Origin of the sequence: Pectobacterium sp. HCp5_1 (assembly GCF_032905925.1) — a bacterium.
GTDB lineage: Bacteria > Pseudomonadota > Gammaproteobacteria > Enterobacterales > Enterobacteriaceae > Pectobacterium > Pectobacterium brasiliense_A.
In genome coordinates, this window is sequence record NZ_JAUMIO010000024.1 from 1 (window position 1) to 57,671 (window position 57,671).

General features: G+C 47.1%; 55 protein-coding genes and 2 tRNA genes (1 of these 57 running past the window's edge). 28 read left to right on the forward strand and 29 right to left on the reverse strand.

From position 1 onward, the window contains the following. Positions 1-159 precede the first annotated feature (159 nt). Positions 160-447 carry a putative quinol monooxygenase gene (locus Q3A88_RS15850; RefSeq protein WP_039464669.1) on the reverse strand — a complete coding sequence of 96 codons (288 nt, stop codon included), beginning with the start codon at positions 445-447 and terminating at the stop codon, positions 160-162. 184 nt (positions 448-631) lie between these two features. Between Q3A88_RS15850 and pyrC the strand changes: the two genes are divergently transcribed. The 6 genes from pyrC to Q3A88_RS15880 all read left to right on the forward strand — a co-directional run bounded on the left by pyrC (position 632) and on the right by Q3A88_RS15880 (position 4,474). Further along, positions 632-1,675: a dihydroorotase gene (pyrC, locus tag Q3A88_RS15855; RefSeq protein ID WP_119873012.1), complete on the forward strand. Its 1,044-nt coding sequence runs from the start codon at positions 632-634 to the stop codon at positions 1,673-1,675. Positions 1,676-1,781: 106 nt separating this feature from the next. Further along, positions 1,782-2,021 (forward strand): DNA damage-inducible protein I, encoded by a 240-nt coding sequence (gene dinI / locus Q3A88_RS15860; RefSeq protein WP_010276133.1) that lies wholly within the window; start codon positions 1,782-1,784, stop codon positions 2,019-2,021. Positions 2,022-2,109: 88 nt separating this feature from the next. Continuing rightward, positions 2,110-2,367 carry a hypothetical protein gene (locus tag Q3A88_RS15865; protein ID WP_010297192.1) on the forward strand — a complete coding sequence of 86 codons (258 nt, stop codon included), beginning with the start codon at positions 2,110-2,112 and terminating at the stop codon, positions 2,365-2,367. A 233-nt stretch (positions 2,368-2,600) separates the two neighbouring features. Further along, entirely contained in the window at positions 2,601-2,855 is a 255-nt protein-coding gene (gene bssS, locus Q3A88_RS15870) for a biofilm formation regulator BssS (protein ID WP_010276127.1), read from the forward strand. Between the two features lie 459 nt (positions 2,856-3,314). Continuing rightward, positions 3,315-3,869 (forward strand): cytochrome b, encoded by a 555-nt coding sequence (locus tag Q3A88_RS15875; protein ID WP_317178264.1) that lies wholly within the window; start codon positions 3,315-3,317, stop codon positions 3,867-3,869. A gap of 29 nt (positions 3,870-3,898) precedes the next feature. Then, complete coding sequence (locus Q3A88_RS15880) at positions 3,899-4,474, forward strand: YceI family protein (protein ID WP_317178282.1); 576 nt, start codon at positions 3,899-3,901, stop codon at positions 4,472-4,474. Positions 4,475-4,547: 73 nt separating this feature from the next. Here Q3A88_RS15880 and Q3A88_RS15885 read toward each other — a convergent pair whose 3' ends face one another. After that, on the reverse strand, positions 4,548-5,615 hold the full coding sequence (locus Q3A88_RS15885; protein WP_317178265.1) for a rhodanese-related sulfurtransferase: 1,068 nt from the start codon (positions 5,613-5,615) through the stop codon (positions 4,548-4,550). Between the two features lie 216 nt (positions 5,616-5,831). Between Q3A88_RS15885 and Q3A88_RS15890 the strand changes: the two genes are divergently transcribed. Together Q3A88_RS15890 and Q3A88_RS15895 are read left to right on the forward strand one after the other, a co-directional pair. After that, positions 5,832-6,926, forward strand: a complete 1,095-nt coding sequence (locus tag Q3A88_RS15890) for an NADH:flavin oxidoreductase/NADH oxidase (protein WP_317178266.1) — start codon at positions 5,832-5,834, stop codon at positions 6,924-6,926. A 260-nt stretch (positions 6,927-7,186) separates the two neighbouring features. Continuing rightward, the gene (locus Q3A88_RS15895) at positions 7,187-8,107 is read left to right on the forward strand and encodes a Kdo(2)-lipid IV(A) acyltransferase (protein WP_317178267.1); all 921 of its coding nucleotides are present in this window, start codon (positions 7,187-7,189) and stop codon (positions 8,105-8,107) included. A 117-nt stretch (positions 8,108-8,224) separates the two neighbouring features. On the opposite strand, the gene mdoH is transcribed toward Q3A88_RS15895, so the two are convergent. Both mdoH and Q3A88_RS15905 read right to left on the reverse strand, forming a co-directional pair. Beyond that, on the reverse strand, positions 8,225-10,789 hold the full coding sequence (gene mdoH, locus Q3A88_RS15900) for a glucans biosynthesis glucosyltransferase MdoH (RefSeq protein WP_317178268.1): 2,565 nt from the start codon (positions 10,787-10,789) through the stop codon (positions 8,225-8,227). Beyond that, positions 10,782-12,284 (reverse strand): glucan biosynthesis protein G, encoded by a 1,503-nt coding sequence (locus tag Q3A88_RS15905; protein WP_317178283.1) that lies wholly within the window; start codon positions 12,282-12,284, stop codon positions 10,782-10,784. Before Q3A88_RS15905 ends, mdoH begins: the two co-directional genes overlap by 8 nt. 443 nt (positions 12,285-12,727) lie before the next feature. On the opposite strand from Q3A88_RS15905, the gene Q3A88_RS15910 reads away from it, so the two are divergent. Both Q3A88_RS15910 and Q3A88_RS15915 read left to right on the forward strand, forming a co-directional pair. Continuing rightward, a complete protein-coding gene (locus Q3A88_RS15910; RefSeq protein WP_317178269.1) occupies positions 12,728-13,228 on the forward strand; it encodes a DUF2946 domain-containing protein in 501 nt (166 codons plus the stop codon). A 101-nt stretch (positions 13,229-13,329) separates the two neighbouring features. Then, on the forward strand, positions 13,330-14,850 hold the full coding sequence (locus Q3A88_RS15915; protein ID WP_317178270.1) for a PepSY-associated TM helix domain-containing protein: 1,521 nt from the start codon (positions 13,330-13,332) through the stop codon (positions 14,848-14,850). Positions 14,851-14,959: 109 nt separating this feature from the next. On the opposite strand, the gene Q3A88_RS15920 is transcribed toward Q3A88_RS15915, so the two are convergent. The 3 genes from Q3A88_RS15920 to Q3A88_RS15930 all read right to left on the reverse strand — a co-directional run bounded on the left by Q3A88_RS15920 (position 14,960) and on the right by Q3A88_RS15930 (position 18,230). Then, a complete protein-coding gene (locus Q3A88_RS15920) occupies positions 14,960-16,624 on the reverse strand; it encodes a methyl-accepting chemotaxis protein (RefSeq protein WP_110164170.1) in 1,665 nt (554 codons plus the stop codon). Positions 16,625-17,490: 866 nt separating this feature from the next. After that, a complete protein-coding gene (locus Q3A88_RS15925) occupies positions 17,491-17,772 on the reverse strand; it encodes a hypothetical protein (protein WP_014915856.1) in 282 nt (93 codons plus the stop codon). Between the two features lie 158 nt (positions 17,773-17,930). Continuing rightward, a complete protein-coding gene (locus Q3A88_RS15930; protein WP_110164169.1) occupies positions 17,931-18,230 on the reverse strand; it encodes a hypothetical protein in 300 nt (99 codons plus the stop codon). Positions 18,231-18,385: 155 nt separating this feature from the next. Between Q3A88_RS15930 and Q3A88_RS15935 the strand changes: the two genes are divergently transcribed. Continuing rightward, on the forward strand, positions 18,386-18,571 hold the full coding sequence (locus Q3A88_RS15935; RefSeq protein ID WP_039275654.1) for a GhoT/OrtT family toxin: 186 nt from the start codon (positions 18,386-18,388) through the stop codon (positions 18,569-18,571). A gap of 67 nt (positions 18,572-18,638) precedes the next feature. Here Q3A88_RS15935 and Q3A88_RS15940 read toward each other — a convergent pair whose 3' ends face one another. From Q3A88_RS15940 to Q3A88_RS15955, 4 genes are all read right to left on the reverse strand, one after another. Further along, on the reverse strand, positions 18,639-19,067 hold the full coding sequence (locus Q3A88_RS15940; RefSeq protein ID WP_014915858.1) for a universal stress protein: 429 nt from the start codon (positions 19,065-19,067) through the stop codon (positions 18,639-18,641). 166 nt (positions 19,068-19,233) lie between these two features. Beyond that, positions 19,234-19,689, reverse strand: coding sequence for a GNAT family N-acetyltransferase (locus tag Q3A88_RS15945; protein ID WP_110164168.1), 456 nt, complete (start codon positions 19,687-19,689; stop codon positions 19,234-19,236). 4 nt (positions 19,690-19,693) lie between these two features. Beyond that, positions 19,694-20,218, reverse strand: coding sequence for an isochorismatase family protein (locus Q3A88_RS15950; protein WP_039498583.1), 525 nt, complete (start codon positions 20,216-20,218; stop codon positions 19,694-19,696). 88 nt (positions 20,219-20,306) lie between these two features. Then, positions 20,307-20,729: an NUDIX hydrolase gene (locus Q3A88_RS15955; RefSeq protein ID WP_110164167.1), complete on the reverse strand. Its 423-nt coding sequence runs from the start codon at positions 20,727-20,729 to the stop codon at positions 20,307-20,309. 466 nt (positions 20,730-21,195) lie between these two features. Here Q3A88_RS15955 and Q3A88_RS15960 point away from each other — a divergent pair, with 466 nt between their 5' ends. After that, on the forward strand, positions 21,196-21,450 hold the full coding sequence (locus tag Q3A88_RS15960) for a biofilm/acid-resistance regulator YmgB/AriR (RefSeq protein ID WP_110164166.1): 255 nt from the start codon (positions 21,196-21,198) through the stop codon (positions 21,448-21,450). Positions 21,451-21,835: 385 nt separating this feature from the next. On the opposite strand, the gene Q3A88_RS15965 is transcribed toward Q3A88_RS15960, so the two are convergent. Further along, positions 21,836-21,923 (reverse strand) — tRNA-Ser (locus tag Q3A88_RS15965). 286 nt (positions 21,924-22,209) lie between these two features. On the opposite strand from Q3A88_RS15965, the gene yccA reads away from it, so the two are divergent. Both yccA and tusE read left to right on the forward strand, forming a co-directional pair. Continuing rightward, a complete protein-coding gene (gene yccA, locus Q3A88_RS15970) occupies positions 22,210-22,869 on the forward strand; it encodes an FtsH protease modulator YccA (RefSeq protein WP_010276064.1) in 660 nt (219 codons plus the stop codon). Positions 22,870-22,979: 110 nt separating this feature from the next. Further along, complete coding sequence (gene tusE / locus Q3A88_RS15975) at positions 22,980-23,309, forward strand: sulfurtransferase TusE (protein WP_039285879.1); 330 nt, start codon at positions 22,980-22,982, stop codon at positions 23,307-23,309. 12 nt (positions 23,310-23,321) lie between these two features. Here the strand turns inward: tusE and yccX are convergent, their stop codons facing one another. Further along, positions 23,322-23,600 carry an acylphosphatase gene (yccX, locus tag Q3A88_RS15980; RefSeq protein ID WP_110164165.1) on the reverse strand — a complete coding sequence of 93 codons (279 nt, stop codon included), beginning with the start codon at positions 23,598-23,600 and terminating at the stop codon, positions 23,322-23,324. Positions 23,601-23,827: 227 nt separating this feature from the next. Here yccX and hspQ point away from each other — a divergent pair, with 227 nt between their 5' ends. After that, positions 23,828-24,136, forward strand: coding sequence for a heat shock protein HspQ (gene hspQ, locus Q3A88_RS15985; protein ID WP_039275664.1), 309 nt, complete (start codon positions 23,828-23,830; stop codon positions 24,134-24,136). Positions 24,137-24,217: 81 nt separating this feature from the next. Here hspQ and Q3A88_RS15990 read toward each other — a convergent pair whose 3' ends face one another. Further along, complete coding sequence (locus Q3A88_RS15990; RefSeq protein ID WP_014915866.1) at positions 24,218-24,631, reverse strand: CoA-binding protein; 414 nt, start codon at positions 24,629-24,631, stop codon at positions 24,218-24,220. 194 nt (positions 24,632-24,825) lie between these two features. On the opposite strand from Q3A88_RS15990, the gene Q3A88_RS15995 reads away from it, so the two are divergent. Next, the gene (locus tag Q3A88_RS15995) at positions 24,826-25,350 is read left to right on the forward strand and encodes a DUF2057 family protein (RefSeq protein ID WP_110164164.1); all 525 of its coding nucleotides are present in this window, start codon (positions 24,826-24,828) and stop codon (positions 25,348-25,350) included. Between the two features lie 137 nt (positions 25,351-25,487). Further along, entirely contained in the window at positions 25,488-25,946 is a 459-nt protein-coding gene (locus Q3A88_RS16000; RefSeq protein WP_010276040.1) for a methylglyoxal synthase, read from the forward strand. Positions 25,947-26,023: 77 nt separating this feature from the next. On the opposite strand, the gene helD is transcribed toward Q3A88_RS16000, so the two are convergent. Beyond that, positions 26,024-28,081 (reverse strand): DNA helicase IV, encoded by a 2,058-nt coding sequence (helD, locus tag Q3A88_RS16005; protein ID WP_110164163.1) that lies wholly within the window; start codon positions 28,079-28,081, stop codon positions 26,024-26,026. A 197-nt stretch (positions 28,082-28,278) separates the two neighbouring features. Here helD and Q3A88_RS16010 point away from each other — a divergent pair, with 197 nt between their 5' ends. After that, complete coding sequence (locus Q3A88_RS16010) at positions 28,279-28,725, forward strand: YccF domain-containing protein (protein WP_110164162.1); 447 nt, start codon at positions 28,279-28,281, stop codon at positions 28,723-28,725. Between the two features lie 20 nt (positions 28,726-28,745). Continuing rightward, a complete protein-coding gene (gene yccS, locus Q3A88_RS16015; protein WP_317178271.1) occupies positions 28,746-30,881 on the forward strand; it encodes a YccS family putative transporter in 2,136 nt (711 codons plus the stop codon). Positions 30,882-30,895: 14 nt separating this feature from the next. On the opposite strand, the gene Q3A88_RS16020 is transcribed toward yccS, so the two are convergent. Beyond that, positions 30,896-31,516 carry a TfoX/Sxy family DNA transformation protein gene (locus tag Q3A88_RS16020; RefSeq protein ID WP_039285861.1) on the reverse strand — a complete coding sequence of 207 codons (621 nt, stop codon included), beginning with the start codon at positions 31,514-31,516 and terminating at the stop codon, positions 30,896-30,898. Between the two features lie 223 nt (positions 31,517-31,739). Here Q3A88_RS16020 and sulA point away from each other — a divergent pair, with 223 nt between their 5' ends. Both sulA and ompA read left to right on the forward strand, forming a co-directional pair. Then, positions 31,740-32,246, forward strand: a complete 507-nt coding sequence (sulA, locus tag Q3A88_RS16025; RefSeq protein WP_010276016.1) for an SOS-induced cell division inhibitor SulA — start codon at positions 31,740-31,742, stop codon at positions 32,244-32,246. 362 nt (positions 32,247-32,608) lie between these two features. Further along, entirely contained in the window at positions 32,609-33,694 is a 1,086-nt protein-coding gene (gene ompA / locus Q3A88_RS16030) for a porin OmpA (protein ID WP_317178272.1), read from the forward strand. A gap of 152 nt (positions 33,695-33,846) precedes the next feature. Here the strand turns inward: ompA and matP are convergent, their stop codons facing one another. Beyond that, positions 33,847-34,305, reverse strand: coding sequence for a macrodomain Ter protein MatP (gene matP, locus Q3A88_RS16035; protein WP_317178273.1), 459 nt, complete (start codon positions 34,303-34,305; stop codon positions 33,847-33,849). 177 nt (positions 34,306-34,482) lie between these two features. Here matP and Q3A88_RS16040 point away from each other — a divergent pair, with 177 nt between their 5' ends. Next, positions 34,483-36,252 carry a Lon protease family protein gene (locus tag Q3A88_RS16040; protein ID WP_110164158.1) on the forward strand — a complete coding sequence of 590 codons (1,770 nt, stop codon included), beginning with the start codon at positions 34,483-34,485 and terminating at the stop codon, positions 36,250-36,252. Positions 36,253-36,343: 91 nt separating this feature from the next. Further along, on the forward strand, positions 36,344-36,862 hold the full coding sequence (gene fabA / locus Q3A88_RS16045; protein WP_014915875.1) for a bifunctional 3-hydroxydecanoyl-ACP dehydratase/trans-2-decenoyl-ACP isomerase: 519 nt from the start codon (positions 36,344-36,346) through the stop codon (positions 36,860-36,862). A gap of 94 nt (positions 36,863-36,956) precedes the next feature. On the opposite strand, the gene Q3A88_RS16050 is transcribed toward fabA, so the two are convergent. The 4 genes from Q3A88_RS16050 to betI form a co-directional block, all read right to left on the reverse strand. Then, on the reverse strand, positions 36,957-37,610 hold the full coding sequence (locus Q3A88_RS16050; RefSeq protein ID WP_010275999.1) for a tellurite resistance TerB family protein: 654 nt from the start codon (positions 37,608-37,610) through the stop codon (positions 36,957-36,959). Between the two features lie 146 nt (positions 37,611-37,756). Further along, positions 37,757-39,436, reverse strand: coding sequence for a choline dehydrogenase (betA, locus tag Q3A88_RS16055; protein WP_110164157.1), 1,680 nt, complete (start codon positions 39,434-39,436; stop codon positions 37,757-37,759). 19 nt (positions 39,437-39,455) lie between these two features. Then, positions 39,456-40,928 carry a betaine-aldehyde dehydrogenase gene (gene betB / locus Q3A88_RS16060; RefSeq protein WP_317178274.1) on the reverse strand — a complete coding sequence of 491 codons (1,473 nt, stop codon included), beginning with the start codon at positions 40,926-40,928 and terminating at the stop codon, positions 39,456-39,458. Between the two features lie 69 nt (positions 40,929-40,997). Further along, on the reverse strand, positions 40,998-41,585 hold the full coding sequence (gene betI / locus Q3A88_RS16065; protein ID WP_110164155.1) for a transcriptional regulator BetI: 588 nt from the start codon (positions 41,583-41,585) through the stop codon (positions 40,998-41,000). A 352-nt stretch (positions 41,586-41,937) separates the two neighbouring features. Between betI and Q3A88_RS16070 the strand changes: the two genes are divergently transcribed. The 4 genes from Q3A88_RS16070 (at position 41,938) to Q3A88_RS16085 (ending at position 47,354) form a co-directional block, all read left to right on the forward strand. Further along, the gene (locus Q3A88_RS16070; RefSeq protein ID WP_317178275.1) at positions 41,938-43,971 is read left to right on the forward strand and encodes a choline transporter; all 2,034 of its coding nucleotides are present in this window, start codon (positions 41,938-41,940) and stop codon (positions 43,969-43,971) included. A gap of 216 nt (positions 43,972-44,187) precedes the next feature. Next, positions 44,188-44,826, forward strand: a complete 639-nt coding sequence (locus Q3A88_RS16075; protein WP_110164153.1) for an RpiB/LacA/LacB family sugar-phosphate isomerase — start codon at positions 44,188-44,190, stop codon at positions 44,824-44,826. 217 nt (positions 44,827-45,043) lie between these two features. Continuing rightward, a tRNA-Ser gene (locus Q3A88_RS16080) sits at positions 45,044-45,133 on the forward strand. 634 nt (positions 45,134-45,767) lie between these two features. Further along, entirely contained in the window at positions 45,768-47,354 is a 1,587-nt protein-coding gene (locus tag Q3A88_RS16085) for a methyl-accepting chemotaxis protein (RefSeq protein ID WP_317178276.1), read from the forward strand. A 71-nt stretch (positions 47,355-47,425) separates the two neighbouring features. On the opposite strand, the gene phoH is transcribed toward Q3A88_RS16085, so the two are convergent. The 3 genes from phoH to Q3A88_RS16100 form a co-directional block, all read right to left on the reverse strand. Further along, on the reverse strand, positions 47,426-48,214 hold the full coding sequence (gene phoH, locus Q3A88_RS16090) for a phosphate starvation-inducible protein PhoH (protein ID WP_010279663.1): 789 nt from the start codon (positions 48,212-48,214) through the stop codon (positions 47,426-47,428). Between the two features lie 526 nt (positions 48,215-48,740). After that, positions 48,741-49,256, reverse strand: coding sequence for a flagella biosynthesis regulatory protein FliZ (gene fliZ, locus Q3A88_RS16095; RefSeq protein WP_317178277.1), 516 nt, complete (start codon positions 49,254-49,256; stop codon positions 48,741-48,743). A gap of 204 nt (positions 49,257-49,460) precedes the next feature. Further along, complete coding sequence (locus tag Q3A88_RS16100; RefSeq protein ID WP_014915881.1) at positions 49,461-50,183, reverse strand: RNA polymerase sigma factor FliA; 723 nt, start codon at positions 50,181-50,183, stop codon at positions 49,461-49,463. A 478-nt stretch (positions 50,184-50,661) separates the two neighbouring features. On the opposite strand from Q3A88_RS16100, the gene Q3A88_RS16105 reads away from it, so the two are divergent. Next, positions 50,662-51,705, forward strand: a complete 1,044-nt coding sequence (locus Q3A88_RS16105; protein ID WP_233991132.1) for a glycosyltransferase family 2 protein — start codon at positions 50,662-50,664, stop codon at positions 51,703-51,705. Positions 51,706-51,776: 71 nt separating this feature from the next. On the opposite strand, the gene Q3A88_RS16110 is transcribed toward Q3A88_RS16105, so the two are convergent. The 5 genes from Q3A88_RS16110 to Q3A88_RS16130 form a co-directional block, all read right to left on the reverse strand. Then, positions 51,777-52,619 carry a WcbI family polysaccharide biosynthesis putative acetyltransferase gene (locus Q3A88_RS16110; RefSeq protein ID WP_181393614.1) on the reverse strand — a complete coding sequence of 281 codons (843 nt, stop codon included), beginning with the start codon at positions 52,617-52,619 and terminating at the stop codon, positions 51,777-51,779. A 73-nt stretch (positions 52,620-52,692) separates the two neighbouring features. Next, on the reverse strand, positions 52,693-53,229 hold the full coding sequence (locus tag Q3A88_RS16115) for a formyltransferase family protein (RefSeq protein WP_317178278.1): 537 nt from the start codon (positions 53,227-53,229) through the stop codon (positions 52,693-52,695). A 124-nt stretch (positions 53,230-53,353) separates the two neighbouring features. After that, positions 53,354-54,067 carry a WbqC family protein gene (locus Q3A88_RS16120; RefSeq protein WP_110164149.1) on the reverse strand — a complete coding sequence of 238 codons (714 nt, stop codon included), beginning with the start codon at positions 54,065-54,067 and terminating at the stop codon, positions 53,354-53,356. 41 nt (positions 54,068-54,108) lie between these two features. Further along, positions 54,109-55,218 (reverse strand): DegT/DnrJ/EryC1/StrS family aminotransferase, encoded by a 1,110-nt coding sequence (locus tag Q3A88_RS16125; protein ID WP_317178279.1) that lies wholly within the window; start codon positions 55,216-55,218, stop codon positions 54,109-54,111. Between the two features lie 22 nt (positions 55,219-55,240). Beyond that, positions 55,241-57,671, reverse strand: the 3' portion of a protein-coding gene (locus Q3A88_RS16130) for a glycosyltransferase (protein ID WP_317178280.1). The gene runs 1,073 nt beyond the window's last position; only the last 2,431 of its 3,504 coding nucleotides appear in the window; the start codon falls outside the window, past its right edge — the gene reads right to left on this strand; the stop codon is at positions 55,241-55,243.

Consider the following 57,671-nt stretch of genomic DNA (forward strand, 5'->3'; position numbering starts at 1 on the left):
AGGTCTGCGTCTCGTCAAGCCAGGTCGAAAGCATAAAAAAGCCCCATCAGAGAATTGATGAGGCTATTGTCGTCTACCCGCCGGATCGTTCAACCGATCATTTTGCTTAACCGATCGGTGTTACGCAATTGCGTGGGTTTTTTTATGAATAGCGTTTTGTTAGCCTAAAAGATTCAATAGCTTGATATCTACACTGTCCGTTTTGCCATCCAGCTCCGCCAGCAGATTTTTGAAGTGATCGCTCTGCTCATGTGATGCCAGCGCATCTCGATCTTTCCAGCGTTCGAAAAACACAAACGAACCGGGTTTATCCACGACTTCATGCAGATCATACTGCACATTACCTGCTTCCTGTCGGCTAGGTGCCACCACGCGTTTCAGCGTTGCGGTAACATCTGCAACGAACTCTGCTTTTGCCTGAATGGTAGCGACAATACGAATTTCCATATACATCCCTTATTTATCAATGAAAAGATAATGCTATCAGATGCCAATCTACGGTTAATTTCAAGCATTCATCAACAAACGGATGCATTCAAATGGCTTTGCGCTTATCCTTATCCCCCGCCGTATCAGTCCCAAAACCAACCGAAAGATGCTGTTTTTCTACTGACCGCCGGAGCGCAATTCCATGACCGCACAGCCCACTATTCTTAAAATCCGTCGCCCTGACGATTGGCACATTCACCTGCGTGACGATCGGATGCTGGAAACCGTTCTCCCCTATACCAGCCGTTTCTTTGGCCGTGCGATTGTTATGCCTAACCTGACGCCGCCGATTACCAGCGTAGCCAGCGCAATAGCGTATCGTCAGCGCATTTTAGCCGCTGTCCCACAGGGTGATGATTTTCATCCGCTGATGACGTGCTACCTAACCGATGCACTTGATGTCAACGAAGTCGTGAGTGGTTTTGAGCAAGGCGTCTTTACCGCAGCCAAGCTCTATCCCGCCAATGCCACAACAAACTCCAGCCATGGGGTCACCAGCGTCGCCAATATCTCCGGCATTCTGGAACAAATGCAGAAAATTGGCATGCCGTTACTCATCCACGGCGAAGTGACCGACTCTGCCGTCGATATTTTCGATCGAGAAGCACGCTTCATCGAAACGGTGCTGGAACCATTACGCCAACAGTTCCCTGAGCTGAAAGTCGTCCTCGAGCACATTACGACGAAAGAAGCCGCGCAGTATGTTGTTGAAGGTAATGATTATCTCGCCGCAACCATTACACCGCAGCATCTGATGTTTAACCGTAACCATATGCTGGTTGGTGGCGTTCGCCCTCACCTATATTGCCTGCCAATCTTAAAACGCAATACGCATCAGCAGGCGCTACGTGAAGCCGTCGCTAGCGGCTGTGACCGGCTTTTCCTCGGCACTGATTCCGCGCCGCATGCAAAACACAGAAAAGAGTCCAGCTGCGGCTGTGCCGGTGTGTTCAATGCTCAGGCCGCATTAAGTACATATGCCACCGTTTTTGAAGAAATGAACGCGCTGGATAAACTCGAAGCATTCTGCTCCCTGAATGGCCCACGTTTTTATGGCCTGCCGGTGAACGACAGCTGGATTGAGCTTCATCGTGAAACCGTCACGTTCCCTGAAGAAATCGCTCTCGGCGACGAGTCGCTAATCCCCTTCCTCGCCGGACAAAGCCTCAACTGGTCAGTCCGTTAACCGACAAGCCCATCCGCATTGTGCCGATGGGCTAAATTTTATTGCGCGTCTTGTTCTCCACTTGCAATAACTGTATAAATAAACAGTTTAAAATTTGGAGGTCAGCATGCGCGTAGAAATCACTCTTGCAAAGACAACGCCTTTACCCGCTGGTGCAGTCGAAGCACTCAGGCATGAACTGGAAAAGCGTATTCACAAAATTTATCCCGATACCCCCATTCAGGTGCGTTATGCGTCTGCAAATAATCTGACAGTCATGGGGGCTGGCAAAGAGGACAAAGATCGTATCTCTGAAATCTTGCAGGAAACGTGGGAAAGCGCCGACGACTGGTTTACCGCAGAGTAATCTAAAGCTTGAAAAATAACGAAGATATAGGCTGTAATGACAGCTTAAAGCGGCGTTTCGCCATGTGCTATGACCGAGGGTATCAGTTATGACGGTAGAAAAACCAGAAGAGGCAATGACATTCGGGGAACTGCTGGAGCTGATTGGCGAGCAACAACGCAAGATCGACGCTCTGGAACTTGCCTTTTCGTCCCTGGCATTCTGCCTTGATGAGAAAGCAAACAAGCTGATGATTCACAATCTGGCACTCGAATCTCAAAATGAGAATCGGGATCCAGCGATGAAAAAATACCTTGCCCGACTTGCTGCCGCATTGGAGAAAAATGCAGGGTTTGGCGTGGAATAATGCTCTGCCATCTCTGTTAACAACACCTTCGGGATGAAAGTCTATTCGTCCCGATATTTCATCTGACGCATCCCTTAGCCATACCTGCCTGTGTAATATTTTTTACGAAAAATTGAAAATATTTCCCATAAATTAAATAAGCAGCAGTATACTGATAATGTTCATTTAAAAAAATGAACTACCTGAAGCCTCATTAGTCACTCATGTTAGTAACTAGTCAATAAGGGGTATTTATGGATAGAAAAAATGAAGTTATTCAGACACATCCTCTTGTAGGTTGGGACATCAGCACCGTTGACAGTTATGACGCCATGATGATCCGTTTGCACTACTTATCCACCTCGGACCAGGCACCAGATGAAGCACATGTCGACCGGACGCTTTGGCTAACAACCGATGTTGCAAGGCAACTGATACACATACTCGAAGCCGGTATTGCAAAAATCGAATCAACAGACTGTGACGCCAGTGATTATCGAAAACATTAGTAATTGATAACGTTATTAATATTATATTCAATACCCATTAAGTTTCTTAAATAATAACAACACCGCCAATAGCGCGGTGTTGTTATTTTAGGGCTATTCTCATTTCTTTTTATATCCATCAATAAATGAAGTCGTGCCTATCTTTTTTATACTATCACCGCCCTGATACTAATAATCACCCGCTATATCATTATTCAACTAATAGAGCCGTTTTCCAGTGCAATTAATTTATCTCACTACAGTCTTTATTCATCTTTCGCCTGAAAACAGGCATTAGAAATATCTATTTCCAGTAAAGAACTTCCATAACCAAACTGAATAAATTATGAATTTAAATTCAAAAAAATTGTTCATGCTTATGATAATGTTACGATTTTAAAGTTTATATTGATTTTATGTTTCTTCCTGTTAAATTTCGCCGAATTGACTGCGTTACCGATCTGATAAGGAGTTATCACCATGCTTTGGCGTAATACCTCTTCTCGTTATGGCCATATCAGCATTCTTTTGCACTGGATTGCAGCGTTAACCGTTTATGGCATGTTCGCTTTAGGGCTGTGGATGGTCACATTAGGGTACTACAATATTTGGTATCACCGAGCCCCAGAGATTCACAAAGCCATTGGCGTGCTGTTCTTTGCCATCTTACTCTTTCGCGTGGTATGGCGTTTTATCTCCCCACCGCCTCCGCCGTTGAAAAGCTACTCCACATTAACCCGCATCAGCGCGACGCTGGCTCATATTGCACTTTATGTCATTCTTTTCGCCATTCTCATTAGTGGATATCTCATTTCCACTGCCGAAGGGCATTCTATCTCAGTTTTTGGCTGGTTTTCTGTTCCGGCCATTGTCAGCGGCTTGACGGATCAGGCCGATATAGCAGGCGACGTGCATCTTTATCTTGCATGGGCGGTGGTTGCCTTATCAGCGCTGCACGGTTTAGCCGCATTAAAACACCACTTTATCGATGGTGATAACACGTTGAAACGGATGTTGGGTCGCAACGTTCCTTAACTTTCTGGATTTATGGAGAAATACCAATGCTGAAGAAAACACTACTGAGCCTGACCGCAGTATCCATGCTTGCCTCTGCCGGTTCTGCACTGGCGGCAGAATACAAGTTCGATAAAGAAGGCCAGCACGCGTTTATCGAATTCCGCATTAAACACCTCGGTTATAGCTGGCTTTACGGCAGCTTTAACGACTTCGATGGCTCTTTTACCTTTGATGAGAAAAACCCATCAGCGGATAAAGTGAATGTCACTATCAACACCAACAGCGTTGATACCAACCACGCTGAACGTGACAAGCACCTTCGCAGTGCAGAATTTTTAAACGTTACCAAGCATCCACAGGCAACGTTTACGTCCACTGAAGTGAAGAAAGACGGTGAGGATTACGATATTACCGGCAACCTGACCTTAAATGGCGTCACCAAGCCCGTTAAGCTGGATGCCAAACTCATCGGTCAGGGTGATGACCCGTGGGGTAACTATCGTGCAGGATTCCAAGCCGAAGGCACTATCAAGCTGAAAGACTTCAACATTACGACCGATTTGGGTCCAGCTTCACAGGATGTAGAACTGATTATTGCCGTTGAAGGCGTTCGCCAGAAATAAGGCAGCACCACGCATCAACACGTCACAGCCCTTTCCATTGGAAAGGGCTTTTTATTGCACGATGAGCCGTTCGCTATTCAGCCTTGTCTTTCGCTGCAGGGGCAGGAATGCGCAACGTTGACTGCAATAATCCTTTGGATTTATTGAAAATCTTCATTCCATTCTCACGCCCGCTGCGTATCGCCCTTTGTTCTTCCAGCGGAAGCTTCATCTCATCCTGACACTGCGTACTGCAACAGCCTTCGTATTTTGCGGCGCAGCTCGGACATTGGATAAACAGAAGGTGACACCCTTCATTACGGCAGTTAGTGTGACTATCACACGACGCGCCGCACTGGTGGCAATGCGCGATGACGTCATCAGAGATACGCTCTCCCATCCGTTCATCAAACACGAAATTCTTACCGATAAACTTCAGCGGTAAGCCTTGGGCTTTAGCCTGACGCGTATACTCAATAATACCGCCCTCGACGTGATACACGTTTTTAAAGCCGTGATGCAGCATGTAGGCACTGGCCTTTTCGCAGCGAATACCGCCCGTACAGTACATGACAATATTTTTATCACGCACCTCGTCCAGCATTTCAACCGCCATCGGTAGCTGCTCACGAAAGGTATCCGACGGCACTTCCAGCGCATTCTCGAAATGTCCGACTTCGTATTCGTAATGATTACGCATATCGACAAATACGGTATCAGGATCGTCAGCCATCGCATTGACCTGATCGGCTTTCAGGTATTGCCCGACATTCGCAGGGTTAAAAGTAGGATCGTCAATGCCATCGGCAACAATCCGTTCGCGTACTTTCATACGCAATACCCAGAACGATTTTCCGTCATCTTCCAAAGCGATGTTTAAGCGAATCTGATCGAGTGCCGGATGTGCACTGAACAATGCGGTTTTAAACGCATCGAACTGATTATTAGGTACGCTGATTTGGGCGTTAATCCCTTCAGTGGCAATATAGATGCGTCCGAAGACCTTATATTGCTCAAGCTGAATATACAGACGATCGCGAAAGGCTTTTGGATCGTCAATCGCAAAATATTTATAGAAGGAAACTGTGGTACGCGGCTCGGTTTCCGCAAGCATACGCGCCTTCAGTTCCTCATTAGAAATTCGGTTATGTAACACTGGCATGGTGTACGTTCCTGTCTTCATTGAGGTTAGCATGTGGCGTTCATCATCAAGCTATAGCTCGACATACTGAATCGCCCGGCATCATACCTGATAGCGCTGAGGCTGTCAGGGCATGAAATGAATAGCGTAACGAGAAAGAGTGATCTACCGTAAACCCATGACCTCTTGGATTCATTTTCGCTTTCATGAAGTATCATTATCGAAGGATCTATCATTATGAGTCAGCTTTTCTCCCCGGTATCGCTGGGTAAGCTCGAACTGCCCAACCGAATCATCATTGCCCCCATGTGTCAGTATTCAGCGGAGGACGGCAAGGCGACAGCCTGGCATACCATGCATTTAGGTAATCTGTCACATTCTGGCGCTGGGCTACTTATTATTGAGGCGACCGCTGTTTCACCAGAAGGGCGGATTTCCCCTCACGACCTTGGTTTGTGGGATGACGCGACGGAACAGGCTCTTGCTGGTGCGGTTCACGCAGTCAAAACCTATTCTGCCATTCCTCTCGGCATACAGCTCGGGCACGCGGGTCGCAAAGCATCAACAGGCGTGCCGTGGAGCGGGCGAGCATTTCTGCGCCCGGAACAGGGCGGTTGGCAAACTATTGCACCATCGGCTGTTCCTTATAATGACAGTGATGTGCCACCGCAGGCCATGTCAGAACTGCAAATCCGTGCGCTAATTGACTCGTTCGTTGACTCCGCTAAACGTGCGGATCGTCTGGGCTTTGATCTGATAGAGATTCATGCTGCCCACGGCTATTTATTGCACCAGTTCCTCTCACCGCTGACAAACCAGCGCACGGACGGCTACGGCGGATCGCTTCAAAATCGGATGCGTCTGGTCATTGAAATTTACCGTGCGATACGCGACGTTTTCCCTGAACATAAAGCCGTCGGCGTACGCATTTCTGCAACAGATGGTGTGGAAGGCGGTTGGGATCTGGAACAGTCCGTACAGCTCAGTAAAGCGCTGCACGAATTGGGCTGTGATTTCATCCATGTCTCCAGCGGCGGGCTATCGCCGTTGCAACAGATTCATCCTGCGCCGAATTATCAGGTGCCCTATGCGCAGCGAATTAAGCAAGAGGTGGGTATTACGACCATCGCCGTTGGATTAATAACCGAACCGGAACAGGCAGAAGCGATCGTTGCAACCGGTGAGGCAGACGCTATCGGGCTGGCTCGCGCGATACTCTTCGATCCTCGCTGGCCGTGGCATGCGGCGGCTAGACTAGGCGCGCAGGTCTCCGCCCCTGCACAGTACTGGCGTAGTGAACCACGCTACGCCAGAGGTATTTTCAAACAGTAACGATGAATACGATGTGCCTGGCGATCCTATCTGGGTCGCCGCTTCCCCCTCTCGCCACGCGGTATGCCAACAAAGGTTAAAACTCATTCTCTGAAGATGGTACGATCAAGTCCGCTTTTTGCATAAAAATCAGTCAATAACACAACGGTAATTTGTTTTATTGGCAAAGCACCGCAATAATCTATCTTGCAGTTGACCATTAACTCGTTCTTTTTAACGGTTCGCGTGCTGACCAGCACCAAAATATTGATACTGAGATCATGACACAAATCCCTTCTTTTAATCGTTCATTGCTACATCCGCGCTACTGGCTCACCTGGTTGGGCATCGGCATCCTGTACCTTATCGTTTTGCTTCCTTACCCCGTTATTCATCGTATCGGTACCGCTCTCGGCTATCTGGCTATGCGCCTGCTACCAAAGCGCGTCAAGATCGCCGCCCGCAACCTTGAGCTGTGTTTCCCCGACATGCCACAGGCTGAGCGTGATGTGTTAGTCAGGAAGAATTTCGAATCTGTCGGCATGGGCGTAGTTGAAACAGGCATGGCCTGGTTTTGGCCGAATTGGCGTATTGAGCGCTGGTTTACGGTGACAGGCGTTGAACACATCCTTCCTGAGAACGAACGGAAGCAAGGGGTACTGCTCATCGGGCTGCATTTTTTAACATTGGAACTCGGTGCGCGAGTTTTTGGCATGTACAATCCGGGGATCGGCGTCTATCGTCCGAATGATAACAAGCTGATTGACTGGTTACAGACGTGGGGAAGAATGCGGTCTAATAAATCCATGCTGGACCGAAAAGATCTGAAGGGCATGATTCGCGCTCTCAAGCAGGGCGACATTATCTGGTATGCCCCAGATCATGATTATGGCCCACGCAGTAGCGTATTCGCACCTCTGTTTGCCGTAGAGAAAGCAGCGACAACCCGCGGTAGCTACATGCTGATAAAAACGGCACGCCCGGCAGTCATCCCTTTTGTGCCTCGCCGACTGCCTGACGGCAAAGGCTATGAACTACTGATCCAGCCAGCGGAACAGGATGCACCTGTAGATAATGAAACTACGACTGCCGCTTGGATGAACAACGTGGTTGAACAGAACATTCTGCTCGCACTGGATCAATACATGTGGCTGCATCGCCGTTTTAAAACGCGTCCGGAAGGCGAACCGTCCCTTTATTAACGAATGCACTCCTGTAGTTTCAGGCGCTACGACACCTTATGACAGACGAAAAAAAGCAACGGCATTGATTGCCGTTGCTGTATCTTTCACACCACTCATTTTCTACACTACAAGCAGCTAGTTTTTGATATGAGGTGCGGGAAGTTTCTGGTAAGACTCAACCCACGCAGCATACGTTTCCGGCTTTTGCCACACATGGTAGTGCAGGCGCGAGATCGTCACAGGATCGCTAAGCAACGCCAGGCGCTGGTTATTGCTCACCTCTTCCGGCTTGCGATTCAAGGCATCACGCACATTCTGCTCACGTACGTCTTCAATCGCTCGGCTGAAGCGATGGCGCGCCGTCGCCATTGCACTGGCAAGGGAGTTAATTGACGGATCAAAGACAGCCTGCATAAATCCATTATCGAGTCTACGCTGGTGGTTCAATCGGCAATATTCATCCGTAGCGACCAGTTCGCGCGGCGGATTAAACTCTTCCGGTATCATCAACAGCTTGGCACGCTTACAACCCAGCCCTAATGACGCGCGGCTCGAATAAACCGAAACGAACGGCGACAAAATCAGCGAGAAGACAATCGGAGCCAGCCACCACAGGAAGCGTAGATCCAGCCATGCCATGCCAATCGCCCAGACCAGACCCAGAATCAACTGAGAACCGTGGCGCACAAACGCCTCACTCCACGGGGTCGCATCGTCATCACGCTGTGGAGAATTCCACTGCACCGACCAGCCGAGAAACGCACTGACAACAAATACCGTGTGGAACAGCATTCGAACCGGAGCCAGCAGAACCGAGAACAGCATTTCCAGCAGCAGAGAAAGGAATACCCGGACAGCGCCGCCGTACTCTTTTGCCCCTTTCGCCCACACCAGAATCACGCTCAACAGTTTTGGCAAGAATAGCAAGACCAATGTCGTCGAGAAGAGCGCGATAGCCAGTTCCGGCCGCCACTGTGGCCAGACGGGGAACAGCTGCCGGGGCTGCAAGAAGTACTGTGGTTCCATCAGCGTATGCACAACCTGTAAGGCTGTAGAGAGCACCAGAAACATAAACCACAGCGGTGCAGACAGATAAGACATCACACCGGTAAGGAAAACAGCACGGTGAACCGGATGCATACCTTTAACCAGGAACAACCGGAAATTCATCAGGTTACCATGGCACCAGCGGCGGTCACGTTTCAGTTCATCCAATAGGTTAGGCGGCAGCTCTTCATAGCTTCCCGGTAGGTCGTATGCAATCCATACGCCCCAGCCAGCACGGCGCATCAGCGCAGCTTCAACGAAGTCGTGAGACAGAATCGCACCAGCGAACGAACCTTCACCCGGCAGCGGTGCCAAAGCACAGTGCTCGATGAACGGTTTAACGCGGATAATGGCGTTATGTCCCCAGTAGTGCGACTCACCCAGTTGCCAAAAATGCAGGCCCGCGGTGAACAGCGGCCCATAGACACGCGTGGCAAACTGCTGGCAGCGTGCATATAACGTATCCATGCCCGATGCTTTCGGCGAGGACTGGATAATACCGGCGTTCGGATTTGCTTCCATCAGTCTGACCAGAGACGTCAGACATTCGCCGCTCATCACGCTATCGGCGTCCAGAATCACCATGTAGCTGTACTGGTTACCCCAACGGCGGCAGAAATCATCGATATTACCGCTCTTACGTTTGACGCGACGACGACGACGACGATAGAAGATACGCCCTGCTCCACCAACATCACGGCACAGCTCCATCCAGGCTTTTTGCTCTGCTACGCAGATATCGGGATCGTTACTGTCGCTCAGGACGTAAATATCAAAATGCTCAAGGTTGCCCGTCGCTTCAACCGATTCATACGTCGCACGTAATCCCGCAAACACGCGTTCTACGTCTTCGTTACAAATCGGCATGATTAACGCCGTGCGATGCTCGGGATTCAGCGCCTCGTTACCCACTGTCGTGGAAGAGATACTGTATTTATCTCGACCAATCAGCAATTGCAGGAACCCCATCAGCGCGGTCCAGAACCCGGCCGACACCCAACAGAACAGCACCGCGAAGAGAACGAGTATGCCGCTTTGCAACACATAAGGCAGCAACTGCATCACCGAGCGCGTCCACGGCTGACCCGCCATTTCAAACGGATCGATCAGCGCCCACCCCTGATAAGGAAGGATGGTTTTCATGTACCAGGTGGCGATCGCCGTCTGGAACAACGTCAACACCAGCAGAATATAGCGGCGGATTGTCCCCACCAGACGCCAGCGGTTTTCGGAAATTTTCTCTTCCGGGCTGTAATGAGGACGAGGCGGCGCGGTACGGCCCAGCAGACTTTCCCACCAGCGAATCAGTGGGTTCGTCCGCCAGACATCAGGAAACATAGAGGCGCGTGTGATGACGGGCATCGCTTTTAATGCCGTCCGCCCTTCTCTATCTGTGCCGAGCTGCTTACCGTTGTCCAGACCATCAGCCCAGGCCATTTCAAGACGAGCCTGCACGGAATGCAGCGCAGCATCGTCTTCTGCCTGAACATTGACCTGGCTGCCTGCAGACTGGCTACCTTCAGACAACGTCTGATGCAAAACGGCCTGATCGTTCCAGGCCGCTTGCGGTAATTTTTCGCGAAGAACCTCTGCCTGCGGAGCAGGCAGAGGTAGTTTCTCAATATAATCGAGAGAAGAAGTTGACTTATTCATTAGCAGGCAGCTGATTGCTCCAGGTTTCAGTCAATGTCGTTTCGCCATTAACCAACGCAGCTCTCATTTCAGTCGGCTGTTTCGCATCCTTCACACGCAAACGCAGCGTCAGACGCCAGCCATGAGTTACCGGGTTATAGCGAACATTATTTTCTACAATCTCGCCGTTGTCGCCAATGCTGACCTGAGAGGCTACTGGAGCGTTCTCATCCAACTCTTTTAAATTCGGTCCAACAAAATCCACAATGTAAGCGATCGTACCGTCAGGCTGGCGGATCAGGTTAGATTGTTTAACATCACCGGCAGAACGGCGAGTCTGTTGAACATAGGCAATGTTCGGGGAATGCAGTTGATCTTCGTCGCGCGTAAAGTGCAGACGATATTTAATATCCAGCGGTTTGCCCGTTTCTGGCAACACATCCGGTGTCCAGAAGGCAACGATATTGTCGTTGGTTTCATCCGCGGTAGGGATTTCAACCAGTTCAACTTTTCCTTTGCCCCACTCGCCTTTCGGCTCAACCCAGCCACTTGGACGCAGATCGTAACGGTCATCAAGATCTTCGTAGGCGGCGAAATCACGGCCACGCTGCAACAGACCAAACCCTTTCGGATTTTCTACCGCATAGGTGCTCACGGACAGGTGTTTAGGATTGTTCAGCGGACGCCAAATCCATTCGCCATTACCGGCATGAATTGACAGACCGTTAGAATCGTTCAGCGCCGGACGGTAGTTCAGCGTTGGCGACGGCTGGTTCGGGCCAAACAGATACATACTGGTCAGCGGAGCGATACCCAGCTTGCCCACTTTGTCACGCATGAACACTTTAGCCTGAACGTCTACGACGCTGTCACGCCCCGGATAAACGGTAAAACGGTAAGCCCCTGCGGCACGTGGCGAATCCAACAGCGCATAAATCACCAGGTGTTTATCATTTGGTTTTGGACGTTCAATCCAGAACTCACGGAAACGCGGGAATTCTTCACCAGAAGGCAACGCCGTATCGATCGCCAAACCACGCGCCGATAAGCCATAAATCTGGCCTTTACCGACCACACGGAAATAGCTGGCACCCAGCATACTGACAATTTCATCGTTCTTATCGGCTTTATTGATCGGATAGAGAACTTTAAAACCGGCAAAGCCGAGATTTTTAACCGTTTCAGGATCGTGATTGACGGAGCCAAAATCAAAATACTCAGGAGAATATTTAATCTCATCAACCGTTGTCGCCGTCACTTCATTAATTTTCACCGGGGTATCGAAATACATGCCCTGATGGTAAAACTGAAGTTTGAAAGGCGTCTGTACATTATTCCAGTATGATTTGTCGTTATTGAAACGAATTTGCTGGTAGTCCGCAAATTTCATATCACGGAATTGCGCAGGAAGATTACTTTTCGGCGCTTCAAAACCCTTTTCAGCCAGCTTTTCGGCCTGCTGTGCTACATCATCAATAGAGAATGCCCAAGCTGGCACTGTGCTTACTGACAGCATAACGGCGGCGGACAGCCAGCGAAGGCTAGCAACCCGCTGTTTAAACCCAAATTTATTATCCAGCACAGCTCCCCCTGTTCGTGTGCTTCAATCAACTAAAATCCATATTAATGGATAAGTTAGCTTTCCGACAACTTGATAAAGATATTGTTCATCATAATAGGTCAGCGTTTAAACAACGAGAACGCTAAAGCATGATAAACCGGGTTGTCAAAATGGAAAACAGCCACGGACTATAGCGAATATCGCCCTGCGCGGGCGTAGGATTATTCCGTTTACGCCCGTGCAATTTCCTGACGTGTCATTGATAGAAATCGGAACGGATAGCAACAGCACTTCACATGTCACTGGCAGTATGCCGAGTATAAACATTTGTGTAACAATGCAGGGACAAGTAAAGTACACTCCTTGGCTGAACCCGGTATTGTTGAATTAAGACTGCTATGCTTTTGTCCGTACTACGACGGCGAAGTTTCCCAGCCTGGGTCGGCATCTTCGCTATTTTGACCATCTTCATCGCCCCAGTGATTTCACAAACACTGGTGCTTCATGGGGCCCATGCTCATGAAAATGGTACAAACACGCATAGATCGACTGCATATACTCGTACAACTGCACATATGGCCGACGCAGATGATACAGCAGCGTCCGCCAGCCACAGCAGCAGTATAACCGAACCGCACCATAATCCTACCGGACATCAGATGTCCGGGCATCACGCAACACAATCACACCATTCTCCCTCGTCGCCATCCATGATGATGGACCATGCTGCTTGCGGTTACTGCGTACTCTTTTCGTATACGCCAGCGCTGTTCGCAACAGGTACCCCCAATCCCATACTGGCTGCGTCTTTATCGGAAGCATTGGTTATTCATTTTCTTTCCCGCATTGTCCTTCCTGAGCGTTATGCTTCTCCTGTAGTCCGCGCCCCACCTTTCTGAATCACGCATCATCATGCTCATGTACATTTATAACGCACCGCGCTATACCCTTTCAGGTGTGGCGTTTGATGATTTTTTGCTAAGTGATTTCAGAGGAGTCTATGTCACACCCTAATCAGGCATCAGCCACTGCTGCCTCCGGCTCACGCCCAGCCGGAGAAACGGCGTCGGATAAACACGCGATGGATAACGTATCGCCACGTGCTGCGATCGTTGCCCTGTTCATCCGGCTTCATTTCTATATCGGTATTTTTGTCGGTCCTTTTATTTTCGTCGCGGCTCTGACAGGGACGCTGTATGTCCTGACACCGCAGATTGAAAACCGGCTGTATTCACACCAGCTTTTCACCGAGAGTCAGGGCTCGCCACATTCTCTGTCTGAGCAAATCCATGCTGCACAGGTGGGGCTCGCTCACCGTCAGGATGCAAAACTGCTTGCGGTACGTCCTGCACCGGTAGCCGGAGAAACCACCCGCGTCATGTTTACCTTGCCGGAATTGGGGACATCGGAAAGCCGCGCTGTTTTCATCGATCCGGTTTCGCTGGAAAATCGTGGCAGTGAGATTGTTTACGGCACCAGCGGCATTCTGCCATTCCGTATCTGGCTTGATTACCTGCACCGCGGGCTGCTGTTAGGCGATGTCGGGCGTAATTACAGCGAGCTGGCAGCATCCTGGCTGTGGGTCGCAGCACTGGGCGGCATGGTTATCTGGTGGTCAACTCGACATCTGTCTTCAGCGACCAAACGGCGGAGATTGAAGAATAGCCAGACGACAACAGCAAAGACGCAGCGTCTGCGCCACTGGCACGCCACAATGGGGCTGACTCTTGTGCTTGGTTTGCTCTTTTTCTCCGTAACGGGGTTAACCTGGTCGCAATGGGCGGGAAGCAATATTTCTGTCGCGCGTACCGCACTAGGGTGGCAGACCCCATCGGTGAACACACAGTTGCCCACACCGATGTCTCATCACGACATGATGCACGGTCACGATATGGCGATGACTACGGATGAACATGCAGAGCACCATGCGTCGATGCCAATGGAGAATGTCGAAGCCGCTTCACCCGCGTTATTTGATGAAGTGCTGGCTGCCGCGCGCAATGCTGGGATTGATGCCAATAAAATCGAAATCCGCCCTGCCACCAAGCCGCACCGTGCCTGGACCGTCAGTGAGATCGATCGTTCCTGGCCAACGCAGGTTGATGCCGTGTCGGTTAACCCAGATACGCTGGAGATTATCGACAAAACTGATTTCAACACCTTCCCGCTTGCCGCCAAGCTCACCCGCTGGGGAGTGGATGCACATATGGGCGTGTTATTCGGTTTACCAAACCAACTTATCCTCGCGGCATTTGGTCTTGGGCTCTGTACGATGATTGTGTGGGGTTATCGGATGTGGTGGATACGTCGTCCAAAATCTCGCCATGACGCTAATCCGTTCAACACGCTGACGGCGGCATTGTTAAGGGTTCCGCTCTTTCAGCGTGTGTTGATTGCGCTTATTACGCTGCTGCTGGCAGTGAGCTTGCCCGTCATGGGGATCAGCCTGCTCATCTTCCTGCTCATTGATGTTGTTCGGTGGTATATGAATCATCCTAAGCAAACTATCGCTAAAAGCTGATTTCCGTCCTGTCATCATTGCCCGACACGGCAATAAAAAACCGCCATTGTGTTACACAACGCGTGCACACAATGGCGGTCAATCAGCAATACCGTTTAACGACAAAACGTTAGAACGTGGTCCAATCCGCTAACTCACCTTTGGCTGCTGTTTTTTCTGTACGACCATTTTTAGGGGCAGCCAGCGCGGGCGTTTCTGCTTTTCTATTTAATGTCGCACTTTTGTACGATGCACCAAGATTGAATACGCTGACCGTACGCGCGAGGCTATTGGCTTGATCCTGCAAAGAGAGCGCAGCGGCGGCAGATTCTTCAACCAGCGCGGCGTTTTGCTGGGTTGTCGTATCAATCTGCCCAACGGCCAGATTGATCTGGTTAATTCCATCACTTTGCTCACGGCTGGCCTGCGCAATTTCGCTGATGAGTCCCGTTACGCCCTGCACATTCGTCACCAATGAGTTCATCGTGATGCCGGTTTCTTCTACCAGCCCCATGCCGTCCTGCACTTTCTTGAACGAGTCATCGATAAGCTCTTTGATTTCTTTTGCCGCCGTAGCGCTTCGCTGAGCCAGCGCACGTACCTCACTGGCGACAACAGCAAACCCTCTGCCCTGTTCACCCGCTCGCGCCGCTTCGACAGCCGCATTCAGCGCCAGAATGTTAGTTTGGAATGCAATGCCATCAATCACGCCGATAATTTCCGCCATACGCTGTGACGAATCACGAATACCACGCATTTCCTGCGTTACTGTTTCCATCATGGCACCGCTTTTCTTCACCGTTGCCGACGTACTGGCCGCAAGGTCTGTCGCCTGCGTCGTGTTATCGGCAGTATTTCTTATTGTCGACGTCAATTGTTCCATTGATGACGCCGTTTCTTCCAGCGAGCTTGCCTGTTCTTCCGTTCGGGCAGATAAATCCTGGTTCCCCGCAGCAATTTGCGATGCGGCACTAGAGATCGTTTCTGCCCCATCACGCACCTGGCTGACAATCTGCCTTAAGCTGCTGTTCATATTATTCAAGGCGGATAACAGCTGACCGGTTTCATCTTTACGATCGGTATAAATTTCAGAGGTCAGATCGCCTTTCGCGACATTTTCGGCAACACCCAGTGCTTCCTGTAGCGGCTGAGTTACGCTACGGGTAATCAATGAAGCAATAATTAATCCAGCCAGCGCACTGATGATAATGATCGTAGCGAGGACCATCAGCGCATTTTTATAGCTGTCCCCTACTTCTTGCGCTGAGGATGCCATTTTATCATCCTGTATATCGATGAATTCATGAACCTTGCTGGTGTATTTTGCCTGAGTAACACGCGTGACATTGAAGTACTCTTCGGCAGCCGCGTCGGTGTTACCTGCTGAGACCAGTGCAGAGAGTTTGTTCGCTGAACCAAGGAAATCGCGTCGGATATCGCTAATATCACGCAGTATCGCAACGGATTTATCGTCGCTTACCGATTGGTTCAAGTACTCCATGAGTTCAGATATCGTTCCTGAACGCTCTTTGTTCAGCGCCAACTGTTTGTTAATTTCACTTTCTGATTTAAGGAGTAACAGCAGTTGCTGATTATTGAGGTAATTATTCAGCTCATCAATGAGCTTGTTACTTTTGACGGTGAGTGGGTAATTTTGCGAAACAATCTCATCCATTTTTTCGTGAAAGTCACTTAGCTTTGAAATTGCAACACTACCAATTACCAAAAGCATTAATACCAGAAAAGAAAATCCCGCCCCTAATCGATATCCTATACGCCAGTTGGACAAACTCATTAACATCTCCTTAATTAATTTTCTCTATCTGTATAAAAATATATAATTAAAAAATTAATATTTATTTAATAAATACAGATGGCTCCAATACTCTTTTTCATAACAAAAAATACACATCTCTGGACAGATTATTTATATGCCCTGGTGAGAAACATAAACAATATGTAGATAGACATGCTCATCGAACCACATCCATCACAGCGCGGTCGAATGGGTCTAGCCAGATACGGCGCTCGGTACAAGACACCTGCACATACCGGCAGTGGAAAAACGTCATCCTTTACCCCTCATCTTTCACCGCACGCTCTCGTCCATAGCTGATTTTTTACATTCCCATATGCTCGATAAAACCCAGGAGCATTACCGCCACTAAAATTAGGGTTAAATAGCAGCGACAAGGGTGAATAAAAAACCAGAACACGCCTTCCTTACGCCGAAGGTGGTATCGGCCTTTTGTAGATAATCTTTATATTTTCTAACTTATGGCATTAATATCTATTAAATCGATCATTTTTTTATAATCTATCTATTTATAAGATATATGTTTTTTCAGGAAGGAAAAATATTGCATTTAAGATGTAACAACAAATTCAAAAACAAAAGGTAACAATTCATTATAAAATTAAATAAACACAACCTGAGTTTATATTATGGCGATCGTGGAGAGTGGATATATATGGGATTAGACGAATAGGTTGCAATAGTATACTTTCACGTGATTTTCACTTTCTATACTAGCAGCATTACAGGCAGGATACTTTGAGCAAAGAAACGCACCCAGAGGTCTTTTTATCAAGACCTCTGGGTGATTTAATTTTATTATTTACTTTTTGAATCAATCAGAGATTCAACGTCACATTTCTGTATTACTTTTTCTTGGAAGCTGCTTTGGATTTGCCTTTCAGCAATTCCCGGACTTTCTTTAGCTCTTTTTGCGTCAACGGCGCTTCTGCTCCAACTTCTTCTGTACCCTGACTGTCCACTAATTCAGAAGACAACTCAGAGGTCTGGTGGCTTTCATCAAAGCTTCTCAGCAATCGGGCGCTGACTTCTGCACTGATAGATACTTCATTTTCCAGGGCAGCCGCTTTGATTTTTTCTTTCAGCTCTGGGGAAATCTTCAGGGACAGGCTAGATATCTCACTCATTTTATTACCTTTCTCATGGGGTAAAATAGTAAGCTATGACAGCCAGCAAGCAATGTCCATACTGAAATAAAAATTTAATATTTCTGTCACAGAAAAAGCGTAATTATATTCTTAGCAAGAAGATTATTATTTCGCTATTTTTATTTCCCTGTCGAATACTATCTCTTTCCGTTTTTCATTCTCCAATCGTCAATCATTTTCCGAGTCACTTCGTCTTTGTAACAGATTGGCGAATATCCTCCTGCCCGACTCCATGCGCTACGCTTACCACACTTGCTGCCATTACGTGCTGAATTATAAGGGCAAGGACAATGACCAGAATAAGACGAAATAGATTCCTGAATGATCTGTTCTTTGATCTGCTCATCAGAAATTCGGACATTTTTCGCCATACTAGGCGTAGAAATAGAAAGCAGGGCCACAACACATACCATCGCAACAGCCAGCGTTGTTTTCATACCAAGGGTCTCATTTTAACCAGAGGACAATAACTACTGTACAAAATACGTACCGAAGAACAATGTCACTCAACTACCCATTAAGAGTTAAAAAATTGATCGTAAAATATTAACAACATAAAATGCAGGTGCTGCGAGGATAAAAGGAAATAAACGTGCCACATCATTCCCCATGGGAACTCATTAAACTGACTTACATGATCGGCTTTGTCGTTTCCCTGATCGTTACGTTCTTGTTAAGTAAAGACAAATCCCTGCTCATCCGATTTTTTGCTTCGTTGATAGTCGGGCTAACCTGGCCATTGAGCTTTCCCGTTGTCCTACTGTTCTCCATTTTTTAAAACGGCTTCATCGTAAGATTGCTGCCCCGTCACCAACCTCAGACGAGGCAGCAGCGTTATGCAAAAACTAGCGGACAACTAAGACTGACATTTTCGCATGGCGAACGATTGCCGCGGCATTTGAACCAAGTAGGTAGGTTTTCACATTCGGTCGCCGCGAACCAATGACGATTAAATCTGCATTAATCTCTTCCGCCAGCGCTAATACTTCGTCTCTGGCCGAACCAAAACTGACGCTACATGATAAACGCGAGGCAGGAAGGTCGATCGTTTTCATCAGTGATTTCAGCTTGTCATTCGCTTTCACCACTGCCTCATTCTCCAACTCTTTTATGCCAAAAGAATAAGCAGATAAAAACGCCGACGCATCTGGGAGGGAATGAAAGAGGTGGATTGCGGCACCCGACATTTTGGCCAACCTGACTGCATGCGTAAGCGCGTGTTTGGTGAGTTCATCTTCTTCTATATCTACTGGCACCAGAATGCTCGTGTACATAATCACCTCTCCCCTACGTGGATAACTGATTACCTGTCAGTCTGTAAGAAGCGTAGTCTGCCCCTCGTCAGCAAAATATGATCCCGTTCACTTTTACGCATGTTGCCTGCAACTTTTAACCCAATCGGCGCACAAAGTAAGCCGTTAGCTCACCTGTGGTTTTCCTTTAAAGCGATCGTGAATAGATACGTGACGATTCACCCCAGGGGTGATAGCCCATTCCGGTAAAGTGAAATCCATGCCGTTCATAAAAACCGAGTAACTCGGTGCATAAATGCAATGCAGAAAAACCAGCACGGCGAGCTTCCTGAGCAAGATGCTCAATCAACCGCCCCGCATAACCTTTGCCACGATAGTTCTCTTCAACGTAAAGCGCGCACAGCCAGGGATAAAGATCCATGCGGCTGATGAAATCATTGGTAATTAACCCTGCACCGCCGATAATTTGCCCATCCTTCTCCAGCAGATACCAATCTGGCAATGGGTTTTCCGCATCAATACAGTGACTGATACAGTCTTCGTAAAGCATCTGCGTCTCATCTGATGCCCAGTGGCGTTGGAAGTACTGGATCGCCTGCTCTTTGTATTCGGGGCGATTTCTGACAGAAATAATATTCAGCATGGAACTAACGACTCGTCTTCCATGAAGCAACGATATGCTCCGTGGTTTCTACCGTAATCGTGTTGCCCGGAATAATAAAATTCCGCCACACGTCGTTGTAATGCGTGACTAGCTGTTCGGCTTTCAGTTCGCCGCGATTCGCCGTCGTATGTGCATCGGCTGCAATCGTCAGCGCATAGCCTCGGCTGGCCGCATTTTTAATGGTTGCATCAACGCAATAGTCCGTCGCACATCCGCAAATCGTTAGGTGGTTAACACCCAATTCAGCCAGCACATCGGCTAACGACGTGCGGTAAAATGCATCACACGCCGTTTTGGTGATAAACAGACTCCCCTCTGGCTGATGCAGTTCAGGTAATAGCTGCCACCCATCGCTGCCAGACAGCATGCCGTCTTCTTCATGCTGAATAAAAATCGTCCGATCTGCTGCATCTGAAAGCTGGTTTATCAATGCGACCGTCTGCGCTTGTCGCGCTCTTGGCGTTGAAAACACCGCATTTTGCATATCAATCACTATCAAAACCTGCATCTTTTTTTCCTTATTTCGACGCTTAACATCGGCACGGATTATCATCACGGATCAACGGCATGCCATCATCCCAACCAGTCAATTCCGACTAGATCATGTCCACTATACCATGAGGATAAAACTTGATTTCCCCTGAGCGCAGCAAATCAATATCAAACCAGCGAGTCACGATCGGAACACCGTTTGTCTCTATCCCATGAATGATATCTTGTTGATAAAGAGACTCATCCTGAAATCTGGCCTCATAGACAAAGACAATCTCATGACCCGGCTTGCCATTGTAGGAGAAGATATTCTCCGAAACGCCCAACAGCGAAAAGTCTTTGGTCGCTGCACTGATTTCCTCCTGAACCTCCCTTTCCGCCGCGGCCTGCGACAGTTCGCCAAAATCGATGCCTCCACCGAGCGGCAACACATAGTGCTCATCTTTTATCGGGTCATACCCTTCAGCTAACAGGATCTTGTCATTATTGCGGAAAAGACAAACTGCTTTTGCTCTGATCTTTTGCATGCCAACGCTCCAGGTAAACTACGGAACTATGTTCGATAAACAGACATTTTTTGCTAAAACGACATGAACCACAGAAAACATCATCTCCTTGTACAGATCAAAATCTTATAGGTCGTAATCAGAATGCATTAATAGTCTTTATGTTCATTTATTATTTTTCATTGCCTCCTTTCCTTTCGTTATGTTTAACTTATTGAAGTCACGCATCTCACATAATTATTTCAAACATAATATTGGTGGGAAACGAACAATTCATATTTATCCGCCTGACCATTGATCGCCGTCATCCTTTCAGGTTTGGAAGCATTGCTGAGTAACGCAGTGTTTATTTATCTTATCGACTGGTTTTATGCGTATGATCAACTAAAGTTAAGTAACGATTTCTTCATGTCTGGCGGGCGACGCGTTCGTGTTGTCTGGCAAGGCGTGTATTCTATGCCAGAAAACGCAAAAGGGAGGAAAAGCAATGCATCCAGAGGTGCCCCAAAACGAGCTCCCAATATCTGATGTCCTTAACCTTGACTCTCAAGTCAGCGACATGGAAATGCTCGGTAACATTGTGGAAGAAATCATTCAATCCGGTCATTCCGTCAGTAACAAGGCTATCATCGCTAAATTAGTGCACAAGATTGAAACAGAGGCCAACACCGCCTTTCAGGAAAAATATCGTACATTGCTCGATCTGGTTGTTTATAAAACTCAGGATGATTTCCTTATTTAATCTGTAGTCAATACATCAACCTATCGTTTTCAATAACATGCATATTCCCCAGCTCAGCATTTTATTTAATATACGCAATATCGAACAGGAATATGTAAGTAATAAATAATACCGATATTTATATTGTTATTATTGAGCAATAACTATCGATTTGTTAATGACGAATAGCGCGATGCTTATTTTTTACCAATCGTTAGTATTTATTGCTGAATGAATAGGTGATGGGAAAAACTCGCTTCGTGTCTTCGCTACACGTGTCAACATGCTCAGCGCGGAGGTTGTTACGGACAATCGCCACATCAGCGCCATAAGGTTAGAAACGATTCTGGCATTTGATAATGCAGAAACGAAAACGGGCTAGCCTAAGCTAACCCGTTGAATTTTGTGGCGGAGGAGTAGAGATTCGAACTCTAGAACACTTTCGCGTCGCCGGTTTTCAAGACCGGTGCCTTCAACCACTCGGCCACTCCTCCGCAATGACGCGAACTATAAACAGTGTGTGAGATCTTGTAAAGCATCACAGCGCTCAATCGCCTGAAAAATAGTCTAACGCAGCGCAATTGGACGCAAAACCGTCACGCGGCAGATAAAATAGTGCAATTTATCTCCGGTATCACACCACTTGCCGCACAAAACACAAGCGCGGGCAGAAAAATGAAGAATTTCAGCGTAAAGAAGGGTAAACCATCTTTAATAACGTCATGAAACTATTTACTCTTTGACATTGGATAATAGCACCCTGAAGAGAGAGTCGCTGATATGGATCGTATTGTTGTTTCTTCTACCCGTGAAAGCTCGCTACTCAGCACGCACAAAGTGCTGCGCAACACCTATTTCCTGCTGTCGCTGACACTGGGTTTTTCAGCCGTTACCGCAACGGCAAGCACCGTACTCAACCTACCTGCCCCCGGCTTAATTCTGATGCTGGTTGGGTTTTATGGTCTGATGTTCCTGACGCACAAACTGGCTAACAGCCCCGCAGGCATTCTGGCTGCGTTCGCACTGACCGGATTCATGGGTTATACGCTCGGCCCAATTTTAAGTTCGCTGATTTCCACGGGCGCAGGCGACATTGTCATGCTGGCCCTCGGCGGCACAGCGGTGGTGTTCTTCTGCTGTTCAGCTTATGTCTTAACGACACGTAAGGATATGTCCTTCCTGTCAGGCATGATGATGGCTGGATTCGTTGTCCTGGTTGTTGCCGTTATCGCCAATCTGTTCTTGCAGATCCCGGCTCTGCATCTGGCAATCAGCGCCCTGTTTATTCTGTTCTCTGCGGGTGCCATTCTGTGGGAAACCAGTAACATCATCCACGGTGGCGAAACCAACTACATCCGGGCGACAGTTAGCCTGTATGTCGCGATATACAATATCTTCGTTAGCCTGTTGAGCATTCTGGGCATCATGCGTAACGACTAAGCCCCATCTATCGCCGCACCAAGAAAGCTCCATCTGGGGCTTTTTTTTATTCCGGTGCAGATAGAAAAATTTGGTAAACTGCGGGCTGAACTATCGCAGTCGGAGAGAAGATGTTGGAGTTTGAAGGGCGGACAATCGCAACTGACGCACAGGGTTACCTGATGGACAGCACCGCATGGAGTGAAGCATTGGCTCCCGTGTTAGCGGAACAGGAAGGCATTGTGTTGACTGAACCGCATTGGGAAGTCGTCCGGTTTGTGCGGAATTTTTATCAGGAGTTCAATACGTCACCCGCGATACGCATGCTGGTTAAGGCAATGGCGCAAAAGTATGGTGAGGAGAAAGGAAATAGCCGCTACCTGTACAAACTGTTCCCGAAAGGGCCAGCCAAGCAGGCAACTAAAATCGCCGGCTTACCCAAACCGGTGAAATGCATCTAGCGTCACCCAATTTCAATAGCGGATCGTAAACCCTTCATAGTCCGTCTTGCCATGTGGCTCAATAAGCACCTTATCCACTCTGGCGCTTCGTGGGCCTCCTTGCTTCAGCCACTCAATCAACGCGTCTACCGCATGAGGTTCACCGCTTGCTACCACCTCCACGCTGCCATCATCACAATTGCGTGCATATCCATTGAGCCCAAACTGCCTAGCCTGATGCTGCGTGCTGTAACGAAATCCAACGCCCTGAACCACACCATAGACATAAGCGACCATCGCTATCTTTGCCATCTTCTTCCCCCCCTTTCCTACCCTGCAACCACACAACATTTCATTAGCAGACCTGTATCTTCTAAAAATTTACACCATACTGTTAATAATGTGTTCAGCCAGCGATTCATCAACGAGCACATGACTTGAAAAACGCTGTACGCTAAAAGGCGTTATCGGATGCGGTCATTTTCCCTTCACGCCATCCGCAACGAGTAGAAAGTGTAATCTATTTCCAGGGGGGTGATATGATCATCTGTAAATTTGGTATCGGACAACAGATTCGTCATAGACAACTGGGATTTCCAGGGGTTGTGATTGATATCGATCCCGAATACTCATTAGACACACCCACCTGGGAAGAAATTAGCGGCAATGACACACCGCGCTCCGAACCGTGGTACCACGTTGTGATGGAAGATGACGAAGGCCAACCGATTCATACTTATCTGGCAGAAGCGCAGCTGATGAAGGAAGAGCTTTCTGAGCATGACCACCCTTCGCTAAACGAATTAGCCGAGGTCATTCAACGCCGCGCGCCACAGCTGCGCCATTAGTTTTTCACTACCAGCAAATGCAATGATCAAAGGCAGGCATTGGCGATGTTGTGATATGCAGCATCGCCTACTATCTGCAACTTATTTCTCCAACCCCAACCGCGGGATTTCAATTTTCGGACAGCGATCCATTACGACTGTCAGCCCGGCATCGTGAGCCAAAATGGCGGCTTGCTCATTAATGACACCAATCTGTAGCCACAGAACGGTAGCGCCGATGGCAATGGCCTCTTTGGCAATCTCATAGGCCGCCTCCGGCTGGCGAAAAACATCGACCATATCAACCGGTTTAGGAATATCTTCTAAGCTGGCATACGCTTTTTGACCTAAAAGTGTCTGGCCGGCCAGTTTGGGGCTAACGGGAATAACGTCGTAGCCCTGCTTAAGCAAATATGCCATCACGCCATAACTCGGACGGGATGGATTATCGCTGGCCCCCACTACCGCAATGGTTTTTACCGTTTTCAGTACAGACTCAATCTCTCTGTCATTCATGCTATTCAACCTCTCTTGCGTGATTGATTACAGTGTATCGCACATTCTACGAATAGCATGAAATGGCTTAAGGCCACCTCCGTCTACGCCCTATAGCGCGAAAAATGCCATAACAGCCTGTTTCAAATTGAAACCTTTGACACATTCAGACAATTCCTCAACAATACTTGGATTACGTTCCGTCTGGGAAAATTATGAAATTCGGCGTCATCACTGTCTGCCTTGTTATTGCAGGTTTCAATACCTCTACAATGGCGGCAACAACGTTGAAATTAGATCAGAAAATCAATCTCCTTATGGTTGACGGGAAAAAGATGTCAGGCTCGTTGCTGAAAGGTGCCGATAGCCTCGAACTTGGCAGTGGGCAACACCAGATTCTGTTCAAAGTCGTCGATACTGTCGATGCCCAGACCGGTGCGCCAGCGACCTATTTCCCTTCAACCTTTATTGCGACCTTTAACACGGAAAAAGTGGCATCGGTGTCATTCAAGCTACCGCCGTTGCAAACCCTTCAGGATCGCAAAAATTTTACCGCCCAGCCTCAATATCAATTGCTTGATGAAAAAAATCAGGCGATCCCCGTGCGTACCGATGCGTTTGTGATCGCAGACAATGAGCTACTCGATATAGAGCGAAAAATGTCAGAGTACAACGCGGCGGCGAACGGGGCTTCAGTTGCGGGATTTGCTACCGCACTGAATGAATCCGTAAGCTGGTGATTTTACGCGCAGTCACATCTGATTTTTGATACCCGTTCGCCTTTTCTTGCTTTTATCGCTTTGCACTGAAACTCCGTTTCCGTAATCTGTCTGTACCCTAGCGTCAGCTTTACTACACCAGATTGAAGGACGTAACCATGGAGTTCACCACCCGTACCATCCCCGCGCAAAAACATATCGCGCTGGTCGCACACGACCACTGTAAACAATCTTTGCTGGATTGGGTTGGTACGAATAAACAACAGCTCACAGAGCACACGCTTTACGCTACCGGAACCACCGGCAACCTGATTCAGTTGAACACGGGCCTGCCCGTAAAAAGCATGTTAAGTGGACCGATGGGGGGTGACCAGCAGGTTGGCGCACTCATTTCCGAAGGGAAAATCGATTTAATGATCTTCTTTTGGGATCCGCTTAACGCCGTACCACACGATCCCGATGTGAAGGCGCTGCTGAGACTGGCTACAGTTTGGAACATTCCTGTTGCTACCAACCGGGCAACGGCGGATTTCCTGATTAACTCAGCGCTATTTAAAGAACCCGTTCAAATCGCCATTCCTGATTATCAGCGCTACTTGCAAGATCGTCTGAAATAATATCAGTACATCACAATGGACCAGCGGCGTACTACGCTGTCGACGCTGGTCTCTTCTGCTCTACTTCTCTCTTTTCGTTATCCCGGCTTACGCTGCGTCGGTACACCTAAACGATGAAGATGTTCAATAAACGCCGATGGATTCGCCGCATCCTGTAGCAACCACACGCGATGTTTCGCCCTCGTCAACGCCACATAGAGCAAACGCCGCTCTTCCGCATCGGGGAAGTCCTCCGGTTCAGGTAACAGCACCGCCTCAATCACAGACTCTCTTGCCGGCGCCGGGAAGCCGTCCTTCCCTTCATGCATGCCTACGATAATGACATATTCCGCCTGCTGCCCTTTACTGGCATGCACCGTCATGAAATCAATGTGCAAATTCGGCCATTTAGTTGCAGCCTTCTCCAAAATCGCCGGGCGTAAATGGTGATAACGCGCAAGCACGAGAATACGTTCATCAGCTTTCACAAAACCACTCAGTTTATCCAGAAGTGGTTCAAGCTGCTCCTGAGGCAGAATAGTCACCGCTTTTTTATCTCCCTTACTCAGGCTATTAAGCGGTTTCTTCAACTGATACGGGTTTTGCTGTATGAACGTGTTGGCGATGTCACCAATTCGTTCATTAAAGCGATAGGTAGTATCCAGCGCGCATTGCTCGCCTACGCCGAAATGCTGTTCAAATGCCGTCGTCAACGCCAGCTCAGCACCGCTAAAACGGTAAATGGCCTGCCAGTCATCCCCGACGGCAAAAAGACAGGTACGGCTATTTTGTCGACGCAGAGCTGCAAGCAAGCTCGCACGCTGTGGCGAAATATCCTGAAATTCGTCCACCAGAATGTGCTTCCAAGGGCTTACAAAGCGCCCTTTATCCAGCAAGTTCACGGCCTGATGGATAAGGCCAGAGAAGTCGACGGCGTTCTCGTCCCTAAGCGCTTTTTTCCAGACTTTCAACAGCGGTGCCATCAGGCGAATGCGTTGCTGAAACTCTGCCCGAATGGATTCTGGTGCCTGCTCAACCATTTCACTCTGGCTACCGCCATGCATACGCATCAATCCCAACCAGCGCTCAAGTCGCCCGGCCAACCGCCCCGCCAGCTTCGGGTCGTTCCAGAAATCTCCTTCTGGTACATCCCATTCCAGCTCTTCCGTTAACCAGCGTCGCCACCCGTTAGCCTGCGTTTTTTTCTCTGCACACTGCTGCTGCCAGTGAGAAACCAGCAGTTCGCGACGCTGTTTCGCATCACTTTCCAGTTGGCTTATCATCGGGGCCTTGCGGCTAGCCTGCTGAATAATGTGCAATGCCAGCGCATGGAACGTCTTAGCCTGAATCTCATCCGTATGAAGCCGCTCCCGAATGCGATCGTTCATCTCTTCTGCCGCTTTACGACCAAATGCCAGTAGCAAAATTTGATCGGGCGTAGCCTCGTGTCGGTGCATTAACCACGCCGCTCGGGCCACCAGCACGGAGGTTTTGCCGCTGCCCGCCCCGGCCAGTACCAGTACGCCTTCTTCGCCATTGATCACCGCTTTACTCTGCGACACATTTAATGGCGAACTCTCCACCGTTTCAAAGAAAGGCTGCTCTGCCGCCAGTGTGCGATCCATCCATGCCTGATTCGCCGCAGTGCGCATCTCATCACCCTGCTCAAGCCAGCGTAAGCAGTGCCAGTAGTTATCACGGCAGTTATCAAAAGTTTCGAGACGAGAAACAGGCAGAGGCAAAGCCCCCAGAGAATCGCGAATGGCATTCTGCAACGTAGTCAGAGCCTGACGGTTAAACCATTTGTCCTGCTGCGTCAGCGTGTGAATAGTGTCCGTTTGGCGCTGCAAAACTTCAGCGCTGATCAGACTCATCTCCTCACTCCAATCGAGCCAGGATTTAAGAAGATGGCGGTAAAAAGCCTGCGTTTCCTGCCACTCTGTTCCATGCAGGCGCACTACTTTTCCGGCTGGCAATTCAAATTCCAGCTCTCCCCACACCAGCCCTCTTTTACAATGAATACTCAGCAACTGATTAAAGGGGATCAGGTATTGATGTTTATCACCACTCACTTCGACACCGGCATTCAGTAACCGCACCCGATTGTAGGGATGCTGGGCAAGATGCTTACCTAACGAGGTAGATTTCAGTTCCATGATGTTCGCGCCATGACTATGTGAGAGGTTATTTGTCCATTTTTTGTCGTTTATCTGTTCCCTAGTTTACCCGTTATCGGACTTCGCGCTCTAGCCTTAAAAACAGGTTAGGATATCCTGATGCTTAATGTGATAATTCTTTTACCATCAGCGAGTTTGGGACGTTATCTGGTTACCTTACAAGTACAGGAGAGATTATGCGTACTGTGTTGAATATCCTCAATTTCGTATTAGGTGGTTTTTTCACCACATTAGCCTGGCTTCTGGCGACAGTCGTCAGCGTGTTGCTGATTTTTACTTTACCGCTAACGCGTTCATGCTGGGAAATAACCAAACTGTCGCTCTTGCCTTATGGCAATGAAGCGGTCCATGTTGATGAGCTACGCCCAGATGAAAAGAGCACCATTCTCAGCGCTGGCGGATCGCTGCTGAACATCTTCTGGTTCATTTTCTTTGGCTGGTGGCTTTGTCTATCGCACATCATTACAGGCATCGCACAGTGCATTACGATCATTGGCATTCCTGTTGGCATCGCCAATTTTAAAATTGCCGCCATCGCGCTGTGGCCAGTAGGGCGTCGCGTGGTTTCCGTCGAACTGGCGCAGGCAGCCAGGGAAAACAATGCCCGCCGCCACTTTCGCTAACGGCATCTAAGGATATTACGTTGCTCACCTTCGCCTCAGGAATTCGCCGCTATGTGTATAACAGCAGTTGGCTGTATACCATTCGCATCTTTATTGCACTGAGTGGTGCGGCGGCGGTTCCCTGGTGGCTGGGTCAGCCAACATCGACAATCCCCGTAACGCTTGGCGTCGTCGCGGCCGCCCTCACCGACCTTGACGATCGCCTCACCGGGCGTCTGCGTAATTTGTTCATTACGCTGGCCTGTTTTTTTGTCGCTTCCGTCTCGATCGAACTGCTTTTCCCCCACCCCTGGCTATTTGGTCTTGGTCTGGCAGTATCGACCTGCGGCTTTATTCTGCTCGGCGCATTAGGGCAACGCTATGCAACCATCGCATTCGGCGCATTGCTGATCGCGATTTACACCATGCTGGGCATATCCCTTTACGACAATTGGTATCAGCAGCCCATCATGCTGCTGATCGGGGCCTCGTGGTACAATCTGCTGACGCTATTCGGCCATGTGATTTTCCCCATCCGCCCGTTGCAGGACAACCTCGCACAGTGTTATCAGCAGTTGGCACGCTATCTGGATGCCAAAGCCAACCTCTTCGATCCCGATATTGAAGAAGAAACTGACAAACCCCTCATTGATGTCGCGATGGCAAACAGCCAGTTGGTTGCGACACTCAATCAGACCAAGTCATCGCTGTTAACGCGCCTGCGGGGCGATCGCGGCCAGCGTGGAACGCGTCAAACGCTGCACTACTATTTCGTCGCACAGGATATTCACGAACGGGCCAGTTCATCGCATGTTTACTATCCGCAATTGCGTGAGAAACTGCGTTATAGCGACGTACTATTTCGCTTTCAGCGCCTGCTGAGTAGGCAGGCCAAAGCCTGTCAGCAGCTATCGCAATCCATTCTGCTGCACCAAAAATATCAGCATGACGGCCGCATTGAGCGGGCTTTCGTACATCTTGAATCCGCTATTGCGCGTATCGCTGCCAACAACATGGCAGATGCCTCGCAAATTAAGGCACTCACTTATCTATTAAATAATTTACGCGCCATTGATGCCCAGCTAGCGACTATCGAATCCGAACAGGCCATTGAGCAAGAGAACAACCCGGAAAACACGCTGGCAGACGACAAAATCACGGGCTGGAGTGACATCCGCTTACGCATTAGCCGCCACCTGACGCCGCAGTCAGCACTGTTTCGTCATGCTATCCGTATGTCCGTGCTGCTCTGTAGCGGCTACGCATTAATTCAGATAACGGGCTTGCAACACGGTTACTGGATCCTGCTCACCAGCTTGTTTGTTTGTCAGCCCAACTACAACGCCACTCGGCGGCGACTGACATTGAGAATCATCGGGACATTGACCGGTATTTTGCTCGGTTTACCCATCCTGTACTTCGTTCCTTCGCTGGAAGGACAGCTCACGTTGATCGTTATTAGCGGCGTACTATTTTTCGCTTTTCGCAACGTGCAGTACGCCCACGCGACCATGTTTATTACGCTGCTAGTTCTGCTCTGTTTCAACCTGTTGGGTGAAGGCTTTGACGTTGCGGTGCCACGCATCATTGATACGCTACTCGGGTGTGCCATCGCCTGGGCGGCGGTGAGTTTTATTTGGCCGGACTGGCGCTTTCGCGGTCTGCCAACCGTCATCAATAAGACATTGGACGCTAACTGCCGCTATCTTGATGCGATCATGGTTCAATATTATCAGGGGAAAGATAATAGCCTGCCTTATCGTATTGCCCGCCGCGATGCGCATAACTGCGATGCCGAACTGGCATCCGTTGTGTCGAATATGTCTTCAGAACCTCATGCGACCAGAAGCAAGCTGGACAGCGCATTCCGCTTTATGTGCCTGAATCATACGTTACTAAGCTATATTTCGACGCTCGGCGCACACCGCGGGAAAATTACCTCAACGGAAACGCTGCAATTGCTGGATGATGCCGTTTGTCATGTTGATGGTGCGCTACACTGTAGCGAAGAGGAAAGTTTGCATATCAATCAGGGATTGAAAACCATTACCGCCAGTCTTCAATCCCTCTCACCCGAGTCAGACAGTAAAGAATCATTAATTATTCAGCAAATCGGCCTGTTGATCGGTCTCTTACCTGAACTCGTACAGCTAAAAAATGACATGATGACACAGTGAAACAGACGCATCCCTTAGTGCTTTGGCCCTTTGGAGACCGCATTGCTTTTATACCATTCCAACAGTTCATTGCGGATACCGCGAGGGAGTGCCGCCTGATGTGTGCCACAAATGGCGCCAGCAAGCGCCAATAGCACGTTAACACTCAGATTAGCGCGAACCTTCCGCAACTCGAGATAGCTGTTTTTCGCACCATAATGCTGTAATTCATCGACATTCTTGATCCCTGCTTTCCACAGCAGCCGTTCGATATCGTGGTTAAGATTCGGAAGATCCTTTAACCGCCCGTTGGTACTTCTGACTGCCTTATCATACTGCGCCCCTCCCAACGCCAGATGGGCGAAATACAATAGCTGCTCAGATTCTTGCCATAATGCTTCATCGACAAGAAAGTAATTCAACGGAACGGGCATACCGCGCTTGGTATAAATCAGATTAGGCATATCACGCTGCTGAAAATATTTTTCATCCTTCTTACTGGCGCGAAGATAAAGCTCCCCTTCCGACACCAGTCCAAAAATCGTTTTATTTGCTGCGATGCTGTAGCCACCAAATTGGGAACGTGAAGTGATGTCCCCCAAAGATGAAAAAGACTGCTGAGATTGCAAAATCCTTTTTTTGCATAATTGCTTCATTGCCATAATCCTTAGTATTGAAATGATCTCGTCCTGAACAATTAAAAATATCTGTAGCAGGAACAAATAATTAACCACAGCCCCGATGCGGCTTCAAACAGTAAATGTGTTTACTGTCTCTTGCATAAGGAATATGCGAAGCGCTTTCAAAAAATCAGGTTGATTTTCACGCACACAGCGGATACTGTATGTTCATACAGTAACACTATGGGTAGAACTCATTATGCGTACGCAATCAATCCGCTCTCACAACATCGAGCCGTCATCATTTTCTGCAAATCAACACGCTGCGGAGCCCTCGGTTGCCACAGGTGGAATTATCAGCGAAATCGTGTATAACGCCGATCAGCCCATAGTCACACACCTGTTATTACCGCTCTTACAGCAGCTAGGCACGCAGTCTCGTTGGCTGTTATGGCTTTCGCCGCAGCAAAAATTGAGCCGCCCTTGGGTCCAGCAATCTGGGCTGCCGTTGGATAAAATGGTGCAACTCCACCACATCAATCCGCTGTTTACCGTTGATGCCATGGAAAGAGCCTTGCTGACAGGGAATTACAGCGCTGTTTTATGCTGGTTACCGCACGAATTGACGGAAGAAGAGAAGGTTCGGTTACGGCATGCCGCACAGGCAGGAAATACGTATGGCTTTATTATGCGGCCAGAAAGTGCTGGCGCTGACGCCTATAGACTATTTCCTAGCCTTAAAATTCATTCGACATTGTATCATTAAGTAAATTAAGAATTTTCTCAGCCCATTCAGGTTATATGTCTTATCGATCGCCGCAGAGCGGTATTCTGCGGGCTTTTTGGATATATTTGATACAGCTAAAAGGCGTAAGATCTGTCAAAAGCATCTACTATTTGTTAGCAAGTATGTATGAATCGTGCGATTTTCTTATGACGCAAATCACATCATACTTGTAACTTTCTCATCACGTTGTAGACTTTAACTCGCTGGAGTTGCTCTTTTATAACGTCAGTTGACTGACAGTGAGTCATAAATAAGGGCAAAGTCTCCGACCAAAGGATTTTAACCAAAGGTTTATTAGCCCTCCAGGTTAATTGCCGATTTGGATGATAATGAGGCGTAAAATGAAAAAAACAGCTATCGCAGTTGCAGTGGCACTGGCTAGCTTCGCGACCGTCGCGCAAGCAGCTCCTAAAGACAATACCTGGTACACCGGTGGTAAACTGGGTGTGTCTCAATTCCACGATACTGGTTTCTACGGCAATGGTTACACCGGTATCAATAACAACCCGATCAAAAGCAAGTTAGGCGCTGGTGCATTTGTTGGTTATCAAGCCAACCCGTATCTGGGCTTTGAACTGGGCTACGACTGGCTGGGCCGCATGAAGTATGCAGGTTCTACTGCTAACGCAGCAGACAGCGCGAGCTTCAAAGCACAGGGCATCCAACTGGCTGCTAAACTGAGCTACCCTGTTATGCCTGATCTGGACGTTTATACTCGTCTGGGCGGCATGGTATGGCGCGCAGACAGCCATGCGGCTATCGGCGGCGGCGACATCAACAACGACGACACTGGCGTTTCTCCGCTGGCTGCAGTTGGTGTTGAATACGCTATCGACAAAAACTGGGCTGCACGTGTTGACTACCAATGGGTAAGCAACATTGGTGATGCTGGTACCGTTGGTGCCCGTCCAGACAACCTGCTGATGAGCGTTGGCCTGTCTTACCGTTTCGGTCAGGATGACCGCGTAGCACCAGTTGTTGCTCCGGCTCCAACTCCAGCTCCGGCTCCAGTTGTTGAAACCAAGCGTTTCACGCTGAAATCTGACGTCCTGTTCAACTTCAACAAAGCAACGCTGAAAGCAGAAGGCCAGCAATCACTGGATCAACTGTACACCCAGCTGAGCTCTCTGGATCCAAAAGACGGTTCCGTTGTTGTTCTGGGCTTCACTGACCGTTTAGGTTCAGAGCAATACAACCAAGGCCTGTCTGAAAAACGCGCACAGAGCGTAGTGGATTACCTGGTTTCTAAAGGTATCCCTGCGAACAAAGTCTCTGCTCGTGGCCTGGGTAAATCTCAACCAGTTACCGGTTCTACCTGTGACAACGTGAAACCTCGTGCTGCGCTGATCGACTGCCTGGCACCGGATCGTCGCGTAGAGATCGAAGTTAAAGGCATCAAAGACGTTGTAACTCAGCCTCAGGCTTAAGTTATTAACGAAAAAAACCTCGCTTCGGCGAGGTTTTTTTTTATGAAGAACATCCTTGTCTGTCACCCTTCGGGCCGTTGGTACGCAACGTTGAAAAACGCTCCCTGCGTTTTTTATGCATGTTTGTCAGCGCGATAAATGACAAAAACCGATCACGTCTCGTCTTTATTCAGAATGGCTTTAAGATCCTGTTTAAGCAGCGACATCTGGCTGGCATATTTTTCTTTGTGCTCAGCGTCTTCGATTAACTGTACAATCGTTTCTGATAAGGTCACCCCACGTCTCTGAGCGAGAGCCGCAAGGCGCTGCCAGACCAGGTATTCCAGATCGATCGATTTCTTGCGTGTATGCTGGTGCTCTGCGTTGAAATGACGTTTACGCCGTGCACGAATCGTTTGCTTCATCCGGTTTTCTAAAGAGGGATTCATACACTGTGCAATCCACTCCAGCACTTTCACCGGCTGATTTTCCATTTTAAGCAATGCCTGTACGGCGTCATCCGCAGCACTTTGCTCGAGAAAACGCGTAATCTCTTCTCCCTCCCGATGCTTCTTCATCAGGTATTTCCATTTCCACCCGCACTCAAGATTTTCTAGTTGTTGATATTTCATATTAAATTCTTCAGTGACCGCGTAACGTGACTTTCAGCATAACAGTTTTCCCTGATTTTGACCGCTTTCTGGCGGCTTTCTGACAGTTTTTAAGATGATTAGCCAAACCTGGTCTGAGCTTCAACGTATGAAAGATGACGGAGAGATGACTCTCCTTATGCGAAGTCTAGATTATTCTTGTATAATCACGCTTTTCCTTCAGACGATTACATTGATACTTTGACCAGTAACCGACTCTCATGGCAGCATTTACTGCCCAATAATACGCCTTATCAAACGCTATTCACTCAGGCAGCTCAGCTTGCTCCTGCTGAATTCTCCGCTATTCAGTCGCGTCTGGCAGACAGCCTGACGCTCTTTTGCCACCCTCGTTCTCCTTCCCGCTTTATGCTGTTGAAAGCGCAAGAGAATGATGAATATATGGCATTGATCGCCCGTGCGCTAAGCGCCATCAGGCCAGACTCCGGGGCGATACATGGCAGTAAATATATCATTGAGGGTCGTCATATCCGGGTCGAACCCGCTACGCAGCCTGCGGATAATTTTGCCGCACAGCAGCACTGTGGTTATCAGGAATGGATTGAACCTGAACAACTCTTCGGCTGCATACGCAGTTTTCACGATGAAATCACGCTGCATCCGGGACTGATTCATCAGCTCAACGGCGGCACGTTGATCCTATCAGCCAGAACGCTGCTGGCTCAGCCATTGATGTGGCTGCGTCTAAAGCAGATTATGGCTGAAGGTATTTATCGTTGGCAGTCACCAGACGAGCGCAAGCCACTTCCTGTTGATGTGCCACCGATGCCGCTTGATATTCGCCTAATCATTCTCGGTGATCGTGAAAGCCTGGCAGATATTCATGATATGGAGCCGGAATTAAGCGAACACGCTATTTACGGCGAGTTCGAAGCGCAATTACAGTTGATTGAAACGGATGACATGGCGCGCTGGTGTTCCTACATCAACGCACTATGCAGCGAAAATCAACTACCGTTGCTGGACGCCGATGCCTGGCCGGCATTAGTGAACGTTGCGATACGCTACAGCGGCGATCAAGGTAATTTACCATTATGCCCACGCTGGCTAATCGGTCAGTTAAAATATGCGTCGCTATATGCCAGAGATGGCCAAATCACGGAGCAGGCGCTGGTTGACGCCGTTGCCGCTCGCCAATGGCGTGAAGGCTACCTTCGTGAACGTATGCAGGATGAAATAGAATTAGGCCAGATCCTGATCGAAACAGAAGGCGAAGTCGTCGGCCAGATTAATGGACTTTCCGTATTGGAATTCCCAGGCTATCCCGTTGCCTTTGGCGAGCCGACACGTATCAGCTGCGTGGTTCACGCTGGCGACGGCGAATTCACCGACGTTGAACGCAAAGCCGAACTTGCTGGCAATTTACACGCCAAGGGTATGATGATTATGCAGGCGTTCCTGATTACGGAACTGGAGCTTGATCAACAGCTGCCTTTCTCGGCGTCCATGGTCTTTGAGCAGTCGTACAGCGAAGTTGATGGCGACAGCGCTTCATTGGCAGAGCTGTGCGCGTTGGTTAGCGCCCTCTCCTTGCGGCCAATCAATCAGCAGTTCGCTGTGACCGGCTCCGTCGATCAATTTGGTAACGTGCAACCCATTGGCGGCGTGAATGAGAAAATTGAAGGTTTCTTTGAGGTCTGCCAGCGTCGTGGATTGACGGGAACACAGGGAGTGGTTTTACCTGCGGCTAATTTACGCCATCTCTGTTTACAGGAAGATGTCGTTGAAGCGGTACGCGAAGGGAAATTCCACCTTTTCCCGGTAGAAACTGCGCCGGAAGCGTTGTCATTATTGACCAATTGCGCTTATGACGATGAACAGCAGCCAAACCTGCTGTCCGCCATTCGTGAACGAATTGGGCAACTGACACCGCAAGAACGTAGACGTTTCCCTTGGTTTTTCCGTTAAACCAACTGGTTCAACCAGACGCAACAGACTTGCCCAGCGTACAGGTGTACGCTAACCTGCGTGCTTCATTAAAACAAGGCTTACAGAGACCATGGTAGATAAACGCGAATCCTATACAAAAGAAGACCTCCTTGCCTCCAGTCGTGGCGAACTGTTCGGCCCGAACGGCCCTCAGTTGCCTGCCCCTAACATGCTCATGATGGACCGCGTCGTTAAAATGACGGAAGACGGCGGTAAGTATGGCAAAGGCTATGTGGAAGCCGAATTGGATATCACGCCTGACCTATGGTTCTTCGGCTGCCACTTCATCGGCGATCCGGTGATGCCAGGTTGCCTCGGTCTGGATGCCATGTGGCAGTTGGTCGGCTTCTATCTGGGCTGGCTGGGTGGCGAAGGCAAAGGCCGCGCGCTCGGCGTGGGTGAAGTTAAATTCACCGGACAAGTGCTGCCAACAGCGAAGAAAGTAACCTATCGCATTCACTTCAAACGCGTGATCAATCGCCGTTTGGTGATGGGGATTGCTGATGGCGAAGTACTGGTTGACGGTCAGCAGATCTATACCGCTGACGAACTGAAAGTCGGTCTGTTCAAAGACACCAGCGCTTTCTAAGCATCAGATAGCACTGCGGGCGAAAAATCTTTCGCCCGCGTTATCCGTTTATTTCTCCGACATTATCTCACCATCGCTTAAACCACTCGCCCTCCTATGATGGACTTTTCAGTTCATTGGTGATCGACTGCCGTACATCTTGCGGTATCTTCAATTCAGTCGCTAACGCATCCAGATAGCTTTTCTCCATGAAGTGATCGACATCAATGACCGCACAGCTCAAGAAGTAGACCTCAAGCGCCTCTTCCTCATTTTTCACATCTTTCGCCAGCAAAATTGGATCAAGCGGTTGTTCTATGGCTTCCTGCACCCAGCGCTGCGCTTCACTGCCCAGTTGCAGCTGCTGAATATTTTCATCAATACGCTGTTTCTCAGTCGCATCAATATGGCCGTCACTTTTAGCAGCAAAAACCAGAGCCTGAATCAGACGACGAGCACGAATATTGTCGCCCGAGGACTGAGTGCCAAACTGCGGATCGTCCTGATGCGTATCGCGAACGCGTTTTTTGTACTGGTTCCACAACACCACGCCCGCCGCGGCACTACCGCCAATGATCAACGCATTTTTACCCAACGAACCCATGATTTTCCGCGTGGACTTATTCGATAACAATACGCCCGCCAAACCGCCCAGCGCAGCAGGCTTTAGCATATCGCCCAAATTGCCGTTTTTACCCCCTTGATGCTGATTCCCCTGCTTGCTACCGGAGCCCAATAAGCCCTGAATCTGTTGCAGCCAATTATTCATTTTCATTCCTCAAGGAAAAGTGACATCACTGATGGTGTTGTCACCCATAGTAATGGTGCGGGAGGCGTTTGTTTGTCAGATTGTGTATAGCAATGAAAAGTATGGACCGCGCTTTCTCTGCGGTCCATCTGACTATGCCGGAAGCGTCACGAAACCGACTTCAGCGGCGCTTTTCTCACTGGGGTATTTCCGGAAACATAGTAGCGCGCTTTGCTGCGCGGCAGCGGCTGACGACGGCGGATTCGGTCGGCAATTTTCTCGGCAATCATGATGGTTGTCGCGTTCAGATTACCGGTAATAATCTGCGGCATGATGGAAGCATCCACCACGCGTAGCCCTTCCATACCGTGAACCCGGCCTTGCCCATCGACCACCGCCATCTCATCCTCTCCCATCTTACAAGAACAGGAGGGGTGGAATGCTGTCTCAGCATGAGTGCGGATAAACTCGTCCAGCTCCTCATCAGTCTGAACCGCCAGCCCAGGGCTGATTTCTCGCCCACGGTATTTATCCAGTGCAGGCTGCGCCATGATTTCACGCGTAATGCGGATCGCATCGCGAAACTCCTGCCAATCCTGCTCCGTCGACATATAGTTGAACAAGATGCTAGGGTGCTCGCGGGCGTCTTTGGATCGCACCTGTACACGCCCCCGGCTGAGTGAACGCATGGAGCCGACGTGCGCCTGAAATCCGTGCTCTTTCACCGCATTACTGCCGTTGTAATTAATGGCGACGGGCAAGAAGTGGTATTGAATATTCGGCCAGGCGAACTCATCCCGACTGCGAATAAAGCCACCCGCTTCGAACTGGTTGCTAGCCCCAACACCCGTGCCATTGAACAACCATTCCGCGCCGATTTTGGGCTGGTTAAACCACTGCAGCGCCGGATACAGCGATACAGGTTCTTTGCAGGCATATTGCAAATACATTTCCAGATGGTCCTGCAAATTCTCACCGACGCCGGGCAAATCGTGCACCACGGGAATATCGAGACGCTGGAGCAAGTCTTTCGGCCCCACGCCAGAACGTTGCAAGATCTGCGGCGAGGCGATTGCACCCGCACACAGCAGCACCTCGCGGCATGCCTTCGCCGTCTGCGCACTTTCCCCTTTAAAGTAAGCCACGCCAACGGCACGCTTTCCGTCGAAGAGAATCTTGTCGGTTAAGGCATGCGTCACGATGGTCAGATTTTTACGGCCTTTTGCCTGATCCAAATAGCCTCTCGCGGTACTGGCTCGACGCCCCTTCGGCGTGACGGTTCTATCCATCGGACCAAAGCCTTCCTGCTGATAGCCGTTAAGATCGTCCGTACGCGGATATCCGGCCTGTACGCCCGCTTCAACCATCGCGTGAAACAGCTCGTTGTTTCCCATCTTCGGCGTTGTCACTGAAACAGGACCGCTCGCGCCATGATAGTCATTCGATCCCACGTCTCGCGTTTCCGCTTTACGGAAATACGGCAGGCAGTCAAGGTAACTCCAGTCTTCCAGACCCGGCATGGTCGCCCAGTTATCAAAATCCATCGCATTGCCACGGATGTAGCACATGCCGTTAATCAGCGAGGAACCACCCAGCCCTTTGCCGCGGCCACATTCCATACGGCGATTATTCATGTGAGGTTCTGGGTCGGTTTCATAAGCCCAGTTATAGCGCTTCCCCTGCAATGGGAAAGCCAATGCGGCAGGCATTTGCGTGCGAAAATCCAAACGATAGTCCGGGCCACCCGCTTCGAGCAGCAGCACGCTTACGTCGCTTTCTTCTGTGAGACGCGTTGCCAGCACGTTGCCTGCCGAACCGGCTCCGATAATGATGTAATCATATTCCATTAGGCTTTCTCCCCTTCGTTTAAAATACCGAGCGGAATTCACCCAGTTCAACCTGTACAGACTTGATTTGCGTATAGTGTTCCAATGTTGTTATGCCGTTTTCACGTCCGACACCTGAATGTTTGTAGCCGCCCACAGGCATTTCAGCCGGGGATTCCCCCCAGGTGTTGATCCAGCAAATTCCTGCCTCAAGCTGATGAATCACCCGATGTGCCCGATTCAGATCGCAGGTCACGATGCCAGCAGCCAGTCCATATTCACTCTCATTGGCGCGGCGGATAACCTCATCCTCATTCTGATACGTCAGAATACTCATGACCGGGCCAAAGATTTCCTCGCGCACAATCGTCATATCGTCCCGGCAATCTGTGAACACGGTAGGGGCAACGAATGCACCTTGTGCATACTTCTCGCCAGTCATCGTTTCACCGCCCACCAGCACACGAGCACCTTCACGTTTTCCGCTTTCGATATAGCGCAGTACGGATTCTCTGTGCGGGAAGCTGACCAGCGGACCAAAATTCACCAGCTCGTCAGTCGGGTCACCAATACGAATGCGCTGAACGCGCGCCAGAATTTTTTCCTCAAACTTTGACTGCAATGCCTGCGGGATAAAGACGCGTGTACCGTTAGTGCACACCTGTCCTGAGCTGAAGAAATTCGCCATCATGGCGATATCCGCTGCTTTATCCAGATCGGCATCATCAAAAATGATCAGCGGCGATTTTCCACCCAACTCCATCGTGACCTCTTTCAGGGTCGAACCTGCGGCATTGGCCATTACCGTTTTCCCGCTGGCAATCCCACCAGTGAAAGAGACTTTGGCAATACTCGGATGCGTGGTCAGCGCCTGACCAACCGACTTTCCCGTCCCCGTCAGCACGTTGAATACGCCAGCCGGCAGCCCAGCCTCGGTATAGATCTCCGCCAGCTTCAGCGCGGTGAGCGACGTGACTTCACTGGGTTTGAAGATCATCGCATTGCCTGCCGCCAGCGCAGGGGCAGATTTCCACAATGCGATCTGAATGGGGTAGTTCCAGGCACCGATACCCGCGACCACGCCAAGCGGTTCACGACGGGTGTAGGCGAATGAGGTATCACGCAAGGGGATCTGCTGACCTTCCAGCATAGGAATCAGCCCTGCGTAGTACTCCAGAACATCCGCGCCAGTCACGATATCAACAGTGCGGGTTTCCGAGAGCGGCTTGCCAGTATCGTGCGTTTCAAGCAAGGCGAGTTCATCATTGCGTTCACGCAGGATATCCACGGCGCGACGTAAAATGCGCGAGCGTTCCATCGCCGTCATCGCCGCCCATACCTTCTGCCCTGCGGTTGCTGCACTGACCGCACGGTCAACATCAGCAGCAGTGGCCGACTGAATGTGGGCAATGATGTCGCCATTCGCGGGGTTAATCGCCTCAAACGTATCGTCACCCGTGCTATCGACATAAGTGCCGTTGATATAAAGCTGTTGTAAACCGTAGTGAGACATAAATTCTCCTGTCTGATGGCTGCCCGAACAAACGTTCCGGGCAGAAAAGGCAAAAATGATAAGGAAGGATTACGCGCGGACGAGCTGCTGTTCGATATAGTCGTAGGTAATGCTCAGCGCTTCTTCGCGGTTGAAGGCCTCATGGCTTAGCGCACCACGTAGCCACAGCCCATCGATCAACCCTGCCAACCCTTTTGCTGCAACACGCGCGCGCCCCTTCGGCAAACAGTGGCTGAATTCGACACACAGGTTGGAGTAAAGTCGCCGATCGTTAACCTGCTGTAACCGATGGAGCATGGGGGAATGCAGGCTACTGGCCCAGAACGCTAGCCAGGTTTTCATCGCTGCGCTATTCGTCTGGCTATCATCAAAATTCCCCTGAACAATCGCCCGCAAGCGTGCGCGAGGCGTATTTTCTGCCAGATTCAGCAACCTTGATTTCACCGCCAGCCCTAGATGACTAATCAGATAACGCATCGTCGCTTCCAGTAAGCCATTTTTATCGCGGAAGTAATGGCTGATGATTCCATTCGACACGCCCGCACGTCGGGCAATCTGTACGATTGAGGCATCATGCATCCCCACATCGTTAATCGTGGCCAACGTCGCTTCGATGAGTTGCTGCCGTCTGATGGGCTGCATTCCGACTTTAGGCACCGTACTTCCCCTTCATTTTCTTCCCTTCATTTTTGCGTGATGAATCACGGTAAACGACGGTGATTCATGATCCGATTTGTCCCATTAAACTTTTTTTTGATTGAACGTTCAATAAAAAATGAATATCTTTTATTGCTGAAAGGTTAAAAACATGTATCAATTATCATGAAAAATGGTGTGAGTTCAGACGATAACTCCACCTTAAAAAGAATAATTTCTTTTTTGTTCTGACGACCTTCTTCAACGGAAAGCGTACTCAGCGGATGTCCTGCGCCGTATTCTTGATATGCGCTAAGCGCGCTTCGTGGAGAGAGGAATCAGAGTATCTGTTCACGTCACGTAAGGGATAACCATGCCAGCATCAGAAACGACCACCCAACAGGATCGCCTGAATCCTGTCGTGTTCTACACATCCGCGGGATTAATCCTGACCTTCTCGCTGATGACCATGTTGTTTAACCAGGAAGCGAATGCCTGGATTACCCACGCGCTTAACTGGGTATCTGCCACATTCGGTTGGTACTACCTGCTAGCCGCCACGCTCTACATCGTTTTCGTCATCTTCATTGCGTCATCTCGATTTGGATCGATCAAGCTCGGGCCAGAACAGTCGAAACCTGAATTTAGCCTGATGAGCTGGGCAGCGATGCTATTTGCGGCGGGGATCGGCATCGATTTAATGTTCTTTTCCGTTGCGGAACCAATCACGCAATATATGATGCCGCCGGAAGGACAAGGCCAGACGATAGAAGCAGCACGGCAAGCCATGGTCTGGACGCTGTTTCACTACGGGTTAACCGGCTGGTCAATGTACGCGCTGATGGGCATTGCTCTGGGCTATTTCAGCTACCGATATAATCTGCCGCTGACGATTCGCTCTGCCCTGTATCCTATCTTCGGTAAACGTATTAATGGCCCGATTGGCCATAGCGTTGATATCGCAGCCGTACTCGGAACCATTTTCGGTATCGCGACTACGCTGGGCATCGGCGTCGTTCAGCTTAACTACGGGCTGAAAGTCCTGTTCCAGATCCCAGAAAATCTCACCGTTCAGGCTTCGCTCATCCTGCTTTCCGTGATCATGGCGACCGTTTCCGTGACGTCTGGGGTCAATCGCGGCATTCGCTTCCTCTCCGAGCTTAACGTCCTGCTCGCACTGGGCCTGATTCTTTTTCTGCTTTTCTGGGGTGATACTGAGTTTCTGCTAAACGCGCTCGTGCTTAATGTCGGGGATTACATCAATCGCTTTACGGGCATGACGCTCAACAGCTTTGCCTTTGATCGCCCAACCGAGTGGATGAATAGCTGGACGCTGTTCTTCTGGGCATGGTGGGTCGCATGGGCACCGTTTGTTGGGCTATTTCTGGCACGTATCTCACGCGGCAGAACGATTCGACAGTTCGTTGTCGGCACGTTGATCATTCCGTTTGTCTTTACGCTGCTGTGGCTCTCCATTTTTGGCAACAGCGCACTTTATCAGGTGCTCCACGGTAATCTGGATTTTGCCAATGAAGTCATGCAGCACCCAGAGCGCGGATTCTACAGTCTGCTAGCGCAGTACCCCGGCTTTAGCCTGAGCGCGTCTGTCGCGACCATTACCGGCTTACTGTTTTATGTCACCTCTGCCGATTCCGGTTCGCTGGTACTGGGCAACTTCACCTCTCGCCTTAGTGACATCAATAATGATGCGCCAAACTGGCTACGAATTTTCTGGTCAGTCGCCATTGGCCTACTGACGTTGGGCATGCTGATGACAAACGGTGTGTCAGCCTTACAGAACACCACCGTCATTATGGGATTACCGTTTAGCTTTGTGATGTTCTTTATTATGGCGGGATTATATAAATCACTGCGGGTTGAGGATTACCGTAAAGCCAGTTCCTTACAAACCTCAGCCCCGATGCCAATCTCCGGCGACGATCGTCTGAACTGGAAGCAACGCCTCTCACGCGTCATGAATTTCCCCGGCACAACGCATACGCAAAAAATGCTGGATAACGTCTGTAAAGCCGCGATGGAGGATGTCGCGCGCGAACTACGCCTGCGAGGTGCCAGCGTTGAAGTCAACGACTTGCCGCCTGTCGAAGATGAGCGCCTGAACCACCTTGAGCTGCTGGTGGATTTGGGTGATGAGCAGAATTTCCTTTACCAAATCTGGCCACAGCGCTATAGCGTCCCGGCGTTTACCTACCGGGCCCGCTCAGGTAAATCAGATTATTACCGCCTTGAAACCTTCCTGCTGGAAGGGAGCCAGGGGAATGACCTGATGGATTACAGCAAAGAACAGGTGATTAACGACATTTTGGATCAGTACGAACGACACCTGAATTTTCTTCATCTTAATCGAGAAGCGCCGGGCAATACGCTTACCTTCCCTGACGCATAACTCCCTCCCCTATGGCGCTGAAATACAGCGCCATTTTCAATACGTTATGCTTTTATTCTCCCTTTTCCTTGTCTCGTATTTTTCCTGAATCTATGGGCTGTGCCGCATTCTTTGCTTCCACGATTTGCGCTTTATTTTTGAAACGGTATACTGCACACATCAAATTGAAATACAGTTTTAAAAAATGTATTTGTCCGTCACAGAAAAGGAACGAACATGAAAATTGCACTGATTAACGAGAACAGCCAAGCTGCCAAAAACGCCATCATCGCCGAGTCTCTGACCAAAGCGGTTGCACCGTTGGGCCACACTGTACACAACTACGGCCAATACGCCGTTGAAGATGCAGCGCAGCTGACCTACATCCAGAACGGTATTCTGGCAGCTATCCTGCTGAACTCCGGCGCGGCTGATTTCGTTGTGACCGGTTGCGGTACTGGCCAAGGCGCAATGCTGGCTTGTAACTCTTTCCCAGGCGTAATTTGCGGTCTGGTTGTTGACCCATCTGATGCTTACCTGTTCTCTCAGATCAACAACGGTAACGCGGTATCCGTTCCTTACGCTAAAGGCTTTGGCTGGGGCGCTGAACTGAACCTGGAAAACCTGTTTACCCAGCTGTTCAAAGAAGAAGGCGGCCGCGGCTATCCAAGCGATCGCGTTGCTCCTCAACAACGTAACAAGAAAATCCTGGATGCCGTAAAAGAAGTGACCTACAACGATCTGATCACCATCCTGAAAGGCCTCGATCAGGATCTGGTTAAAGGCGCGATTGCTGGTCCTAAATTCCAGGAATACTTCTTCGCTAACAGCAAAGACGAAGAACTGACTAGCTACATCAAAACGCTGCTGGCATAATCGTCAATAGCTGAAAAAGAACCACAGGCCATCGCGGTCTGTGGTTTTTTTATGCCCATTATCCATTCATTTTGCCTACACTTTAACGACAGAGTTACGCGGACTATCCGTTACCGTTCAATGCTTAGCCATACGCACCGTTCACGCTAAATACTGCTTGACCGAAGCTAAGCGACTCCCTATAGTAGCGCCCCGTTGCCCCTTGTAGGCAACCCCCGGTGAGGTGTCCGAGAGGCTGAAGGAGCACGCCTGGAAAGTGTGTATACGTGAAAACGTATCAAGGGTTCGAATCCCTTCCTCACCGCCATATAAAAGAAAACGCCCTTAACACAAGTTAAGGGCGTTTTCTTTTATATTGTTGGAACGGATGAGAAGTCTTGACAGAGTTCGACAAAACGACAGGACTGGCGTTTTGGACCGCCAACGGCGGCCCGCAGGATGCCGCGAGTCAATCCCCTGACATACTCATACCGGCCGCCCTTGACGCAAATTAGGGGGGATTCCTTTATGGGGGCCGATGAAAAAGTCTCGTAGCAAGCTAAACAAAGTAACGTCTCTACTCCACCAGCCTCATTAAGTAGATAACGCCTTTTAAAAACACCGAACCGAACAGTTATTAACTTCATCGCTATTATTAATTCTGTTGGTGTTTATTTTAAAAGTGTGATCATCATCGCCATGAAAAACATCAGAATTCCGATAATAAAATAGCACGCTAAATATTTTAGCAAAAACCATTCATTATAATAAAAAAATATCACAACAGCATCACATATAATTTTATGTTTAGCGGTGATCGACAATCATAAGCAGATAAAACAAGCAACTTCTGAGGTTCAGGTTATTATTAATGTAATCTTAATGTTATTGCCTGATAATGGCTAAAAGACAACATTTCAATGTCATATAAAAATATATATCTACCGACGGAGAACTCTAACATGACAATTGTAAAAAAACTGGTTCTGGCGATGAGCATCTTCGCTCTGGCGTTGATCTGTGTCGGGGGATTTGGGCTGAACGCACTGAGTTCATCAAAAGATCGCTTTGAGTACGTGATGACCAATACGTTGCCTAGTATAGGCAAGCTGAACACCGCCAATGATGCTATTAGCAATGCCAGAACGTATCTATTGCAGTTTATTCTCATTTCTGATCCCCAAAAGAAGAAAGAAAAAAGGCAAGAAATAGTAAATGCATTAAATGAAACAGAAAAAAGCATTAACGACTATATGAAAAATGACATTTCAGACGACAACGATCTGAATCTGTCTAAAAAGAATATAGAAGACTTCAATAGTTACCGCAGTGTCATTACTCCACTCATTCAAGAGGGTGCAACTATTGATAATTCTTCCCTGGAACAGGGGAACATTATCAATATAGAGAAAACACTATTCCAAGGATTTCAAGATCAATATCGCTATAATTTAGATTTGGCGAAGAAACTCCAAACAGAAAACAGTGATAACTTTAATTTAACAGCATGGATGCTAACCGGACTCATTATTGGCGCATTGGTTTTGGCAGGCACATTCTCTACCATGATTCTGCGCTATGTTCGGCAAAACCTGAATAATTTACGAGCAAAATTGACAACTATCAGTGAAACACTGGATTTAACTCAACAAGCTGATGCACAACGTAATGATGAGATAGGCCAAACAGCACAGGCCTTCAACGCATTGATCACGCGTTTTTCTGATGTGTTGAGCCATGTCCGTGCTTCAAGCGAGAATGTGGCGATATCCTCAAGCGAGATCGCATCGGCGAATATTGACCTCTCCTCACGAACAGAAGAGCAGGCTTCCTCGCTTGCTCAGACCGCCGCCAGTATGCATGAACTGTCGTCAACGGTGGAAAGTAATGTTGAGAATATGATGCAAGCTAATCAACTGGGTAAAAAAGCCAATGATGTGGTTGAGCATGGTGATGCTGCCGTTTCCCGGATGATTCAAGCAATGGAGGAAATCGCCAGCGGTTCCTCCAAGGTTGCCGAAATCACCACGCTGATAGAAGGCATCGCTTTTCAAACCAATATCCTGGCACTGAATGCAGCCGTTGAAGCCGCTCGAGCGGGTGAACACGGCCGTGGCTTTGCCGTCGTCGCCAGTGAGGTTAGAACACTTTCACAACGCTCATCTTCCGCAGCAAAAGAAATCAAAACCCTGATCGATAATGCACAGACGGCAGTTAAAAATGGCTCATCTCAAGCCAGCGCAGTCCGGGACTCTATTATTGATGTCAAAGACGTCATTAAGAACGTGTCAGACCTGATCAATGAGGTGTCACTGGCTTCAGAGGAACAAAGCCGCGGTATTGCACAAATCAATATTGCCGTAAACCAGATGGAAGGGGTCACCCAGCAAAACGCCGCAATGGTTGAACAGGCATCTTCAGCCGCTGACTCGCTAAGCGAACAAGCAGCAAAATTACGCAGTGCTGTTGATACCTTTAAACTTAATGGAATGGAGAAACGCAGTACTATTTCACCGCGGCCATTACAGTTAGAAAACTACCCTGGATAATGCTCACGTTATAGACAAATAAAGCCCTGATCTGTATAGACTCAGGGCTTTTTTGTCAGGCTTCCGATTTATCAGCCGTAGGCATGGAGCGTACGCTGGCACAGCGCCGAGCGCACGCAGTCCTCTTTACCGAAAGAGACCACGCCAATCATGTCATCCTCAACGAAACGCTCCAGTGCGTCGCGCAGGCCGGATTTAACCCCAGATGGCAAATCACACTGCGTCACATCGCCATTGACGATAACCGTGACATTTTCACCTAAACGCGTCAGGAACATTTTCATTTGGTTCACTGTCACGTTTTGCGCCTCATCCAGAATCACAACTGCATTTTCAAATGTCCGTCCGCGCATATACGCAAAAGGCGCGATTTCGACTTTGGCGATTTCCGGCCGCAAGCAGTACTGCATGAAAGAGGCCCCCAGTCGACGCAAAAGTATGTCGTAAACCGGGCGGAAATAAGGCGCAAACTTCTCCGCAATATCTCCAGGTAAAAAGCCAAGATCCTCGTCGGCCTGTAATACTGGCCGCGTAACAATAATACGCTCAACCTCTTTATGGATTAGTGCCTCCGCCGCTTTCGCAGCGCTCAGATACGTTTTACCGCAGCCAGCTTCGCCTGTGGCAAAAATCAACTGTTTGTTTTCTATCGCAGACAAGTAATGTTCCTGGGCGACAGTGCGAGCTTGAATAACGGAATTATCACGATTTTCACGCGCCATTCCGATTGCTTCAATCCCGCCCATCTGTACCAGAGAAGTGACCGATTCTTCCTCACGCTGACGATGGCTACGCGACTCACGACGGATAACGCGTTTGGCTTCACGACGAGCTTTGATCACTGCTTTTTGTCTTCCCATAGTGGCACCTTACAGTTTGTTTCACTTACCGCACTGCTCTACAGCGCGTGACGTTTAACTCACTAACGAGGTTAGGCTTCCTTATTAAGCCAATAGCGGACAGAGAATACGCATGATTCATCCACGAACCTCGTGAAAAACGGGTCGAGTGCTCATGGATAGAAAATATACGGAGAGTTTGGGTAACAAGAGAATGGCGAAGTGTTGAAAATAAGTAGGAGGAAAATCCCTCGCATCGGCGAGTCAGCGGCGTAGAATCCTGGCATCGACTACAAAGTCCAGAAAAGGACATTACCATTCGCGTTCCTCACTGTGACAACGACTATTCCACTGAATAATGATTGATCGCATCGTAGAACTACTGCTAACCATTACCTAAAAATTAGTGCCGAATGATTTCAGTAGTATGACAGTGCAATAGTTTGCCTCTGCAATGCAAGCATTTTTTTACACTGTCATAACATTTACGTATAGTCAGTATCCCATGGTTTGGCAATGTCAACCTGAGAACGACGCATGATGTGCGTCAGAAATGCCGCTGCCAGTCCAGATATTGATCGTATTTTCGTAAGGCGCTGCGGTAAATATTTTGCTCAATACCGGGAAGGTAATCACATACGCGCTGCTGTACCCCATCGCGATGCCGGGAAAAAGTGTCTGCGGGATAATTATTAGCGGCAAGCAGCTCATCCAGGCGCCGCAAGCGAATGACATACTCGCGCATTGTGCTATGGCGGACTTCGGTCTGCTCAATCAGATACTGTGTGAAAGCTTTAATATCGAAATAGCTAGCAGTGGTATTGCATAATATTTCGCTACAAAAGCGGCAAAGTGGGATTAATTCCTGTTGCAGGCTGGACCAGATGTCGTCGTCGATAAGCCGGTCAATGCTGCCGATCGACTTTTTATTGATGAGCTGATTGTGAAATACCAGTGAAACGCGGTCGAGCTCTTTATCACACTGGGAACAGTTAGTTTGTCTGTGTTTGAAGTCTTTCAGATAACGGCTTAGGAGCTGTTTCTTCCGAATTGATGGGTGCATGAATCCATTCCATGACAATATATAACTTCAATGTGAAGCGATAGCATCGTTCATTACACCAGAGAGCCTGGTATGCTAAAAACAGGTGACATGGATCATGTAAATACTGATGCAAGATACGCATCAATATTCAAACATGGTCATAGCCCTGCTACTTCAGTGACTGAAGATATACTTTGATAACAGTATTCCTACGCAGCGCAATTAAACATCATTCATTAATTTCACGCGCAGGCGCTTTATCGCCTGGCTATGCAACTGACTGACTCTCGACTCTCCGACTTCAAGAACGGCACCGATCTCTTTCAGGTTCAACTCTTCCTGATAGTAAAGCGTCAATACCAACTTCTCACGCTCCGGCAGGCTTTCAATCGCATCCATTACACGATGACGCAAATTGCCTTCCATCAGTTGATGCAATGGATTCGCATCTTCATTGCCTTCCAGTAACGCCTCTGCGCTGTCACCATGTTCTTCACGCCATTCATCGTAAGAGAAAAGCTGGCTGTTATTCGTATCCAGCAATATCTGACGATAATCCTCAAGCGTGATATTCAAGGTCTGCGCAACTTCCTGCTCCGTTGGAGTACGACCGAGCTGCTGTTCAGCCTGTTGCATTGCTTGTGCCACTTCCCGCGCATTACGCCGTACACTGCGTGGAGCCCAATCACGACTGCGTAATTCATCCAGCATCGAACCGCGAATTCGTTGGACGGCATAAGTGGTAAACGCCGTACCTTGTAACGAATCATAACGTTCAACGGCGCTTAGCAAGCCGATACCGCCAGCCTGTAGCAGATCGTCAAGCTCAACACTCGCGGGGAGACGAACCTGTAAACGCAAGGCTTCATGGCGCACTAGTGGTACATAGCGCTTCCAAAGGGAATTTTTATCCATTGTGCCTTCGGCGGTATACAAATCGCTCACAGTGACAAGTACCTACGATGATAATGTTATCGACACTATTATGCTTTTAGGTAGGGTAGCCAATCGTCTGAATAGCGTCAAAAAAGGAGGGTTATTCATGCTATGCATGACAGGACTGAGTAAAGAATCTGCGGAGAGAAACACAAACGGCATCTATAGATGGTGCAATGCAACAGCAAATTTGTGACGCATATCTCTTTCGAAGGGAGATGATTCTAGCGCAGATCTCGAACAGATAAACCCGAATTTTATCCTCATAGGATCAACAGTAATGTAAAACACGTAGCACCTGTAGATGTAAATGCTAGTACATATCAAAAGCATTATAATCAATAATATAAAAGCCTGCGGCCACTCATTCACCCTTTTGTTTCTGTCAATCGAGAACAAGTATCAAATTGTTATCACTGATAAATTAATATAGTATTGAGTAATATCAAGCCTTTAAAAATGCGGTGCATAAATGATATCAGTCTGCATGATCGTGAAAAACGAAGCTTTGCACTTAGGCAACGCACTGAAAGCAATTGCAAAATATTTTGACGACATTGTTGTCGTTGATACTGGCTCGACCGATAACTCAAAAGATATCGCCAGGATTTTTACTGACAAAGTTTATGACTTTGAATGGATATCAGATTTCTCCGCTGCGAGAAATTACTCACTACAATTTGCCAAATATGATTGGATTTTAGTTGTTGATGCCGATGAAGTGATTAATCAATTTGATGTAGCACTGCTTTCAGAGCTCATTAGCACACATCCGACACAGGTCGGCACCGTAGAAATTGCCAGCGTGACTAATGATGAAAATTCGGAAGAAACAGATTTAATTCAAGAGCGTATAAGTCGAATTTTCAACAAAAATTATTATGAGTTTTTTGGCATTATCCATGAGCAAATTTGCAAGAAAAACACGGGAAAAGCACCAGATGGACGTTTTGATGCACCACTATCGTTCATGCATAATGGTTACACAAAAGAAATCATAGAAAGCAAAAACAAGATCGCTCGCAATATTACATTACTCCAACATGCCATCGATAAAACAAGTGATGATGCTTATCTACATTATCAATTAGGAAAAAGTTACTATCTGGGGAAGGATTATGAGCGAGCGGCACAAAGTTTTGAAACATCACTACATCTACAAAAAGATATGCTTCAAGATTACAATGAAGTCTTGATTGAATGTTACGGCTATTGTTTAATTAATACCGCACAATATGAAAAAGCATTAGATATTTTACAATATGAAGATCTCTGCTCTTCCACCGACTTTATTTTTTTGAAAGCATTAATACTCATGAATAATGCAGATTTTCAGAATGCTATCGATACATTTCAGTTATGTACAAAAATGGGGCCAGGCCGAAAACAAGGCGTCGGCACATATAAGGCCAATTACAACATAGCAGTTATATTGGAGTGTTTTGGCATGAAACCCGAAGCTCTTGATTATTACCAACGATGCGGGAATTATAAGTTAGCGCTTGAAGGGATAATGAGGGTTAAATCGTAATTTATTTTATAAAAGCTAATGGAATATCTCTACATTACTAAGAATGATATTCCATTAGAATGAGATGGGATTTAAAAATTCATATATTCATCGTTAAGAAGATTATAGTAGTTTGAGCTAGTCAATGCTTTAGTCAAATCAGTTCGGCTATACTTATCAAAAAATGAATAATTTATTTTGCAGGCAAGCGACAATCCTGAATCTCTCATCATATAATAGCTTTCATCGCCGCTACCAAGTCTAGGCGCTCTGTAATTATTCAGTAACTCCTGACCATTAAGGTTAAATGTTTCATGAACACCAAATGTATTAAGATGTATTGACTCAAACAATAAACTTAAATGTTTATTACTCGGATGGCTAATTGTTGAAAAACAGTTTTGATCCTGAGATAAAGAAGATAAATAGTAATCAGAGTAATCAAAAATCAGCTTTCCTGATTTATACAATCTCTTATATTTATCAGCATCCTCAATCAGTACAGCATGTTTTTTATCTTGGGACAAACTAACATTATGGTATTGAGTGATGGCATCCTGATAATTAAAACCAGAGAGATACAAATGTAGAAACCGATAGTCTACATAAACCATCAAGTCAGGCAGGTCTTTATCAATGTAAGCTAGTTGTGGGCTGGATACTCGAGACTCCATAGTCGGAAGCATTTTTATATCAAAGTATCTTTCCAGTGCGGAGGTAGAAAAACGCCCCCATCGTTCTGAGTGATACTGCATAAAAATAACATCGCAAGACTCTAATTCATGGTAGAAATTTATAACATCGACCTTCTCTTTTAATTTATAGATTGGTGTATTAAAAATATAATCATACTCATGGCCGCTTATATTTTTATTACCTTTTAGCAACTCACCAATAATTTCTAGCTGACAATTCCCAACTAAGGCAATTTTCATTAAAGCATCCTTTATTAGTTAAAAATGTTCCTATTAAAAAATAAATCAAAGAGAGTAAAAATATCATAATAATTTAAATTAGCAAATTACTTTCTTGATAGAAATCAAAAAAATCATCATCAAGACAGGGAGAAAATAGTGATGGAGTGTAATAGATATTTTTAATTACAACTTCACCATCGGAAGAGATAACCAATCTATCTTCATAGATCCACTTGAATAATTGAAGCACAGAATAATACTGTAAAAGAAAGACTTTATGTCTATTTACCACTTCTGGAAGTAACCTATCCAGAGGAACAACAGACTGAATAAGTGGTTTTCCAGTATCGATGCCTTCATCAACAATATGAATAGTACTTCCCATAAATTTACAAGATGATGCGAGTGTATCTTCAAAACCACTCATCCCTTTAAAAAGGGGCAAGAGAGATGGATGACAATTAAAAATTTTTTTCTCTTTTATAAACCGGCCAGTTAGGATTTTAGTATAGAAGCTTAAGAATAAAACATCCTTTTCTTCCGCATACATCTCAGCAAGTTTTTCTGAAAACTCACTACCATTAGTGCAATTTAAATTAAATGCAGGTATAGCGAATTTTTCTGCCACCAAAAGAAAACCACAATTCCTATCGGAGATGGCGGCATGAATTACATCTCTAACTTTTTTTTTTTGGCGACTGCTGAGAAAACACTACCACCAGTGCTTCCAATTAATACTAATTTATATTTTCTCATACAACCTCGTAGTGTTTTATTATATTAGCGATGGCATCTTTATTGTTAAACATAATAATATCAACAATTGAAAGTCCACTTACAAATTCATTATCAAATTGCTTATACATCAAAAAACCAGGTTTTAGAAAAGATAATTCAATCCCATTTTGTAAAAAAAACTCTTTAGAATAAAGATCGATACCACCAATCGCATTAATATATCGCCCCCCTCCTAGATGCTTCGATATATTTATTAACCTCAGGTCTTTTTGTAATCCAAAAAAATTATCTTTGAGCTCAGATGAGCGAAGAAATGTTTTTTCATCAAAACTAAACATATTATAAAAATTCAGAATAGAAGATATTGAAAGATCTGCTATTTTGTCACTTTTTACGTCGTCAAGAACAGCATCAACATATTGATAACCACTTTCAAAAAAAGGAGCTTTTTTATATGCGTGAAATATCTTGTTTTTAAAATCCTTTTTGAATTTATCATAATCATGAATATTAACATCTCCGATTAAAACATTCTGGCTAGAATTACTTATCGGAATTGAAAATTTATACGATCCATTATTAATTAATATTCTATTTCTATTTATCCATCCGTTTTTTATATAGTTTACGTCATCATAAAAAACAAAAATATCCACAGAGTCAATTAGAGAAAAATATCCTACATATGGAAAAACATATGGTTGCATAATTGCAATTGATTTATTCATATCAAATCACACCTGGATGATGCCGATATGAAGCATCATTTTCATAACAATGAAATAAAAACAGAAATAATATGACCCTGTTCAACTTCACTCAGATCAGGATATATTGGCAAACATAACACAGAGTTAGCTAAAAAATTCGCTCTTGACAAATTACTCACATTAGCACTATCAAAGCCACGATACATTGGAAATGAACTGATTAATGGATAAAAATATCTTCGAGTCAAAATCCCAGCATCTTTCATCGATGCATAAACCTCATCCCTCTTATATATTATCTCTTCATCAAAAAAAACCGGGAAATATGAATAATTCCATTCAGTATCCTTAGGAATGTTTATTACTCTAATACCTTTTATTTTTTTTAATCGTTCACAATATCGTAAATAAATTTCTTTTCTTTTCAAAAAAGCAGCGTCTATATACTTTAACTGTAATAAACCGAATGCAGCCTGAACTTCATTCATTTTCCCATTGATACCTGGTGCAACAACAGTAACTTCATCAGCGAAGCCAAAATTTTTCAAATAATCAATGCGCTTTTTAGTCTTGGCGTCCTGAGAGATAATTGCACCGCCTTCAATGGTATTGAAGACCTTCGTCGCATGAAAACTAAGAATAGATAGATCACCATGATTTAAAATACTGTAACCATCTTTTTCTACGCCAAATGCATGGGCTGCATCATAGATAACCTTCAGGCCATAGTTGTCCGCAATCGCTTGGATACGCTCAACATCGCAAGGAATACCATAACAATGCACTGGCATAATAGCAGAGGTATCAGAGGTAATAGCTTGCTCAATTTTATCAGGATCGAGATTACATGTAAGAGGATCAATATCTACAAATACGGGTTTTAATCCATTCCACAAAAGCGAGTGTGAGGTAGCCACAAAGGAATAAGGGGTAGTGATAACCTCACCCGTAATGCGCAACGTCTGCAATGCAGTCAATAGTGCCAACGTGCCATTTGAAAAAAGGCTGATATACTTAACTCCCAAGTATTTTGCCAGTTCTTCTTCAAGCTGCTCGTGCAGAGGCCCACCATTCGTTAATCTTTTGTTCTCCCATATTTTTTCCAAATAAGGAATAAATTCCTCAAGCGGAGGAAGTAGTGGACTGGTGACATATATTTCATTTTTCATAAACAGCCCTTAACATAATAAATTATCGTGGCAGCCAAATTTTCTTTATAATTTCTAGCTTTTTTTGATTAAGCATCCAGTCTTCTTGAACTTCACTTTTCAGCACAGCGCCAACCGTTCTGGCCGAATCAACATCATCGATATATTGGCTCATTGCAGCAGACCAGTCCTTGTATCTGTTTTTCACAAGGTTAACAGAAAGTCTGCCTTTGTAGCATAAAACATCGCTGCATATAACCGGTATTCCACATATACCAAGTTCTAATAAGCGAATATTACTGCGTGTTCGATTCGCATTATTATCAGCCAACGGTGCTATTGCAAAATCAAGATTGAGAGAGGCTAGCTGTTGAGGGTAATGTGTAAAACCATGATAGCGATGATATTCATGAATAAACGGTTTCAGTTTAGGAGGATAAGTTCCCAAAAATACCCATGTAACGTGGTGAGAAAAATCACGGATGACGTTAGAAACCAACTCAATATCTTCATCACTGAGGCCCAGCGTTATACACCCAACTCGAGGCTTATCGCTTACCCTTCCCGTGAGGGCAAGGTCATTCCAGAAATGAGGTAAATATGTAGGCAGAACCTGAATATCGTGATGTACTCTACCATATTGGTCGGCTAATGCTTCAGACCCGACAATCACCCTATCAAAAGAAGCCAAGTTTTCTTTTATTTTATTCAAGTGTTCTTTTTTATTTTTATTATCATCAAACCTGTTTGATTCATAATAATTCATATCATAAATAGAAAAACAATCTTTCATCGATTTGAAATTAATTGCCTTTCCACTTTGAATAGGGTTCTGAGTGATAATAACATCAGGCTCTATTTGCAAAAAATCAGATATAACAAGGGGTTCTGAAACCACAGCCCCTTCAACCATTCCGTTATATCTCATTTTATAAAAAGGCTCGTCTAACCGATATATCTCCATCGGATTACAACCGCCAGAATACATCATTACGCGAGGAAGCCGTTGAGGCTCTAGCGATAGCTCGCGCGGCCTGATATATTTTTCTATTCTATAAGCCCTAGTTAGTGAAAAATTCTTATTATAAGCAGGATCATTAGCAATGACATCTCCCCACTTATGATAGATAACGTTCTCTTGTTCTGAGCAAGTTTCGTTCTTCCTATCATTTTTTCCCGGAGATAAATCAGTTGCAACAATAGAGTAAGGGGTCCAAACAGAAAGATAACCTGCGTCACGAATTTTTAGACTTAAATCGATATCAGCAAGATATTGCTCAGTCAGCAACTCGTCTACTCCACCGATATCTTGATAAACCGAGCGCCTTACCAGTAAACATAATGAGGGGAGCGCGCTATAATTTTGTTCTATTGCTAAACGATGCATATAACCCGAAGCTGAATAGTGGCTTCCAACAAAAGGACTTTCAGCTACACCATTGAGCCCAAGAATCATTCCTGCTGAATAAACTTTCTCATTAAGATTAATAACTTTGCTGCCAACACATCCTACGTCATCACGCAGACAATGATTGACTAAATTTTCTAGCCATTCATCATGCGCGGGAAAAACAGCAACATCAAGCAAGAGTAAATACTCACCCGATGCTTGATTAGCTGCAATATTATTGAGTCTTGAGCGGCTTTCCTGATGTGGAAATAGAATGACTTTTATTCTTTTAGGATCAATTTTACTGACTTCTTCTAGCCAATAACGATTCTCTTCAACCTCAGCATAGCAACTTAGAATAAAAATTTCATAATTAGTATATTTAGATTTTTCCAACAACCCCATAACACAGCGTTGCAATATATTGACATCACCGCTATCGATGATAAAAATACTAACCTTAGGTAGCTCCTTGGCATGGCCATAAACAATCCGACATCCACCTGAGGAATTGTGTAAAATCAAGCTATTCACATAACCTTTTTTACTCAAATAGTTACTAATCAACTGTTCTGCTTTACTACTATCTAGCTCTTTTTTTGATTCACTGATTAACAAAGGCTCAGAAAAATGGCCGACACTTCCATTCCCTTTTTCTGTAATCACCTCCATCAGAACATCGAAATCAAAAAAATCAGGAGAAATGCTATTATAATAGCTCGTGTCTCTAAATATGCTTTGATGGAAGAAGCAACCAATAAAAAATGCGCTGGGGAAACCAATGAAATAATCAATACTAAAATCAGGCAAAAAGGCCGATTCTAATTCACCACTATCATTAGTAAATATTTTATCAGAATAAATCGCGCTATATTCACTCACTTTATTTAAGTAGCATATAGCAGCAAAAACTCCATCTGCGATAAATGTAACACCAGCCCTCACATACTGCAGCCAGTTAAAACGCTGCTCCATTGATATATTTTTTATAGTTGTGCTTAGCTTTGTTGTTTCGCATAATGAGGTCCAAGACTCAAAATCTTTAGGAAGAGTATATTCTCCATCGGTAAAAACAATACAGTTT

What these genes read in the sequence shown, in the direction of transcription:
- Q3A88_RS15850 (WP_039464669.1), bottom strand. Translation starts at nt 447, where the DNA reads ATGGAAATTCGTATTGTCGCTACCATTCAGGCAAAAGCAGAGTTCGTT.
- pyrC (WP_119873012.1), top strand. Translation starts at nt 632, where the DNA reads ATGACCGCACAGCCCACTATTCTTAAAATCCGTCGCCCTGACGATTGG.
- dinI (WP_010276133.1), top strand. Translation starts at nt 1,782, where the DNA reads ATGCGCGTAGAAATCACTCTTGCAAAGACAACGCCTTTACCCGCTGGT.
- Q3A88_RS15865 (WP_010297192.1), top strand. Translation starts at nt 2,110, where the DNA reads ATGACGGTAGAAAAACCAGAAGAGGCAATGACATTCGGGGAACTGCTG.
- bssS (WP_010276127.1), top strand. Translation starts at nt 2,601, where the DNA reads ATGGATAGAAAAAATGAAGTTATTCAGACACATCCTCTTGTAGGTTGG.
- Q3A88_RS15875 (WP_317178264.1), top strand. Translation starts at nt 3,315, where the DNA reads ATGCTTTGGCGTAATACCTCTTCTCGTTATGGCCATATCAGCATTCTT.
- Q3A88_RS15885 (WP_317178265.1), bottom strand. Translation starts at nt 5,615, where the DNA reads ATGCCAGTGTTACATAACCGAATTTCTAATGAGGAACTGAAGGCGCGT.
- Q3A88_RS15890 (WP_317178266.1), top strand. Translation starts at nt 5,832, where the DNA reads ATGAGTCAGCTTTTCTCCCCGGTATCGCTGGGTAAGCTCGAACTGCCC.
- Q3A88_RS15895 (WP_317178267.1), top strand. Translation starts at nt 7,187, where the DNA reads ATGACACAAATCCCTTCTTTTAATCGTTCATTGCTACATCCGCGCTAC.
- mdoH (WP_317178268.1), bottom strand. Translation starts at nt 10,789, where the DNA reads ATGAATAAGTCAACTTCTTCTCTCGATTATATTGAGAAACTACCTCTG.
- Q3A88_RS15905 (WP_317178283.1), bottom strand. Translation starts at nt 12,284, where the DNA reads ATGCTGTCAGTAAGCACAGTGCCAGCTTGGGCATTCTCTATTGATGAT.
- Q3A88_RS15910 (WP_317178269.1), top strand. Translation starts at nt 12,728, where the DNA reads ATGCTTTTGTCCGTACTACGACGGCGAAGTTTCCCAGCCTGGGTCGGC.
- Q3A88_RS15915 (WP_317178270.1), top strand. Translation starts at nt 13,330, where the DNA reads ATGTCACACCCTAATCAGGCATCAGCCACTGCTGCCTCCGGCTCACGC.
- Q3A88_RS15920 (WP_110164170.1), bottom strand. Translation starts at nt 16,624, where the DNA reads ATGAGTTTGTCCAACTGGCGTATAGGATATCGATTAGGGGCGGGATTT.
- Q3A88_RS15925 (WP_014915856.1), bottom strand. Translation starts at nt 17,772, where the DNA reads ATGAGTGAGATATCTAGCCTGTCCCTGAAGATTTCCCCAGAGCTGAAA.
- Q3A88_RS15930 (WP_110164169.1), bottom strand. Translation starts at nt 18,230, where the DNA reads ATGAAAACAACGCTGGCTGTTGCGATGGTATGTGTTGTGGCCCTGCTT.
- Q3A88_RS15940 (WP_014915858.1), bottom strand. Translation starts at nt 19,067, where the DNA reads ATGTACACGAGCATTCTGGTGCCAGTAGATATAGAAGAAGATGAACTC.
- Q3A88_RS15945 (WP_110164168.1), bottom strand. Translation starts at nt 19,689, where the DNA reads ATGCTGAATATTATTTCTGTCAGAAATCGCCCCGAATACAAAGAGCAG.
- Q3A88_RS15950 (WP_039498583.1), bottom strand. Translation starts at nt 20,218, where the DNA reads ATGCAGGTTTTGATAGTGATTGATATGCAAAATGCGGTGTTTTCAACG.
- Q3A88_RS15955 (WP_110164167.1), bottom strand. Translation starts at nt 20,729, where the DNA reads ATGCAAAAGATCAGAGCAAAAGCAGTTTGTCTTTTCCGCAATAATGAC.
- Q3A88_RS15960 (WP_110164166.1), top strand. Translation starts at nt 21,196, where the DNA reads ATGCATCCAGAGGTGCCCCAAAACGAGCTCCCAATATCTGATGTCCTT.
- yccA (WP_010276064.1), top strand. Translation starts at nt 22,210, where the DNA reads ATGGATCGTATTGTTGTTTCTTCTACCCGTGAAAGCTCGCTACTCAGC.
- tusE (WP_039285879.1), top strand. Translation starts at nt 22,980, where the DNA reads ATGTTGGAGTTTGAAGGGCGGACAATCGCAACTGACGCACAGGGTTAC.
- yccX (WP_110164165.1), bottom strand. Translation starts at nt 23,600, where the DNA reads ATGGCAAAGATAGCGATGGTCGCTTATGTCTATGGTGTGGTTCAGGGC.
- hspQ (WP_039275664.1), top strand. Translation starts at nt 23,828, where the DNA reads ATGATCATCTGTAAATTTGGTATCGGACAACAGATTCGTCATAGACAA.
- Q3A88_RS15990 (WP_014915866.1), bottom strand. Translation starts at nt 24,631, where the DNA reads ATGAATGACAGAGAGATTGAGTCTGTACTGAAAACGGTAAAAACCATT.
- Q3A88_RS15995 (WP_110164164.1), top strand. Translation starts at nt 24,826, where the DNA reads ATGAAATTCGGCGTCATCACTGTCTGCCTTGTTATTGCAGGTTTCAAT.
- Q3A88_RS16000 (WP_010276040.1), top strand. Translation starts at nt 25,488, where the DNA reads ATGGAGTTCACCACCCGTACCATCCCCGCGCAAAAACATATCGCGCTG.
- helD (WP_110164163.1), bottom strand. Translation starts at nt 28,081, where the DNA reads ATGGAACTGAAATCTACCTCGTTAGGTAAGCATCTTGCCCAGCATCCC.
- Q3A88_RS16010 (WP_110164162.1), top strand. Translation starts at nt 28,279, where the DNA reads ATGCGTACTGTGTTGAATATCCTCAATTTCGTATTAGGTGGTTTTTTC.
- Q3A88_RS16020 (WP_039285861.1), bottom strand. Translation starts at nt 31,516, where the DNA reads ATGAAGCAATTATGCAAAAAAAGGATTTTGCAATCTCAGCAGTCTTTT.
- sulA (WP_010276016.1), top strand. Translation starts at nt 31,740, where the DNA reads ATGCGTACGCAATCAATCCGCTCTCACAACATCGAGCCGTCATCATTT.
- ompA (WP_317178272.1), top strand. Translation starts at nt 32,609, where the DNA reads ATGAAAAAAACAGCTATCGCAGTTGCAGTGGCACTGGCTAGCTTCGCG.
- matP (WP_317178273.1), bottom strand. Translation starts at nt 34,305, where the DNA reads ATGAAATATCAACAACTAGAAAATCTTGAGTGCGGGTGGAAATGGAAA.
- fabA (WP_014915875.1), top strand. Translation starts at nt 36,344, where the DNA reads ATGGTAGATAAACGCGAATCCTATACAAAAGAAGACCTCCTTGCCTCC.
- Q3A88_RS16050 (WP_010275999.1), bottom strand. Translation starts at nt 37,610, where the DNA reads ATGAATAATTGGCTGCAACAGATTCAGGGCTTATTGGGCTCCGGTAGC.
- betA (WP_110164157.1), bottom strand. Translation starts at nt 39,436, where the DNA reads ATGGAATATGATTACATCATTATCGGAGCCGGTTCGGCAGGCAACGTG.
- betB (WP_317178274.1), bottom strand. Translation starts at nt 40,928, where the DNA reads ATGTCTCACTACGGTTTACAACAGCTTTATATCAACGGCACTTATGTC.
- Q3A88_RS16070 (WP_317178275.1), top strand. Translation starts at nt 41,938, where the DNA reads ATGCCAGCATCAGAAACGACCACCCAACAGGATCGCCTGAATCCTGTC.
- Q3A88_RS16075 (WP_110164153.1), top strand. Translation starts at nt 44,188, where the DNA reads ATGAAAATTGCACTGATTAACGAGAACAGCCAAGCTGCCAAAAACGCC.
- Q3A88_RS16085 (WP_317178276.1), top strand. Translation starts at nt 45,768, where the DNA reads ATGACAATTGTAAAAAAACTGGTTCTGGCGATGAGCATCTTCGCTCTG.
- phoH (WP_010279663.1), bottom strand. Translation starts at nt 48,214, where the DNA reads ATGGGAAGACAAAAAGCAGTGATCAAAGCTCGTCGTGAAGCCAAACGC.
- fliZ (WP_317178277.1), bottom strand. Translation starts at nt 49,256, where the DNA reads ATGCACCCATCAATTCGGAAGAAACAGCTCCTAAGCCGTTATCTGAAA.
- Q3A88_RS16105 (WP_233991132.1), top strand. Translation starts at nt 50,662, where the DNA reads ATGATCGTGAAAAACGAAGCTTTGCACTTAGGCAACGCACTGAAAGCA.
- Q3A88_RS16110 (WP_181393614.1), bottom strand. Translation starts at nt 52,619, where the DNA reads ATGAAAATTGCCTTAGTTGGGAATTGTCAGCTAGAAATTATTGGTGAG.
- Q3A88_RS16120 (WP_110164149.1), bottom strand. Translation starts at nt 54,067, where the DNA reads ATGAATAAATCAATTGCAATTATGCAACCATATGTTTTTCCATATGTA.
- Q3A88_RS16125 (WP_317178279.1), bottom strand. Translation starts at nt 55,218, where the DNA reads ATGAAAAATGAAATATATGTCACCAGTCCACTACTTCCTCCGCTTGAG.